The sequence below is a fragment of the Cellulomonas soli genome, from assembly GCF_052036975.1.
Lineage (GTDB): Bacteria > Actinomycetota > Actinomycetes > Actinomycetales > Cellulomonadaceae > Cellulomonas > Cellulomonas soli_A.
Map to the genome: position 1 here is coordinate 1 of NZ_JBQIAR010000007.1, position 55,672 is coordinate 55,672.

Here is a 55,672-nt window from a genome sequence, read left to right on the forward strand (position 1 = left end):
CTGGGCGGGGTCGTCGTGGAGTCGGGCCGGTTCGACTGGGGCAACGGCAAGTTCCCGCAGCTGACCGAGCCGGTGCCCTCGTACGGCGGGGTCAGCTGGTGGGGCAACTTCGGGGAGTACGGGTTCCTCACCAAGCTGCGCTCCGAGCAGCTGCGCGACATCGGGCCTGCCCTGTCGCCGCAGTCCGCGTTCCAGCTGCTGCAGGGCGTCGAGACCCTCCCCCAGCGCCTGGACGCCCATCTGGCCAATGCCCGCACCGTGGCGCAGTGGCTCGACGCCGACCCGCGCGTGGCGTACGTCAGCTGGGCGGGGCTGCCCGGGCACGTGCACCACGAGCGCGCCCGCCACTACCTGCCGCTGGGCCCCGGGTCCGTCTTCGCGTTCGGCGTGGCGGCCACCGGCGGGCGCGACGCGCGTGAGGTCGGACGCACCTTCATCGAACAGCTGCAGCTGGCCAGCCACCTGGCGAACGTCGGCGACGCCCGCACGCTCGTGATCCACCCCGCGTCCACCACGCACCAGCAGCTGTCCGCCGAGCAGCTGGTCGCCGCCGGGGTGCCCGGCGACCTGGTGCGCATCAGCGTCGGGCTCGAGGACCCCGAGGACATCCTGTGGGACCTCGACCAGGCGTTGACGCAGGCCACCGGGCTTACCCGCGACGGAGGGCCCACCACGGCACGGACGGAGGCCACCCGATGAGCGCGCGCACCTGGCTCGGCCCGAGCGCCCCGGAACGTCTGGCGATCCTGCGCGGCACCCGGTCGATCGCGATCGTGGGCGCCTCCGACAACCCCTCGCGCGCCAGCTACTTCGTGGCCACCTACCTGCTGTCCAGCTCGCCGTACGAGGTCTACTTCGTCAACCCGCGGGTCACCGAGATCCTCGGGCGGCCCGTGTACCCCAGCCTGGCCGACCTGCCCGTCGTCCCCGACCTGGTCGAGGTGTTCCGCCGGAACGAGGACCTGCCCACCGTGCTCGAGGAGACCATCGCCGTCGGCGCGAAGACCCTGTGGCTGCAGCTGGGCGCCTGGCACGAGGACGTCGCCCGCCGCGGCGAGGCCGCCGGGCTGCAGGTCGTGATGGACCGCTGCGTCAAGATCGAGCACGCCCGGTTCCACGGCGGCCTGCACCTGGCCGGGTTCGACACGGGCGTGATCAGCTCGCGCCGCGCCGCGCGCTGAGCCCACCCGGGCCGCGACCGGCAAGGATGGCACCGTGGACGACGACTACCTCGAGGCGGTGCTGGACCTCGTCGCGCAGATCCCCGCCGGACGGGCCATGACGTACGGGACCATCGCCGAGGTGCTCGCAGAGCGCTCGAGCGCGCAGGGGCGCACCCCTCGGGGTGGTCCTCGCCAGGTGGGTCAGGTGATGAGCCGTGCGGGTGGCGGCGTGCCCTGGTGGCGGGTGGTGAACGCCGCCGGCCGACCACCGGCGCACCACCGCACGCGCGCACTCGCCGAGCTGCGCGGCGAGGGCACCCCGCTGTCGGCCGACGGCGAACGGGTGGCGCTGCGTCACGCCATCTGGTTCCCCGACGAGCCGGTCGGGGCCGGCTGACACCCGGTCAGTCGCGGCGCAGCAGCACCAGCGCACGATCGTCGCTGTCGTCCGAGCGCAGGCCCTCCAGCACGGCCGGTGCTCCGCCACGACGTGTGGCCAGCACCTCCTCGGCGACGCCGAGCAGCCGGTCGGTCGCCTGCTCCAACGACAGTCCAGGGGCGTCGACCAGACCGTCGGTGTAGAGCATCAGGGTGTCGCCGGGCTCGATGCGCCCCGTCACCCCGCGGCACCCGAGCTCGTCCACCACGCCCAGGGCGGGGCTGCCGACCGTGCCCAGCACCTCGATGGTGCCCGAGCCGGCGTGCAGGTGCACGGGCGGCGGGTGCCCCGCCGACGCCACCCAGAACTCGCCCGAGCACAGGTCGACCGCCACGTGCACCGCCGAGGCGAACCCCTCGTCCCACGCCTGGTCGAGCAGGTAGTCGTTGGCCGCCGGCAGGAACTGCTCGCGCGGCATGGCGCCCAGCAACCCACCAAACGCCCCCGAGAGCTGCAACGAGCGCACCCCGGCGTCCTGCCCCTTGCCCGAGACGTCCACGACCACGACCTCCAGCTGCCCACCCGACCGGTGGGTGGTGGCCACGACGAAGTCCCCGGAGAACGCGTCGGCGTGCGCGGAGCGCACCACGGACTCCACCCGCCAGCCGTCGGGCAGCGCCGGGATCCGACCGTGCGCGGCGAGACGGTCGCGCAGGTCCACGATCATCAGATCACCCGTCGAGCCGCGCAGCGCAGGCCACTGCCGACCCCGCGCGCGGCGAGCCATCTGCCGCCACCAGGCGCGGGCGCGCCGGGCCACCCCCGTGGCGGAGGCGGTCGACGGACCCGCGCGCGTCGTCATCCGTGCAGCCTAGGGCGACGCCCCCGCGGTGGCCTCCGGGCGCAATTGCCTGGCGGCGCCCGTCGCGGCGGACCAGGATCAGGGCCATGACCAGCACGTCCTTCCCCCGCGCCCTGCCCGACGACCTGCACCACGTGCGCCTGAGCGCCGACGACCTGCCTGCCGTGCTCGAACTGGACACCTGGACGTTCCCCGGCACCGTCCCGGTCGAGGAGCTGGCCGGTTGGCCGTTCCCGCTGACCTGGGAGCGCACCTGGGGTGTGCAGGGCACGGGTGGCGGACCGCTGCTCGCGATGCACGGCTCGTACCCGTTCGGCGCGTTCCCGGTGCCCGGTGGGACGCTCGCCGTCTCGGGCCTCACCTGGGTCGGCGTGCACCCGCAGGCCCGGCGCCGCGGGATCCTCAGCGCGATGATCGACCGCCACCTGACCGACTGCGTCGAGCGGGGAGAGAGCGTCTCGGCGCTGTTCGCCGCCGAGGCCGCGATCTACGGCCGTTTCGGCTACGGCAGCGCGGCCGACGACGTCAAGGTCACGGTCCCGCGCAAGGCGGACCTGCACGACGTGCCCGGCTCCGCCGAGCACACCGTGCGCATCGAGCTGGCCGACCAGGCACGGCACGGCACGATCGTCGAGCAGCTGCACCGTGAGGCAGGCGCCCAGGCCGGCGGCGGCCTCGGACGGCCGGGCTGGCCGACGCGTGAGACCCCGGAGCTGCAGGCCGCGTTCTGGTCCGACCCGCCCGCGTGGCGCAACGGCGGGGAGTCGCTGCGGATCCTGCTCGTCGAGCGGGACGGCCGTCCCCGCGGGTACGCGCTGTTCCGTCGCAAGTCGAACTGGGAGGACGCCGGGCCGCGCGGCAGCGTGCACGTGCGTGAGGTCGCCGCGCTCGATGCGGCGGCGGCGCACGCGCTGTGGAGCCGGCTGCTCGACCTGGACCACATGGCCACCGTGCACGCCGGTCTGCTCGCCCCCGACGACGCGCTGCTCGGCCTGCTCGTCGACTCGCGCGCCGCCCAACGACGACTGACCGACAACGTCTGGGTGCGCCTCGTCGACGTGGCGGGGGCCTTGGGCGGGCGCCGGTACGCCGGTGACGTCGACGTGACGATCGCCGTGCACGACGGCCGGCTGGAGGCGAACACCGGCACGTGGCGGGTGCGTGCCCGGGCCTTCGAGGGTGACGTGCAGGTGGAGCGCACGCAGGAGCCTGCGGCCCTCGCGATGGACGTGCGCGAGCTCGGTGCCGCCTACCTGGGCGGGCGCACCCTCACGGCTCTGGCTGCCACCGGGCTCGTCGAGGTGCGCGACCCCGCAGCGCTGGCTGCGGCGTCGACGGCGTTCTCGTGGCCCGTCGCACCCGTGAGCTCCTGGGTGTTCTGACACGAGCGCCCCGGGGTGGCGTCCGCCGTCACCCCGGGGTGTGCCGGATCAGCGGCGCGCGTCCTCGTACTGCGCGAGCAGGTCGATGCGGCGCTGGTGGCGCGGGTCGCCGCTGAACGGCTCGGCGACGAACGCGTCGACGAAGGACAGCGCCTCGGCGACCGTGTGCTGGCGCGCGCCGATCGCGATGACGTTCGCGTCGTTGTGCTGGCGGCCCAGGCGCGCGGTGTCCAGGTTCCAGGCCAGGGCGGCGCGCACGCCGTCGACCTTGTTGGCGGCGATCTGCTCTCCGTTGCCGGAGCCACCGATCACCACACCCAGCGACCCCGGGTCGGCCACGACGGCCTCCCCGGCGGCCAGGCACATGGGCGGGTAGTCGTCCTGGGCGTCGTACTCGTAGGCCCCGTGGTCGACGACCTCGTGACCGGCACCCTGCAGGTGCTCGACGAGGGCGACCTTGAGCTCGTACCCGGCATGGTCGGCGGCGACATGGATGCGCATGGCGACATTCTTCCGCACCCGGGACCCGACCTGCGACGCCGTCCGGGGTTCGACCGTGCCGCCGAACTCGGTGGACGCCTCGACGCACGTCCTTAGGGTGTACCCATGACGCGCAGCGGAATCGACCTGACCGCCCTCGACCCCGACGTCCGCCCGCAGGACGACCTCTACCAGCACGTGAACGGCCGGTGGATCGCCTCGCACGAGATCCCCGCCGACCGGGCCATGGACGGGGCGTTCCGTGCCCTGCACGACCAGGCCGAGGAGCAGGTCCGGGACATCATCACCGACGCGGCCGCGCACGCCGACGGCACCGGGGTGGAGGCCAAGATCGGGGCCGTCTACGCCAGCTTCATGGACGCCGACGCCGTCGAGGCAGCCGGCACCGCGCCGCTGCGCGCCGACCTGGACCTGGTGGACGCCGCGACCGACAAGGCGGCACTGACCCACGCGCTCGGTGCCCTGCAGCGCACCGGTGCGGCCAGCGCGGTCGGCTTCTGGGTCGACAACGACGCCAAGGACCCCCAGACGTACGTGGTGCACCTGACGCAGTCGGGTCTGGGCCTGCCCGACGAGTCGTACTACCGCGACGAGCAGTACGCCGCCGTGCTGGCCGCCTACGGCCCGCACGTGGCTCGGATGCTGCTCCTGGCCGGCGTCGCGACCGACCAGGCCGACGCCGACGCCCGCGCCGCCCGCGTGGTCGCGCTGGAGACCGCGCTGGCCGCCGGTCACTGGGACGTCGTCAAGGACCGCGACGCGGACCTGACGTACAACAAGCTCACGCTCGCCGACCTGGCCGAGCAGGCCACCGGGTTCGACTGGGCCGCCTGGGTCGACGCGCTGGGTGCACCCGCGGGCGCGCTCGACCAGCTGGTCGTCCGCGAGCCGTCCTTCGCGCAGGCGTTCGCCACGCTGTGGGAGTCCGAGCCGCTGCAGTCGTGGCAGGACTGGCTGGCGTACCACGTGGTCAGCGCACGTGCCCCGTACCTGAACGACGCGCTCGTGCAGGCGAACTTCGACTTCTACGGCCGCACGCTCACCGGTGCGCAGGAGCTGCGCGACCGGTGGAAGCGGGGCGTCTCGCTCGTCCAGGGCGTGCTCGGCGAGGCCGTCGGCGAGGTCTACGTCGCCCGGCACTTCCCGCCCGCGCACAAGGAGCGCATGGAGACCCTCGTGGCGCACCTGGTCGAGGCCTACCGCGAGTCGATCACCTCGCTGGACTGGATGGGCGAGGACACCCGCGCCAAGGCCCTGGCCAAGCTCGACGCGTTCACGCCGAAGATCGGCTACCCGGTGCGCTGGCGCGACTACTCCGCTCTCGAGGTCGACGCCGCCGACCTGCTGGGCAACGTGCGCCGCGCCTCCGCGTTCGAGCAGGACCGCGAGCTGCACAAGATCGGCCGGCCGATCGACCGCGACGAGTGGTTCATGACGCCGCAGACCGTCAACGCCTACTACAACCCGGGCATGAACGAGATCGTGTTCCCGGCCGCGATCCTGCAGCCGCCGTTCTTCGACGCCGACGCGGACGACGCCGTGAACTTCGGTGGCATCGGCGCGGTGATCGGCCACGAGATCGGCCACGGGTTCGACGACCAGGGCTCCAAGTACGACGGCGACGGCCTGCTCGAGGACTGGTGGACGGCCGAGGACCGCGCGGAGTTCGAGACCCGGACGAAGGCGCTCATCGACCAGTACTCGGCGTTCTCACCGCGGCAGCTGGACGGCTCGCACCACGTGAACGGCGCCCTGACGATCGGGGAGAACATCGGGGACCTGGGCGGGCTGTCGATCGCGCTGAAGGCGTATCGGATCGCTCTGGGCCGACCGCTCGAGGAGGCGCCGGTGATCGACGGCCTGACCGGCGTGCAGCGGGTGTTCCTGGGCTGGGCGCAGGCGTGGCAGACCAAGGGCCGCGACGAGGAGGTCGTGCGGCGGCTCGCGATCGACCCGCACGCCCCCGACGAGTTCCGCTGCAACGGGGTCGTGCGCAACATCGACGAGTTCTACACGGCCTACGACGTGCAGCCCGGCGACGCCCTCTACCTGGCACCTGAGGAGCGCGTGCGCATCTGGTGACGTGGACGGGGTGGCTGCCGGTCACGGTGGCCACCCCGCCCGTCGGCGGAGCCCGGTCCGGTGGGCCGCGCCCGTCCGCTCAGCTGAAGATCGGGTGGGCGGTGCGGGTCCGCTTGAGCTCGTAGAAGCCAGGCACGCCCGTGATGAGCACGAAGCCGTCCCACAACCGGCCGGCGGCCTCACCGGTGGGCGCCGGGGTCATGACGGGCCCGAAGAACGCGGTGCCGTTCACGGCGACCACCGGGGTGCCCACCTCGTCGCCCACCAGCGCGATCGCCTCGGCGTGCGAGGCCCGCAGCGCGACGTCGAGCTCGTCGGAGTCGGCGTACGCGGCCAACGAGGCTGGGAGCCCGGACTCCTCGAGCGACTCACGGATGATCGCCGCCGTGTCGGTCCGGCCGCCCGGGTGCCGCCGGGTGCCCAACGCGTCGTACAGCGGGCGCAGCACCTCGGGACCGTGCAGCTCCTGCGCGGCGATGAGCACCCGCACCGCCGCCCAGGAGTCGTCCATGAGCCGGCGGTACGTCTCGGGCAGGTCGCGCCCCTCGTTGAGCACCGACAGGCTCATCACGTGCCAGCGCACGTCGATGTCGCGCACCCGCTGCACCTCGATCACCCAGCGTGAGGTCATCCACGCCCAGGGGCACGCGGGGTCGACCCAGATGTCGGCGGTGTCGCGGGCGGGTGCGGTGGCATCACGTGCCGGGTCGGCAGCGGGCGCGGCAGGGGCGGACGGCGTGACGGTCACGGGGCGGGCTCCAGGGGCAGGCGGTCGCGGGCCGGTGGGCGCCGCGGGCGCCATCATGCCTCGCGCAGCCCGCCACGCGGACGGATCGGACCGGACCTGCTGCGCCCGTCAGGGCAGCGGGGACCAGCTGCCGCTCGCCAGCCGGAACCCGGTGCCGTCGGCGCCCGTGCAGCTCACACCGTCGGTCGCACTGGTGCAGGTGTAGTCGCCGACCGCGGCCGACGACCCGTACTCGAGCGTGGTGACCGTCTCGTCGGCGACGGAGGGTGCGGCCCCGTCGACGCACGGCACGGTGACCCCGTCGGCGTTGAGCACGAACACGTGCCCGGTCTGCCCCGTGCACCCGGCGACGACCGGTGGCTCGAACCGGATCGAGGCGATCGTGCAGGTCACACCGTCCACGGACAACGTGCACGCGATGTTGCCGCTGGGCATGCGGAACGAGACGGGTGCGGTGCCCGCGGCGCTCCCGCTCGGACCGGGCGCGGGATGCGCGGTGCTGGCGCCGGTGGCCGCCGCGTCGTCCGGCCCACCGGCGGCACCGCCGCCCGAGCCGGCCACCCACACGCCGATCAGCACGAGCAGGGAGAGCACCAGCAGGGCATCGACGGCGAGGAAGATGCGCATCCCTCGCCCCCACCCGCGGCCCTGCGGACCCACCGTGCTCATGCCCCTCCTCCGCCGACCCGGGCCGCACCGTCGGTCGGACCCGGCGCGGACGCGCCCCAGGATCACACGACCGGGTCGGGGCGCGCACGTCACGACCACCGGACCCAGGCCGGTCGCAGGTCGCGTGGCATGATCGTCGCGGCCACGAGCCGTGACCGCTCGACGCCGAGAACCGCTCGGCACAGCCTGAAGGAGACCCCGCGTGCCCGGTGAGAACCTGACCCGTGCCGAGGCGCGTGAGCGCGCCTCGCTCGTGCGTACCTCGTCCTACGACGTGACGCTCGACCTGACGTCCAGCCCGACGACGTTCAGGTCACGCACGGTCCTCCGGTTCGAGGCCGCCGTCGGCGCGAGCACGTTCGTCGACCTGATCGCACCCGTCGTGCTGTCCGTGACGCTCAACGGCCGCGCGCTCGACCCGGCCGAGGTGTTCGCGGACTCGCGCATCGCGCTGGACGACCTGGCCGCCGAGAACGAGCTGGTCGTCGAGGCCGACTGCGCCTACATGCACACCGGCGAGGGCCTGCACCGGTTCGTGGACCCGGTCGACGACGAGGTGTACCTGTACTCGCAGTTCGAGGTCGCCGACTCCCGCCGCATGTTCGCGGTGTTCGACCAGCCCGACCTCAAGGCGCAGTTCACGTTCACGGTGACGGCCCCCGCGCACTGGCAGGTGGTCTCCAACTCCCCGCAGGTCGGTGTGCCCGTGCCGGTGCCCGGCGGTGTGAACGCCAACGGTGGCGCCGACCACGGCACCGCGACGTGGTCGTTCGAACCGACGCCGCGCATCTCCTCGTACATCACCGCCGTCGTCGCCGGGCCTTACCACGTGGAGCGCGGCGAGCTCACCAGCTCCGACGGCCGCACGGTGCCGCTGGGCGTGTACTGCCGCGAGTCGCTCGCGCAGCACCTGGACACCGACAACATCCTCGACGTGACGCGGGCCGGCTTCGCGTTCTACGAGGAGAAGTTCGGCGTGCCGTACCCGTTCGCCAAGTACGACCAGCTGTTCGTGCCCGAGTTCAACGCCGGTGCCATGGAGAACGCGGGGGCGGTGACGTTCCTCGAGTCGTACGTGTTCCGGTCCAAGGTCCCCGAGGCCACCGTCGAGCGTCGTGCCGTGACGATCCTGCACGAGCTGGCGCACATGTGGTTCGGCGACCTGGTGACGATGCGCTGGTGGGACGACCTGTGGCTCAACGAGTCGTTCGCCGAGTACGCCTCGACGTTGGCGGCCGCCGAGGCGACCCGCTGGACGAGCGCGTGGACGACGTTCTCCTCGTTGGAGAAGTCGTGGGCGTACCGGCAGGACCAGCTGCCCAGCACGCACCCGATCGTCGCGGACATGCGCGACCTGGAGGACGTCGAGGTCAACTTCGACGGCATCACCTACGCCAAGGGCGCCAGCGTCCTCAAGCAGCTCGTCGCGTGGGTCGGCCAGGAGGAGTTCTTCGCCGGGGTGCGCGCCTACTTCGCCAAGCACGCCTGGGGCAACACCGAGCTGAAGGACCTGCTCACCGAGCTGGAGGCCACCAGCGGCCGGGACCTGTCCGCCTGGTCGGCGCTGTGGCTCGAGCAGGCCGGTGTCACGTTGCTGCGCCCGGAGGTCACCACCGACGCCGAGGACATCATCACCGAGTTCGCCGTGCTGCAGGAGGTGCCCGAGACCCACCCGGTGCAGCGCCCGCACCGCCTGGCCGTCGGCGGCTACGACCTGCAGGACGGCCGCCTGGTCCGCACGCTGCACGTCGAGCTCGACGTGGACGGCCCGCGCACGCCCGTGCCGGCGCTCGTGGGGCGCCCCCGCCCCGCGCTGCTGCTGGTCAACGACGAGGACCTGGCCTACGCCAAGTCGCGCCTCGACCCGCAGTCGCTGGCCACGGCGATCACCTCGCTCGGCGCGTTCGACGCCTCCCTGCCGCGCACCCTGGTGTGGGCGTCGGCGTGGGACGCGACCCGCGACGGCGAGACCCCCGCCCGTGACTTCGTCGACCTGGTGCTGGGCAACATCGAGCACGAGACGGACTCCTCGGTGGTGCTCGTGCTGCTGCGGCAGCTGGCCACGACGCTCGACCTGTACGTGGCGCCCGAGCACCGTCAGGCCACGACCGTGGCCGCCACCGACCGCCTGCACGCGCTCGCCGAGGCCGCCCCGGCCGGGTCGGACACGCAGCTGCAGCTGGTCAAGGCGTTCGCCTCGCACGCCTCGACCCCCGGCCAGCTGGACGCCGTCGCGGCGCTGCTCGACGCCCGTCGCACGCTCGAGGGTCTCTCGATCGACACCGACCTGCGGTGGGAGCTGCTGACCTCGTTGGTGGCCGGCGGCCGTGCCGGGGAGACCGACATCGCGGTGCAGCTGTCCTCCGACGCGACGGCCACGGGTCAGCGGGCGGCCGCGGCCGCGCGGGCGGCCGTGCCGACCCCCGAGGCGAAGCGGGCGGTGTGGGCCTCCGTGGTCGACGCCGACGAGCTGCCCAACGCGGTGCAGTCGGCCACGATCAGCGGGTTCGGCCGGGTGCACGACCGGAGCCTGCTGGTGCCTTTCGTCGAGCCGTACTTCGCCTCGCTGGAGACGGTCTGGGCCGAGCGCACCAACGAGATGGCGCAGAACATCGTCGTGGGGCTGTACCCGACCGACCTGGCCGACGACGAGCGCGTCGACGTGCTGGCCGCGACGGACGCCTGGCTGGCCGAGCACGCCGATGCTGCGCCGGCGCTGCGACGGCTCGTCGTGGAGTCGCGGGACGGCGTCCGGCGGACGTTGGCCGCGCAGGCGGCCGACCGGCTTCGCGACTGAGCCCGGCCGGCTCGCCGACCCGCCCGCTCAGTGCGGGTCGGCGAGCCACCGGCGGGCCGCACGCGGTGACGTCAGCCGCAGCACCGGGACCGTTCCCTGGGCCATCAGGTCCAGGTAGCGGTCCCGGTACGCGTCGTGCTCGGTCCACGCCCAGCGCACGATGTTCTCCTCCGGCTCCCGGCGCAGCAGCGAGCGCCACCGTTCGCGGTTCCCGTGCCACAGCTCGCGCCGCAGCACCACCCGGCCCAGGGTGCGACGGATCACCCGCGGCATGACCACGCGGCGCGGGTAGTCGAGCCAGACGACCAGCTCCACGGGCAGGGCGTCGCCGATCCGCCGGTTCCAGTTGCCGTCGACGACCCACCCGTCGGCGGCGTCGGGGGCGCTCACGAAGCGGCGCACCGTGGCCTGCCCGTCGGCCTCGTCCACCAGCTGCCAGCCCGGCCCCCAGAACGCCGCGTCGAGCTCGAGGTGCGGGACGCCCAGCCGCGCCGCGAGGGCGCGGGCGAAGGTCGTCTTGCCGGCCCCGGTGTTGCCGACGACCTTGATCCTGCGTGCCCCGGTTCCGTTCACCGCGGCAGTCTGCCACGGTGCGACCGCCCTTCCGCCCAGCGAGGGCACCGGCGCTCAGCGGGCGGATGCGCAGGTCAGTGGCGTGAGCGCAGCACGGAGACGAGCGAACGCAGCCGGGGCGTGTCGAACAGGTCCTCGATGAGCACGACCTGCCCGGACCCGTCGGCCAGCGGGACCTTCCAGTTCGGGTACTCCTGGTCGGTGCCGGGCTGGTTCTGCGCCCGGCGCTCCCCCACCGCATCGGCCAGCGAGACCCCGAGCAGCACCGACGGCGTCGCCATGACCCACCGGTGCAGCGCCTCGACGACCTCCCGCTCGGAGGGGTCGGCGCCCAGGAACCCGCGCTCGCGCAGCAGCCCCATCATCCGGTCCCGTTCGACGCGCGCCGCGGCGCGCACCGTCTCGACCGGCTCGGTCAGCAGACCCAGCCGCTCCCGCAGGGCGACGTGCTCCCCGGCCAGGTACCCGGCGCTGGGCGGCAGGTCGTGCGTGGTGACGGTCGCCAGGACGAGCGGGCGGTAGTGCTCGGGTGCCAACGGTCCGCCCGTCATGTCGTGCTCGAACCACAGCACCGACGTGCCCAGCACGCCGCGTTCGGCCAGGTAGTCACGCACCCACGGCTCGACGACGCCGAGGTCCTCGCCGATGACGACCGCGCCGGCGCGGTGCGCCTCGAGAGCCAGGATCCCCACGAGAGCCTCGTGGTCGTAGCGCACGTAGGCGCCCTCGGCCGGGGAGTGGCCCTCCGGCACCCACCACAGGCGGAACAGCCCGATGACGTGGTCGATGCGGATCGCGCCCGCGTGCCGCAGCACGGTGCGCAGCATGTCGCGGTACGGCCGGTAGGCGGCCCTCGCCAGCGCGTCGGGGTGCCAGGGCGGCTGTGACCAGTCCTGCCCCTGCTGGTTGTACATGTCCGGCGGGGCACCGACCGTGGCACCGCGCGCGAGCACGTCCGCGAGCGCCCATGCGTCGGCCCCCTCGGGGTGGGCCCCCACGGCCAGGTCGTGCATGATGCCCAGCGCCATGCCGCCGTCGAGCGCGGCCTGCTGGGCCTCGGCGAGCTGGCAGTCGGCCACCCACTGCAACCAGCGGTGGAACTCGACCCGGTCAGCCAGCTCGGTGCGGGCCGCGGTGACCAGCGTGGAGGTCGGGTCGTGCGCCTCGGCAGGCCACGGCGTCCCCTCGTACCGCTCGGCGAGCGCGCACCACAGGGCGAACCCGTCCAGACCCGCGCCCTGCTCCTCCTTGAACTGGGCGAACGCGGCCTCGCGTGCGGCCGAGCGTGGTGCGGCGAACACGACCTCGAGGGCGGAGCGCTTGGCGGTCCACACGGCGTCACGGTCGATCGGCCCGGGGTCGGTGTCGAGCGCGAGCACGCTCTCGGCGGCCCACTCGACCAGCGATCGGTCCGCGGCGCTCAGGTACGCGGTCTCGCGCACGTCCTCGACGCGGATGTACAGCGGGCTGACGAACCGTCGCGTGGTGGGCAGGTACGGCGAGGGGGTGACCGGGACGGTCGGTTCGGAGGCGTGCAGCGGGTTGATGAGCAGGAAGTCCGCCCCGCAGCGGCGCCCCGCCAACCAGCCCAGGTCGGCCAGGTCGGCCAGGTCGCCGATGCCCCAGGAGGCGTGCGAGCGCACCGAGTACAGCTGGGCCATGAAGCCCCACGCGTGCCTCTCGCGCAGCGAGTCGGGCAGCTCGAGCCGTGCGGGCGTCACCACGACAGGGCTGCGGGTGTGCGCGCTGGGGCCCTCGGCGTGCACCTCGTGCCAGCCGAGCGGCAGGTCGGCCGGCAGCGTGAACGTGGCACGACCGACGAGCCGACCGTCGACGGTGCGCGGTTCGACGTACACGTCGGCCTGGGCGACCTCACGCCGACCGCCACCGGCCTCGGGGTCGAGCTCGAGCCAGACCTCGACCGGGTCGCCGTGCGTGACGTGCACGGGCACGTGGCCCTGCCGTCCTTGCCGGACGACGACGATCGGCGGCAGCACGCGCCGCCACGGCATGTCCTCGACGTGGGCGGTGGCCAGGGCGATCCGTGCCGGGGAGGAGGCGTCGACTCCCAGCGCCCGCAGGACGCCGCGCAGGGTGTCGGCGGAGACGTCGCGCCGGGTGCCGTCGAACCCCCAGTAGTCGGGTGTCACGCCGTAGGCGGCAGCCAGGCGCAACAGCTCGTCGGAGGGGCGCTGCGGGTCATCGGCCACGGCCCGATCCTGCCAGACGGTCCCACCCGAACGCAGGAGCAGCGCGGCAGCGGCACGTCGTAGCCTTGCGGACCATGACGGCCCAGACCCAGCGCACCTTCCCCCTGCACGACGGGCACGGGTACCCCACCGCCCGCCGGACGGACCTGGTGGAGGACCTGCACGGTCACCTGGTCGCCGACCCGTACCGCTGGTTGGAGTCGGTCGACGACCCCGAGACGCAGCAGTGGTCGGCGGCGCAGGACGAGCTCTACGCGCGCTACCGCACCCGCTGGGACGGCACGCAGGAGGGCCCCTTCGCCCCGGCGACGCTCACCGCGCGTCTCAAGGCGCTGCTGGGTGCGGGGTTCGTCGGCGCGCCCGCGTGGCGGGGTGAGCGGCAGTTCTTCGCCCGTCGCACCGGTGAGCAGGAGCATGCGGTCGTCGTGGTGCTCGAGCCGGGGCCGGACGGTGAGCCCGTGGAGCGCGTGCTCGTGGACCCCGTCGCGCTGGACCCTGCGGGGACCACGACGCTGGACGCCTGGCAGCCGTCCAAGGAGGGTGACCTGCTCGCCTACCAGGTCTCCCACGGGGGTACCGAGGAGTCGGTGCTGCACGTGCTGGACGTCGCGACCGGTGAGCTGGTCGACGGGCCCGTCGACCGTGCGCGCTACTCCCCCGTCGCCTGGGTGCCCGGCGGCCGCTCCCTGTACTACGTGCGGCGCCTGGCACCCGAGCTGGTGCCTGCGGACGAGCAGCAGTACCACCGCCGGGTGTGGTTGCACCGGGTGGGCACCGACCCCGCGCAGGACGTCGAGGTGTTCGGCGCCGGACTGGACCTGACCAACTACTACGGCGTGTCGGTCTCCCGCGACGGCCGGTGGCTGATCGTGTCGGCCTCCGCCGGCACGGCACCGCGCACCGACGTGTGGATCGCCGACCTGAGCGCCCCGGGCGCGCACGAGTCGCCGACGTTCGTCGAGGTGGCCGTGGGGCTGGACGCCGAGACGGGTGCGTGGGTGGGCCGTGACGGCCGGCTGTACCTGCACACCAACCTGGAGGCGCCCCGTGGTCGGCTCGCCGTGGCCGACCCTGAGCGACCGGGTGTCGCGCACTGGAGCACACTGCTGGAGCAGGACCCCGAGGCGGTGCTGGAGGACGTCGCCGTGACCGACGGTGGCGGCGAGGACACGACGCCTCGACGGCTGCTGGCCTCGTGGCGTCGACATGCTGTCAGCGAGGTCAGCGTGCACGACCTGACGGGCACCCGGCTGCCCGGCGCGGACGGCACCGTGACACTGCCGGGCCTCGGTTCGATCTCCGGGCTGGTCACCCGCCCCGACGGGGGCAGCGACGTCTGGTTCTCGTACACCGACCACACGACCGTGCCGTCCGTGCACCGGCTCGACTCGACCACGGGCACCACGTCGCTGTGGGCGGCTCCTCCGGGGCTGCTGGCCGACCTGCCGGACGTGACCGTCCAGCAGATCGTCGTGACCAGCACCGACGGCACTCCTGTGCGGGCGTTCGTGGTGGCCCGCCGCGACGCGCTCGACTCCCACGGGCAGCCGACCGCACCCGCACCGACCGTGCTGTACGGCTACGGCGGGTTCCAGATCTCGCTGGACCCCGCGTACTCGGCCAGCACCCTGGCCTGGGTCGAGGCGGGCGGCGTGTACGTCGTGGCGAACCTGCGCGGCGGTGGCGAGGAGGGTGAGGCATGGCACCGCGACGGCATGCGGGCGCACAAGCAGCACGTCTTCGACGACTTCCACGCGGTGGCCGAGCACCTGGTGGCCTCCGGGTGGACGACTCCGGACCGGCTGGCCTGCTGGGGCGGGTCGAACGGCGGCCTGCTGGTCGGCGCGGCGCTCACCCAGCGTCCCGACCTGTTCGCGGCGGTGGTCTGCTCCGCGCCGTTGCTGGACATGGTCCGCTACCAGCGGTTCGGGCTGGGCGTCACCTGGACCGAGGAGTACGGCGACGCCGACGACGCCGAGCAGCTCGGCTGGCTGCTCGGGTACTCGCCCTACCACCGCGTGGTCGACGGCACCGCGTACCCGGCCACGTTGTTCACCGTGTTCGAGGGCGACACCCGCGTCGACCCGTTGCACGCCCGCAAGCTCGCGGCTGCGCTGCAGGCCGCCACCGCGGCCCCGGTCGACGAGCGACCCGTGCTCGTGCGCCGCGAGAGGGGCGTCGGGCACGGCGGCCGGGCGTTGTCGCGCACCATCGCGCTGACCGCCGAGCAGCTGCAGTTCGTCGCCGACCACACCGGGCTGGCCGAGGCCACCGCCGCGCGGACCGCAGGTGCCCGATGACGGGCGCGACCGCGGCCGGGGCCGCGCACCTGCTGCCGGCCCTCGTCCCGACGGCCGCCCCGTCGCCATCCCCGACCTCCGACACGGTCGAGGAGATCCAGCAGGTCGCCGCGGACAGCTGGGACTGGCTGCTCGGCGTCCCCCTGCGGATCCTGCTCATCGTGGTGATCGGCGCGGTCAGCCTGGCCGTGCTGCGTCGGGTGATCCGCAAGGTGACCGAGCACATCGCCGACGGCTCCTCGATGCTGGACCGCGGCCCGCTGCGCCCGCTCGGGGCGTCCGAGGTCGGCTCGGCGCTGCTGAAGGCCGCCAACCCGTTGGCGAACGCCCGCCGCGCGCAGCGCGCCCGCACCATCGGCTCCGTGCTGCGCTCGGGGGCAACGCTGCTCGTGGGCGGCACGGTGGCCATCCTCGTGCTCGACACGCTCGGCGTGAACGTGGCGCCGTTCCTGGCCTCCGCCGGTGTGCTCGGCGTGGCACTCGGCTTCGGCGCGCAGAGCCTGGTCAAGGACTTCCTGTCGGGCCTGTTCATGCTGCTGGAGGACCAGTACGGCGTCGGCGACGTGATCGACGTCGGGCCCGCCTCGGGCACCGTCGAGGCGGTCGCGCTGCGTGTCACCAAGATCCGCGACGGCGACGGCACGCTCTGGTACGTGCCCAACGGGACCATGCTGCGCGTGGGCAACAAGACGCAGGGCTGGGCGAAGGCGGTCGTCGAGATCGACGTGGACTACTTCGCCGACCTCGACGAGGTCCGCGCAGTGCTGGAGGAGGCGGCCGCGCGCGTCGCGCAGGACCCGGTCATCGGCACCTACCTGGACGGGGAGCCGACCATCACCAGCATCGAACGGCTCAGCGCCGAGGCCGTCACGCTCAAGCTCGCGGTGCGCACCGCGCCGTCGATGCAGTGGGAGGTGGCGCGGGCCCTGCGGGTGCAGGCCCGGGCCGGGCTGGAACGCGCGGGTGTGCCGCTGGCGGGGCAGCTCGAGCGGCTGACGGCTCACCGTGCGAACCTCGGCACGGCGGCCGTCGCCGAGGCACCCGTGCCCGGGACACAGGGGGCTGCGCCGGACGACCGCTGAACGGTCCGTGGACCCGTCGCCTGATCGGTGGCGCGGCGGTCGTGGGGTCAGTCGCGCCAGTCGATCAGCGCGTCCCCGGCGGCGACGACAGCGCCCGGCTCGACCAGCGGGTGCACCAGAGCCCGATCGGCCTGCAGTGCCACCACCGGGCACAGGGTCGACAGGCCCGCCAGGGCGACGTCGACCGGGGACCACGTGAGGATGCGGTCACCTGCGCGCACCGCCTGACCTGCCTCCACATGCAGGGTGAAGCCCGACCCGCGCAGCCCGACCGTGTCGACACCCAGGTGCACCAGCACGGTGCGCCCGTCACCGAGCTCGAGGGCGAAGGCGTGCGGGTGCAGCGCACCGACCACACCGTCGGCCGGCGCGAGGACGTCCTGCGTCTGGATGCGGTTCGGCTCGACCGCGAGCCCCGGACCGACGATCTCCTGGGCGAACACCGGGTCGGGCACGTCCGCGACCGCCCGGACGACCCCGGGGACAGGGCTCAGCAGGAGCACGGTGCGACGCGGTGTCTCAGCGCAGCGAGTCGAGCTCGGCGGCGAGGTTGTCGGCCTCCGGGCCGACGATGACCTGCACGATGCGACCGGAGCGGACCACACCGAACGCACCGCTGGCCTTGAGCGCAGCCTCGTCGACCAGCTGGGCGTCACCCACCTCGACCCGCAGCCGCGTGATGCACGGCTCGAGGTCGACGACGTTGGCGTCCCCGCCCAGTGCAGCGAGGATCTGCTCTGCCTTGCTCAATGGAACTCCCCAGTTCTCCAGGCGTCACCAGGCGACGCGCGACGTCCAGCCTAACCCCCTGCGTCCTGGCTGGCGCCGTGGTGCCCGCAGGGACGAGACTGCGTGCGACGACGAGGAGGTCATCGGACGTGAGCACGCACACCTCGCACGCGCAGATCCCGGCCGGCGCGCTGATCAGCGGCATCGGGGTCAGCCCCGGACGTGTCGTCGGACCAGCGGTGCGCATGCCGGACCCGGTCGCCGAACCCCCTTCCGGCCGGCGCCTGCCCCCGGGCGCCGACCAGCAGGCGGCCGCCGAGGCGATCGCCGCCGCGTCTGTCCGTGTCCGCGAGGCGCTGGACGCCGCCGCCGAGCGCGCCACCGAGCCCGACAGCCGCGACCTGCTGCACGCCACCGCGGCGATCGCCGCCGACCCGACGCTCGTCGCCGATGCCGTCGCCCGCGTGCACGAGCAGCACCTGGTGCCCGAACGTGCCGTGTGGGAAGCCGCCGAGGAGGTCGCCCGCCAGTTCGAGGCGCTCGGTGGCTACTTCGCCGAACGTGTCCGGGACATCTCCGACGTGCGTGACCGCCTGGTCGCCGACCTGACCGGGCGGCCGGCCCCTGGACTGCCGGTGTGCGACGTGCCGTACGTGCTCGTCGCCGAGGACCTGGCACCCGCGCTCACCGCGACGCTCGACCCGACGCTCGTGCTCGCGATCGTCACCAGCGGCGGCGGCCCCACGTCGCACACCGCGATCCTGGCCCGCTCCCGCGGCATCCCGGCCGTGGTCGCCGCGCACGGCGTGGAGCAGCTGGTCACGGAGGGCAGCGTGCTCCTGGTGGACGGCGCCGCGGGCACGGTCCTGCTCGACCCTGACGCCGACCAGGTCAGCGCCGCGCTGGCACGCACCGCGCAGGCACGGACGTTCGACGGCACCGGCCGCACCGCCGACGGGGTCCCGGTGGACCTGCTGGCCAACGTCGGCGACCCCTCGGAGGCGGGTCCGGCCGCCGCGGCCGGCGCGCAGGGCGTCGGGCTGTTCCGGACCGAGTTCGGGTTCCTGGGTCGCACCGAGGCGCCCGGGGTCGAGGAGCAGGTCGCCCTGTACCGGCAGGTGCTGTCGGCGTTCGCCGGCCGCAAGGTCGTCGTGCGGACCCTGGACGCCGGGGCCGACAAGCCGCTGCCGTTCGTCACCGGCCACGACGAGGCCAACCCGGCGCTCGGTGTGCGCGGTCTGCGCACCGCGGTGTCCCACCCCGAGGTGCTCGAGGACCAGCTCACCGCGATCGCCCGCGCGGCCGCCGCCGAGAGCGCCGACGTGTGGGTCATGGCCCCGATGGTCTCGACCGTCGACGAGGCCGAGCAGTTCGTGGCGGCGTGCGCCCGGCACGGCCTGGACCGGGCCGGGGTCATGGTCGAGGTGCCCAGTGCGGCGCTGCTGTCCGGACCGATCCTCGCGCACGCCACGTTCGCCAGCATCGGCACCAACGACCTCACGCAGTACACGATGGCCGCCGACCGGCTGCTCGGTTCCGTGGCCGAGCTGTCCGACCCGTGGCAGCCCGCGGTGCTGCAGCTCATCGCCGCCACGTGCGCGGGTGCGGCGCAGCAGGCCCGGCCCGTCGGGGTGTGCGGCGAGGCCGCGGCGGACCCTGCGCTGGCGTGCGTGCTGGTGGGGCTGGGGGTCGGGTCGCTGTCGATGACGCCCCGGGCGCTGCCCGACGTGGCGGCCGTGCTGGCGGCCACGACCTCGGAGACGTGCCGTCAGGTCGCACGGATCGCGCTCGGTTCCGCCCGGGCCGCGGACGCCCGTGCCGCCGTCCGCCGGGCGCTGCCGGTGCTGACCGAGCTCGACCTCTGACGCGTGCCGGGTCACCGGTCCTGCCCGCCCCGGCCGGTGCGTGGCTGCATGTGAGGATGGGCCGGTGAGATCGGACTCCTTCTACGACACGATCGGCGGTCACGACACGTTCGTGCGGCTCGTCGACGGGTTCTACCGCGGCGTGGCCGACGACCCCGTGCTGCGGCCGATGTACCCCGAGGAGGACCTCGCGCCGGCCGCCGCACGCCTCACCGCGTTCCTCGAGCAGTACTGGGGCGGTCCGACCACCTACTCCGAGCAGCGCGGGCACCCCCGGCTGCGGATGCGCCACGCGCCCTACAAGGTCAACCCCGAGGCCCGGGACCGCTGGCTCACGCACATGCGCACGGCGCTCGACGAGCTCGACCTGGCCCCGCTGCACCGCGCACAGCTGTGGGACTACCTGGAGCGGGCCGCCCACTCGATGCTCAACACGTTCGACGACTGAGGGGACGCGATGACCACGGCCGACCGGCATGACCCGACCGACCCCATCACCACGACCTTGTCGGCGATGGCGCTCGTCGCCGACCCCACCGACCCGAACATGTTCACCGGGCCCAGCCTGCCCCGGCCCAACGGGCGGGTGTTCGGCGGGCAGGTCATCGCCCAGTCGCTGCTCGCGGCCGGACGCACCGTGCCCGAGGGCCGGCTGCCGCACTCCATGCACGGGTACTTCCTGCGCGCCGGCGACGACCGTGAACCCATCACGTTCGCCGTCGAACGCCTGCGCGACGGTCGCTCGTTCACCGCGCGGCGCACGCACGCGATCCAGGGCGGGCAGCCGATCCTGTCCATGATCGCCTCGTTCCAGGAGGAGCAGCCCGGCATCGACTACGACGAGCCCATGCCGCGCGGCGTCCCCGACCCCGAGACGCTCACCTCCGCGTTCGACCTGTTCGCCCAGGTCGACCACCCGGTGGCGAAGTTCTGGGTCGACGAGGTCGCCTTCGACCTGCGGCACGTCGGTCAGCCCATCTACCTGCGCCCCGACCCCCACCACGAGGGTGAGCTCAGCGGCCGGCAGATGATCTGGATGCGCTCGCGCGGCCCGCTGCCCGACGACCCGCTGCTGCACCGCGCGATGCTCGCGTTCGCGTGCGACCAGGTGATGCTCGAACCCGTGCTGCGGCGCGCCGGCCGTGCGTGGTCCACACCGGGCCTGTCGATCGCAAGCCTCGACCACGCCATGTGGTGGCACCGTGACGTCCGCGTCGACGAGTGGCTGCTGTACGTGCAGTCGACGCCCAACGCGCACGGCGGGCGCGGGCTGGGCGCGGCACGCGTGTTCCGGCAGGACGGCAGCCTGGTCGCCTCGATCGCCCAGGAGGGCATGGTCCGGGTACCGCTCGACTGAGCGCCCCACGTGCGGCCTCGGCTACCCGCCCGCAGACTGCGGGGATGACCCCCGCGCCCCGTCCCGACCCCGCTGCGCAGGGTTCCGCGCCCGGCCCGGCGCTCGACCCTGCCCCCGTGGCGGGCACGCTCGCGGGTCTCGTGCCGGGGGTCGGGCCGGACGGCCGCCCGCGCCCCGATGCACCGCTGGTCGCCGTCACCGGGGTCACCGGCTACGTCGGTGGACGGCTCGTGCCCGAGCTGCTCGCCGCCGGCTACCGGGTCCGGGCCGTGGCACGACGCCCGGAGCGGCTGCGCGCACGGCCGTGGCACGACGAGGTGGAGACGGCCCGCGCAGACGCCGCCGACCTCGAGGCGATCCGCACCGCGTTGACCGGCGTCGACGTGGCGTACTACCTCATCCACTCCCTGGGCACCGGGAGCACCTTCGAGTCGCGCGACCGGCACACCGCCCGTGTGTTCGCCCAGGCCGCCCGCGAGGCGGGCGTGCGACGCATCGTCTACCTCGGTGGCCTGGCACCGGCCGGCGAGGAGCTGTCCCCGCACCTGTCCTCACGCGCCGAGGTGGGCGAGATCCTGCTCGCCTCCGGGGTGCCGACCACCGTGCTGCGCGCCGCGGTGATCCTCGGCTCCGGGTCGGCCTCGTTCGAGATGATGCGCTACCTCACCGAACGCCTGCCCGCCATGACGGTGCCCCGCTGGGTCGAGAACCGCATCCAGCCGATCGCCGTGCGCGACGTGCTGCGGTACCTGGTCGGGTCGGCCGCCATGCCGGCCGACGTGAACCGTGGCTTCGACATCGGCGGACCCGAGGTGCTCACCTACCGGCAGATGATGCAGCGCTACGCCGCGGTCGCCGGACTGCGCCGACGGCTCATCGTGGGCGTCGGGGTGCTCACGCCGCGGCTGTCGAGCCTGTGGGTCTCCCTCGTCACCCCCGTCCCGGCGGGGCTGGCCCGCCCGCTCGTCGAGTCGCTGGTGCACGAGGTCGTGTGCGACGAGCACGACATCGCGGACCTGGTGCCCGACCCGCCCGGTGGACTCATCGGGTTCGACCTGGCGGTGCGGCTCGCCCTGCAACGCGTGCACGAGGCCGCCGTGACGACCCGCTGGTCGTCCGCCGCCGTGCCCGGGGCCCCCAGCGACCCGCTGCCCACCGACCCCGACTGGGCGGGCGGCTCGTTGTACGTCGACACGCGGCGTGTGCAGGTCGAGGCCTCACCGGCCGCGTTGTGGCGGGTCATCGAGGCCGTCGGTGGTGAGCACGGCTGGTACTCGTGGCCGTTCGTGTGGCACGTGCGGGGGCTGGCCGACCGGTTGGTGGGAGGCCCGGGCCTGCGCCGCGGGCGGCGAGACCCGCACCGCCTGCTCGTGGACGACGCCGTGGACTTCTGGCGTGTCGAGGAGGTCGACCGCGGACGGCTGCTGCGACTGCGTGCGGAGATGCGCCTGCCCGGGCTGGCCTGGCTCGAGCTGTCGGTCGAGCCCGCGAGCGCCACCGCGGAGGACCAGCACGAGGACGACCCGGGTGGCCCGACCTTGGCCGGCGACGCCTGGACCACACCCCCGGCGGTGTTCGCGCAGCGGGCGCTGTTCCACCCGCGCGGACTGGCCGGTCACGCCTACTGGTGGGCCGTCTCACCGTTCCACGGTCTGGTGTTCGGTGGCATGCAGCGCAACGTCGCCCGTGCGGCACGCACCGCCGAGCGCGCCCGCACCGACCGCCGCTCGGACACCGGGCCGTCAGGCCTCGGTGCGTGAACCCCGTCGCCGCATCGAGACCGGCTCCTCCACGTACGGGGCCCAGGCCGCCCGCACGTCCTCGGCGATGCGCTGCGGCGCCCCGGTGACGGCGTCGACGATGACCAGGGTCGTCACGGCCCGCGCGTACAGCACGCTGTCCGGGTCCGACGGCGGCAGGTCACGCACCTCGTAGCAGACATCCAGGCTCGCCCCACCCAGATGACCGAGCCACATCTCGATGACGACGGGCCGACGGCGGTAGGCCAGCGGCCGCAGGTACTCGATCTCCTGCCGGGCCACCAACGTCGACAAGGGTGCCCCCGGTGCCGCGTCGATGACAGCCGTGGGCCAGTGCCGGACCGACCCGTCGGGTGTGGGCGGGTGCGCCCAGAACACCTCGATGCGCGCCTCCTCGAGCAGGCGCAGCATCTCGACGTTGTTGACGTGCGCGTAGGCATCCATGTCGGACCAGCGCAGCTGCACCGGCACCTCGAGCCTGGTCATCGGGCCCCTTCCGGGTCGTGGGTTCGGCGGGCAGCACCGGCTGCCCGGTCGGCGGAGGTCCGGCACAGCACCCACCGGTCCACCTCGGCGGTGACCGGCACGACGATACGGGCGCGCACCACGTCGGCCACGGCCGCGCGCAGCCGCCGGCGCGCGATCGCCGCGCGACGCCGCGCACCCCAGCCGGACAGCACGGCACCGAGCACGGCGAGCAGGACACCGGCCAGCACACCGCCCAGGGCGAGGGCGGTCGGTGCGGGGACACCACCCCACTGCGGCGTGGTGGGTTCGGGCAGGCGCAGGTAGGCCAGCACGGCGAGCGCAGCCAACCACAGCACACCGGCGCCCGCCGCCGCGAGCAGCACCCCCTGCGCGACGCCGACTGCGCGCCACCACAGCGGGGACCGCTCGGGCAGCAGCGTGGTGCCGACCACCGCCTGGTCGAGGGCGTCAGGGAGGTCCTCGGTCGAGGCAGCCGCACGTGCCGCCTCGACCCACGCCGGTGGGGCGCCGTCCAACTCGGCGGCCAGGTAGGTGCGCAAGGCGTCCGACACACGGGCGCGTGCCACGGCGCCGCCACTCACGCCGGTCACCCCCTCGCGCGCTCCATCGCTCATGGTGCCCGCGCCAGTGCGCGTCGTGGTCGCGTCGAGCGGGGTACCGACGCGCAGGTGCAGGCGTCGCAGCGGGTCGGCGCGCCACCGGTGCACCCAGCGCAGCGGTGGCCACCCCGTGGCTGCCCGCCCGTGCCGGGCCGCCGCCGCCTGCACGGCGCGCACCACGACAGGCACACCGGCGGCCTGCTCGCACGCGGTGACGAGCGCGTCGACCTGACCCGACGGTGCGCTCCCCCGGCCGGCCCGCGCCGCACGGGGTGCAGCGGGGACCTCCGCCTGCACGCGCCGAGCGCTCGCGACGACATCGGCCTCGAGGCGGTCGACCGCGGCACGACGCCGCGCAGCCGCCTCGCCCAGCAGGTCCCGCAGCTGCGGGACGCCCCACCCGGTGCGGGCACTGACGGCGAGCACCGGCACGGCACCCAGACCGTCCTGCGCGGCGAGCCGACGCAGGTCGGCCACGCACGCCTCGAGGTCGCCCGCCTCCAGGCGGTCGGCGTGGTTGAGCACCAGCACCATGACGCCCGCATGACCGGCCAGCGGACGCAGGTAGCGCACGTGCAGGGCCGCGTCGGCGTACTTCTGCGGGTCGAGCACCCACACCAGCAGGTCGGCCCGCGTGTAGAGCCGTTCGGCGACCGCGCGGTGGGTCACCTCCACCGAGTCGTGGTCCGGCAGGTCGAGCAGCACCAGCCCGGGCAGCCCGCCCGTGTCGACCTCGACGCGCCGGTGCACGGCCAACCAGTCGAGCAGCCCGTGCGCGTCGCCGTGGGCACCGTCGTCGGCGGGCCACACGGCCGCGACCGGTTCGGCGGTCGTCGGGCGACGGACGCCCACCTGGGCCACGTCCGTGCCGGTCAACGCGTTGGCCACCGACGACTTGCCCGACCCGGTGGCCCCGGCCAGGGCGACGACGGTGCGCCCGGGTGCCAGCGCGAGCCGCTCGCGGACCCGGGCCACCGTGGCGTTCACGCCCTGGAGCACGTCGACTGGCAGCCGACCCTCACCCGCCTGGGCGGCCTGCGCCAACGCCTCGACCCGGGTCGCCAGGTCAGCACCGCCGCGGGTCATCGATCACCCCGCGGCGCACGGCGGGTCCACCACCGTCGCAGCCGACCGACCTGGGCGTCTTGGGCCCGACCCGGCAGTCCCGTACCGGCGCCGGCGTCATCGGGCACGAACCCGGCGCCCCGCAGGCCTCCGGCCGGTACGCCCACCGGGCCTTCCGCGTCCCGGACGGGGACCCCCGGCCGAGGCGAGGCCGCCACGCGCACCGCGGCCCGGCGCACCCCTCGGGCGTCGTCGGCATCCAGTCCCAGGGCATCGAGGGTCACGGTGAAGCGCGCCGCCTCCCGCTCGGCCACCGCACCCAGACGGTCGGTGAGCCGCTGGTGCGCGGTCCGGGTCAGCCGCCGCACGGCGTCGTCGCCGAACACGGCCTCGAGCACCCGCTGGGCCAGCACCGCGGCGCCGCCGGCGATCCCCACCTCGGCGCCCGTGAGCCCGCCCGTCGAGGCGAAGACCAGGAGCATCAGCGTGGCACCCAGACCGTTCACACCGAACGACAGCGCCCGGGCCGTGGTGCGACGCCCGGCCCCTTCGTCGGTCACCAGGGCCATCACGTCGTCCTGCCAGCCGCGCACCTGCGCCGCGACGTCGGCGCGCAGCCGGCCCGGGTCGCCCGCCGCGACGTCGGCCAGCAGTCCCACGGCCGCAGGGTCGCTGCGCCACGCGGACGTCACACGCTCGGCGGCGGTGGCCACGGCGTCGACCGTCAGCACGTCCAGGTCGTGCCCGATGGCCTCCTGCAGCGCGGGCACCTGCGCGGGCCGACCCCGCCACGCCGCCGCCAGGCGGTCCCGCAGGCGCGACACCTGCCGTTCCAGCGAGCGGACGAGCTCCCCGGTGCCCACCAGCTCCTGCCAGCGCGCCAGCACCTCACCGCGCAGCAGCGTCCCGTCGGAGGTCGCGCGGGCGATGTCGGCCAGCGCCGCGGCGAACGCGTCGTCGACCTGCGCCCGCAGCCGGTCGCGGACGGCGCGCTGCGCGTCGGAGGCGTCCGCCACGTCGGCCGCCCGACGCACCACGTCGTCGACGAGGCCGTCGCGGGTCCGGGCGATCGCGTCCGCCCGCGCGGCGGCGTCCTCACCGAGCGCCGTCAACCACGAGGCCACGGGGGCGATCGCGTGCTCCGGCAGCAGGCCGCCGACGGGTGTCACCTCGGGCACGAGCAGCACCGGCACGTCCGCCAGTGCGTGCGCGTCGAGCATCTGGCGCAGGTCGGCGCTGACCGCGCCCTCCGCCCCGGGGTCGACCCGGTCGAGCACGACGGCCAGCGACACCGACCTCCGGGAGGCCTCGGCGAGCAGGTCCCACGGCACGGCGTCGGCGTACCGCGCGGCCGTCGTCACGAAGAGCCACAGGTCCGCCGCGCCGAGCAGCTGCCCGGCGAGCACCCGGTTCTCCTCGACCACCGAGTCGATGTCGGGTGCGTCCAGCAGGGCCAGGCCGGGCCACAGCGCCTCGCTGGCCACCAGCCGCAGCCCCCCGGCGCCGCCCTCGGCCGGCTCGGGCGCAGCCGACGCCTCGGCCGTCCTGGGCCTGCCGACGCCTGTGCCGCCGGCTCGCACGCGGGCCAGCGCGGGCAGGATCCGGTCGGTGGAGAACCAGCCGACGTCGGCCGGGTGGTGCACGAGCACCGGCCAGCGCGTGGTGGGTCGCAGCACACCCGAGGTCGTGACCTGCTGCCCGAGCAGGGAGTTCACCAGCGTCGACTTGCCGGCGCCCGTGGACCCGCCGAGCACGGCGAGCAACGGGGCGCCCGCCGCGCGCAGCCGCGGCAGCAGCTGGTCGTCCAGCTGGTGCAGCAGCTCGGCCCGGACCCGCCGCGCCTCGTCGGCACCGGCGACCTCCAGCGGCAGGGCGACCTGCGCCAGGTGCGCGCGCAGGTCGAGCAACGCCTCGGCGAGGGCGGACGTGTCCGCTCCCGCCGAGGCGTGGGTGCTCATGGCCTGGCCGTCAGTCCCGGCGCAGCTTGCGGTACGTGACGCGGTGCGGGCGGGCGGCGTCCGCACCCAGACGGGCGACCTTGTTCTCCTCGTAGGAGGCGAAGTTGCCCTCGAACCAGTACCAGGCGGCCGGGTCCTCCTCGGTGCCCTCGTACGCCAGGATGTGCGTGGCCACCCTGTCCAGGAACCACCGGTCGTGCGAGACGACCACGGCGCAGCCGGGGAACTCCAGCAGGGCGTTCTCCAGCGAGCCGAGCGTCTCGACGTCCAGGTCGTTGGTGGGCTCGTCGAGCAGCAGCAGGTTGCCGCCCTGCTTGAGCGTGAGGGCCAGGTTCAGCCGGTTGCGCTCGCCACCGGAGAGCACACCGGCGGGCTTCTGCTGGTCGGGGCCCTTGAACCCGAACGCGGCGACGTACGCCCGCGAAGGCATCTCGACGTTGCCGACCTTGATGAAGTCGAGCCCGTCGGAGACGACCTCCCACAGGGTCTTCTTCGGGTCGATGCCCCCGCGCCCCTGGTCGACGTACGAGATCGAGACCGTCTCGCCGACCTTGAGGTTGCCGCCGTCGAGCGGCTCGAGGCCGACGATGGTCTTGAACAGGGTCGTCTTGCCGACACCGTTGGGGCCGATGACCCCGACGATGCCGTTGCGCGGCAGCGTGAAGCTCAGGCCGTCGATGAGCTTGCGGTCGTCGAAGCCCTTCTCCAGCTTCGTGGCCTCCAGGACGACCGAGCCCAGGCGCGGGCCCGGCGGGATCTGGATCTCCTCGAAGTCCAGCTTCCTGGTGCGGTCCGCCTCGGCGGCCATCTCCTCGTAGCGGGCCAGACGCGACTTGGACTTCGTCTGGCGACCCTTGGCGTTCGAGCGCACCCAGGCGAGCTCCTCGGCCAGGCGCTTGGCGAGCTTGGCGTCCTTCTTGCCCTGGACCTCCAGGCGGGCGCCCTTCTTCTCCAGGTAGGTGGAGTAGTTGCCCTCGTACGGGTACAGACGGCCGCGGTCGACCTCGCAGATCCACTCCGCGACGTGGTCCAGGAAGTACCGGTCGTGGGTGACGGCCAGGATCGCACCGGGGTACTGCTGCAGGTGCTGCTCGAGCCAGAGCACCGACTCGGCGTCCAGGTGGTTGGTGGGCTCGTCCAGCAGCAGCAGGTCGGGCTTCTCCAGCAGCAGCTTGCACAGGGCCACGCGGCGGCGCTCACCACCGGACAGCACGGAGACGTCGGCGTCCGGCGGCGGGCAGCGCAGCGCGTCCATGGCCTGCTCGAGCTGGGCGTCCAGGTCCCAGGCGTCGGCCGCGTCGATGGCTTCCTGCAGCTGGCCCATCTCGGCGAGCAGCGCGTCGAAGTCCGCGTCGGGCTCGGCCATGAGGGCCGAGATCTCGTTGTAGCGGTCGAGCTTGCCGTGGATCTCGGCGACGCCCTCCTGGACGTTGCCGAGCACGGTCTTGTTCTCGTTCAGCGGCGGCTCCTGCTGCAGGATGCCCACCGTGTAGCCGGGGCTCAGGCGCGCCTCACCGTTGGAGGGCTGGTCCAGGCCGGCCATGATCTTCAGGATCGTGGACTTGCCGGCGCCGTTGGGGCCGACGACGCCGATCTTGGCGCCGGGAAGGAAGTTGAGGGAGACGTCGTCGAGGATGACCTTGTCTCCGTGCGCCTTGCGCGCCTTGTACATGGAGTAGATGAACTCAGCCACTGGCTCTGTGTCCGCCTGCCTGCTCGGTGTGTGGGGGACGCGGCGGGTCGGCCGGCGTCGGGTGTGCGGCGCGGCCGACCTGCTGCGTCGTCGGGTGTGCCGGTCCCCCAGCCTAGGCGATCACCTGGCGGGCGCCAGGTCGCGTGCCTCCTGCTCGACCGCCACGAGGGTGCCCACGACGTCGGCGTCGTCGAGCGCCATGAGCGCCGAGACGTCGACGGGGTCGAGCCCGGGCTCCTGCGCGTCGCCGGGCTCGATCGGCTCGCCGGCACCCTCACCCTGGCCGCCGGTGTGGACCGTGCGCATGAACTGCGACGCACCGTAGGTCAGGTCGTGGCCGATCGCGGAGGCCTCGATGACCAGCGTGGTGCGCGGCCCGTCGGCGCCGGTCCAGTCCTCGGTGGCGATCCGCCCGTGCACCACCACGGGGTCGCCCTTGCGCAGCGAGGTGGCGGCGTTGAGGGCGGTGCCGCGGAAGCACTTGACGGTGAACCACTCGGTGCGGCCGTCCTTCCACACGCCCTGCTCACGGTCGAACCAGCGGCGCGTGCTGGCCAGCCGGAACGAGGTGAACGGCGTACCGCCGTCGGTGCCGGGGTAGTGCCGGACCGGCGTGGCGATCCAGCCGACGAGGGTCAGGTCGAGGGAGTGCGTGCTCATGGGTGCCTCCGGGGCGCGTGCCCCACGGTGTGCGGGGCGGGTCGCGCCAGACTCCCGAGGTCGGGGCCGGCCTCGTGCGGCGGCACGGCGCAGCGAGGGATGCAGACTGACCTGTCGGGGCTGGGGGCGGCTCGATGGCGCGGCGTTGCGCGCGCCCCGGATCAGCGGATCGCCGAGGCCGCCAGCTCCCGCACCCGGCGGTGCTCGGCCAGCACCGCCTGCGTCGGCTCCGCCAGCCGCACCAGCGCCACCTGCTCGAGCGCCGAGCGCCCGGCCCGCAGCACACCGGCAGCCCGGCGGCGCGCCGCGGCCCGGCGCACCGCGGCCGCCAGGACCAGCAGGGCGACGCCCCCTGCGACCAGCACGACCGCCCCGACGGTCGTCCACCCGTTGGCCGGCTCCCCACCACCGAACCGCGAGCCCACGGCCACCGCGGCGAGCAGCACCCCCAGACCCAGCACGACGATCGCCGCGACCGTGGTCAGCGCCGCCCAGCCCGAACGGCGCGCCGCGACCGCGACCCCGACCAGCGAGTCGGCCACGGCCAGCCGCAGCTCGGCCGCCGTGGCGACCCGCTCGGCGACGTCCTGCGACCAGCGCCGCGGCAGACCCGGCGTCACCGCACCCAGCCAGGCCGTGCGCGCGAGGTCCACGGCGTCGGCCTGCACCGCACCGAAGGCCGGCGCGGACCGTGAGCCACCGCGCACCACCGCGGCGACGGCGTCCGACACGGCCCGCAGACCGGCCGCACCGACCAGCGTCTCGACCACGTCACCCACACCCAACGCTGTCGGCGACGGCTCACGCAGCCCCACCTGGGCGGCCACCAGCGCCGCAGCGTCGTTGACCTCGGCGCCTGCCCGCTTGGCGGCCAGCGACCGGGTGCGGACCACGGCGGCCAGCAGGTCACGCAGCTCGGCGACCCCCTCCCCCGTGACCGCCGACACCGGGCGCACGTCGACCCCGGTGAGCCCGTCCTCCACGAGCAGCCGGGCCACGTCCGCGGCCAGGTCCTCCCGCACGTCGGGCGGCACCGTGTCGACCTGGTTGAGCACGACGACCATGGCGGCCTCATGACCCACCAGACGCTGCAGGTACCCGGTGTGCAGGGCGTCGTCGGCGTACTTCTGCGGGTCGACCACCCACACCAGCAGGTCGGCCTGCGGCAGCAGACGGTCCACGACCTCCCGGTGTGCCGGCTCGATCGAGTCGTGGTCGGGCAGGTCCAGCAGCACCAGGCCACGCAGCGGAGCCTCGGTGTCGCCGTCGAGCAGGCTCTCGCGCACGATGCGGCGGTCCTCGGCGACCGTCAACCAGTCCAGCAGCGGTCCGCCGTCCTCACCCCACACGCACGCCGTGATCTGCGAGGTCGTGGGGCGTTTGACGCCCACGTCGGCGAAGTCCAGCCCGCACACGGCGTTGAACAGGCTCGACTTGCCCGACCCCGTCCCGCCGACCAGCGCGACGACCGTCTGGTCGACCCCCAGCTCGATGCGTTCGCGCACGCCGTCGATGGTGCGCGACACACGGGCCACGACGGCCGGCTCCAGGCGTGCCCCGCCGACCACGAGCGCCTCGTCGAGCGCGACCACGCGCTGAGCCAGCTCCAGGGTCTCGTCACCGTGCAGCGCCCCCCGCGTCACGGCCACCTGCTCCGGCTCGCTCACGTGAGTCCCTTCAGCACGGCCAGTCGCAGCCGCAGACGCGAGGCTGCGTCATCGGCCAGGTCGGGGTGGTCCAGGGCGTCGGCGGCATGGGCACGTTCGAGCGCCACCTGGGCGAGCACCCGGTCCACGAGGTCGGCCCGCAGGTCGTCCACGGCCTGCGTGCCGGCCGCACCGAGCACGTCCGCGAGCAGGTCGCGCGCGGGGACCACACCGGCCGCACCGGCCAGGGCCAGCGCAGCCAGACCCTCGGTCGTCAGGACCTTCTCGGCCTTGGCCCGTCGCCGGGCCTCGCGTGCCACGTCCCTGCTGCGACGCGCCGCACCGTCCGGGTCCGTGGCCGGCGGGGGCACGGCCAGGGCGGCGCGGACCACGCGCGGACCCTGCGCCACCCAGCCACGGGCGGTCTGCTCAGCGGCCGACGAGCGGGTCTGCGCCGCCTCGGACGCCGACCAGGCGGCGTCCACCGACGCACCACCCTCAGGGGCGCCCGGGCCGACGATGCGTGCCCGCAGCACCCGTTCGGTGTGCGCACCGGCCGCACCCATGGCCGCCGTCACTGCGCGCACCAGGTCAGCGAGCAACGGCTCGACAGCCACCGCCCGCGCGCGACCAGCACGGGCGGAACCGCGCAGGCGCCCCGAGGGCCGCGGGATCCCGGCGAACGGCGCACCGGGGGCGGTCAGCTCGTCCCACCGCGCCCGCACCGCGCCGTCGGCCACGGCACCACCACGCACCGAGGCCACGGCCTGCGCGGACGGCTCGGCCAACGCCTCGTCGAGCGCAGCAGCGATCGTCGCGGCGGCGTCGGCCTGGTGCTGCACCGCCTCGGCCAGCTCGTCGACCCACGGGCGCAACGCCGACAACGACCCGCGCAACGTGCGGCCGATCACCGTGCGCGCCCGGTCCGGCCCGGCCAGCATCTGCAACCACCGTTGGATGGGCGCCACGACCGCCGCGGACAGCAACCCCTCGTGCGGCCCCACGTCGGGCACCACGAACAGCGGCGACCCCTGCAGCCCGTGGCCGCGCAGCCGCTCGAGCAGGTCACCGCGCACCGTCGGCAGCGAGGCGGGGGGCACCCGGTTGAGGACCATCGCGATCGAGGTGCCACGGTCGACCGCGGACTGCAGCACCTGCCAGGGCAGCGCATCCCCGTACCGTGCTGCCGTGGTGACGAACAGCCACAGGTCCGCCGCCTCGAGCAGCCGGTGCGCCGAGAGTCGGTTGGACTCCAGCACGGAGTCCAGGTCGGGCGCGTCCAGCAGCGCGATGCCGCGCGGCACGTTCTCGTCCGCGACGACCTCGACCGACTCCAGCACCGGATGATGCGAGAGCAGCTCGACGTCGAGCGGGTTGTGCACCAGCACCGGGCGACGCGTCGTGGGCCGCAGCACGCCCGCGGCGCTGACCTCGCGGCCGACCAGCGAGTTCACCAACGTCGACTTACCCGCCCCGGTCGAGCCGGACACGACGACCACCGCCGGCGCCGACAGCTCCGTCAGACGCGGGATCAGGTGCTCGGCCAGCTGGTCGACCAGCCGTTCCCGTGACGCCGAGGCACCCGGCGTGTCCGCGAGCTCCAACGGGAAGCCCGTAGCAGCCACGTCGCGGTGCAGGTCACGCACCGCGTCGAGCAACGACATGGCGGCCAACGGCCGGGCCAGCACGTCGCGGGCGAGCGCATCATGGCTCGACGACGCCGGGCGTGCCGAAGGCACGGACTGCGGGTCTACCGGCGCACTCACAGAACCATTGTCGTGGCGCGATCTGACCAGGCCAAACGCGCCACGCGGTGAACTGGTCACGGAAGGACCTTCCGGACACCCCAGATGCCTCCCGGCGGGGCTCCGCGGGCCCCCGCAGCGGCCACTACGCTGGTCACCGCACGTCACGGCCCCCGTAGCTCAACGGATAGAGCAACGGCCTTCTAATCCGTCGGTTGCAGGTTCGAGTCCTGCCGGGGGCGCCCACACGAGCCGCTATCGGTGATGGGGACGCCACGCGCCACCGCCATGGCGCGCGCCCCAGGCCCCAGGCCGGGTGCCGGAGCTGTCGGCGGTCAGCGACGCCCGTGAAAGCGCGGCCAGGTGTAGGAGAGCCCGACGCCGACCAGTCCGATGCCGAGGGTCAGAGCCACGGACGGCCACACGGAGTCGAACAGCACCATCGAGACGAGGCCGACCGCAGCGCCGAGCGCCCAGGATCTCACCGGCCGCCACCACGGGCCGCCGGTGCGGATCGACTCGCGAACGGCAGACGGGTCGACGGCCCGCGCATGCGGCGCTGTGGTCATCTCAGCCTCACCAGGTAGACGAGTCGGCGAGCGGAACACCGGCGAACGCAGTCAACCATCTTCCTGCCCGGAGCGTGGGCCGTGGCGAGAGGGTCGACCACCGCGGGGTTCGCCTCGACGCGGCGGACGTCCCGGGTCGTCACCGGGAAAAGACGTGCCCTGGGCACGTCCGCCGTGGTCTGGTGGTCTCACCGCAACCACCTCGACCAGGCCCCCGTCAGGGGGTCCGGTCGCTCACGCCCAGGAGACCACCGTGCACCCGAACATGATCTACGACCTGGTCCGTCAGGAGCAGGAGCGTCGGCTCGCCGACGCCGCCCTTCACCGTGGCACCACGCGCGGTCGGGCACGCAGACACCCGTCCGACGCCACGAGGCGCCCACCCTCGCGATGGTCGGTGCCGACGCTGCTCGCGTCGGCCCCGTCGACCCTCGTGGCCCGATGAGCCCGCCCGGCGGCCGTCCCTGACAAGGGGGACGGCCGCCGTTCTCGTGCAGCACCCACCCGGTCGTCGGCATCGCCGGCCATTCCCCGGATCCGGCCCTGCGCCACTCCCCCGCGTGGAACGATGAACGGGTGCCCACCCGCGTGACGTCACCCACCGGGGCACGCTGGTACGAGCCGCCGCTCCTCGCCGCCGCAGCCGCCGTGATCACCGTGCCCGTGCTGCACTGGGCCGGCGTCCGGTGGCGCACGGCCGCCCTTGTGGGTGCGGTCGCGTTCGTCGTCGTCGCCGTGGCCACCTGGGTCGCCTCGACCGTGCCCGGCCCTCCACCCGTCCCACAGACCCGGCCCACCGAGGCCCGCGCGGCGCGGCGGACCGACCCCCCGCCTGCCGCAGCGAACGCCCCGCGGCGTCCCCGACGCACCCGGCGGCAGTGAGGCGGTCCCGCGCTCCACCCGCCCCGGCGCCGTAGGCTGACCGCGTGACCAGCACGCCTGCCCCAGGAACCACGAACGGACACGAGTCGAACGACCGGATCGTGTGGATCGACTGCGAGATGACCGGCCTCGACCTGGGCGCCGACGCCCTCGTCGAGGTCGCCGCGGTCGTCACCGACTCCGAGCTGCGGGTGCTCGGCGACGGCGTCGACGTGCTCATCGCCCCACCCGCGCAGGCGCTGGAGCAGATGAACGACTTCGTCCGCACCATGCACACCACCTCCGGGCTGCTGGACGACCTGGCCGCCGGCACCACGCTCGCCGAGGCCCAGGCCACCGTGCTGGAGTACGTGCGCCGCTGGGTGCCCGACCCGTCCAAGGCACCCCTGGCCGGCAACTCGGTGGGCACCGACAAGGCGTTCCTCGAGCGCGACATGCCCGAGCTGGTCGCCCACCTGCACTACCGCGTGATCGACGTCTCCTCGATCAAGGAGCTCGCCCGGCGCTGGTACCCGCGCGTGTACTTCGCCTCCCCGGCGAAGAACGGCGGGCACCGGGCGCTCGCGGACATCCTCGAGAGCATCGACGAGCTGCGCTACTACCGTGCGGCGCTGCTGCCCGCGCAGCCGGGGCCGGACTCCGCTGCGGCCAAGGCCATCGCCGCCGAGGTCGTGGCGACGTCGGTCAAGCAGTCGGTCGCGCGCGACTGAGGCGCACAGCGACGCAGGAACGACGAAGGGCGCCGACCGTGAGGTCGACGCCCTTCGTGCTGCACGGGTGGCTAACGGGACTTGAACCCGCGACCCCCTGGACCACAACCAGGTGCTCTACCACCTGAGCTATAGCCACCACGCCTGGCGCGTGCGCCAGGGACGACGAAAAGTGTACCGGGTCCTCGGAGGTGGTCAGCACCGCCCCGGAACGGGCGCACGGCGCGGCCCACCGGAGCGACGCAGAGCGCAGTCGCCGGCGCCCGGTGAGGTCACAGACGTGCGGCCAGCGCGTCGGCGAACCGCTCGGCGGAACCCGGTCCGTGCTCGAAGAACAGCGACGGCTCGGTCAGCTCCAGCTCGAGCAGCACCGGCTTGCCCTCGTCGTCCGGGATGAGGTCCACGCGCGAGTACAGCAACGGACCGTCCAGCTGCGGCAGGACCTGCGGGAGCGCCGCGATGACCGCGTCGGCCACCGCACGTTCGGCCTCGGACGCCTCCCGCGGCTCCATCACCTCGCTGCGGTACAGCACACCCTCGGTCTGCTCGGCACGGAACGGCCCGGCCAGCAGCGGCCCCTTGCGGACCGAGTGGCTGAACTGGCCGTCGACGTACACCAGCGCGGTCTCCCCGACCGTGTCGACCTGGCGCAGGTAGCGCTGCAGCATGACGCGACGCCCGACGCCGAGCAGGTTCTTGGCATGCGTGATGGCCAACGAGCGTGAGGGGGTCTCGTCCGCCGCGTACCGGCCCGTGTCGCGCGAACCCGCACTGACGGTCGGCTTGATGACGAAGTCACCGAAGGCCGGGAACCGGGTGTGGATGGCCCGGGCGTCGAAGTTGCGCTCCGGGTCCAACCAGATGGTGGGGACGATCGGCACCCCGATGCGGTCCAGGTCACGCAGGTACGTCTTGTCGATGTTCCAGGTGACCACGTCGGAGGGGTTCAGCAGCCGGCTGCTGCGCTCGACGCGGCGCGTCCAGTCGGTGAACTGCACCGGGCGGTCCGTGTAGTCCCACGTCGAACGGATCACCACGTGCGAGTAGGCCGCCCAGTCGACGGTGGGGTCGTCCCAGACGACCGGTTCTGCCTCGATGCCACGTTCCCACAGCGCCTCACGCAGCGGGAGGTCGTCGGGGTCGAGCTCCGGCAGGGCAGCGCAGGTGGCCAGCGCCAGGCGTGCGGTCGAGTTCGTCACGGGTTGAGCGTATCGGGGTGCGCACCCGGGGGTCTCAGCACCCCACGACCCGGATATGACCCACCCTGACCTCTCAGCGCACGCCCGTCGCACCCGATGTGCCGGACAACGCAGGGCTGCAGCCCCGACGGCGGGGCAAAGAACGGACGACGGGTCGATGAACGCGGACGAGGAGCACGGCGGGGTGGGCAACCTGCTCGGCCCCGAGGACTGGGGCGCCCTGGTCGACGAGCTGGCCTTCCTGGCCGACTCCGACGCCACCGAGGCTGTCGCCCGTTCGGCGGCGATGCTGCGTCGTGCCCGCGACGAGGACGCCGTCCAGGCCGAGATGCAGCTGAGCTACTACGCGGCCGTGGCGCACCACGCCCTCGGGCAGGACTCCGACGCCCTGGCCGCCGCGTCACGCTCCGAGCAGCTGGCCCGCGAGAACGGCGAGCTGGTCTGGCAGTCGCGGGCACTGGCACGCGAAGGCCTCGTGCACCACGACCTGGGCAACATCGAGGACGCCGTCGACCTGCTCACGCGGGCCGTCGAGCTGCGACGCGAGGCCGACGACGTCGCCGGCACCGCCGACGTGCTGACCACGCTGGGCACCGTGTACACCGCGATGCCGCACTTCGCCCCGCAGGCCGCCGGAGTGCTCACGCAGGCCCACCGGCTGTGGCTGCAGGCCGGCGACCCGGACCGTGCCTCGATCGCGCACGCACACCTGGCACGCACGTTCGTCGAGACCAGCGCCCGCCTGGCGGAGGAGAACCCGCGCGGCGCACGCGCCGCGGCCCGGCGTGCCCTGGCCCTGGCCCTGGAGGCCGTGCAGGACGCCGATGCCGCCGGGCTGAGCCGCACGTCCATCGACGCCCGGTTCACGGTGGCCACCGCGCACGTGCTCGCCGACGACCTGCCCGCCGCCGGCGCCGTGCTGGACACCGCCGCCGACATGCTCGACCGCTTCCCGTCGGCCATGCAGCGCCTGGCCCTGCACCGCATCCGCTCAGGGTGGCTGATGCGCAGCGGCCGTTTCGCGGACGCGACCCTCGAGGCGACCGCCGGTCTTGTGCTGTGCGACGAGCTGCGGCGCCCGGCCGAACGCGCCGGCCTGCTGCAGGTGCTCGTCGACGCCGAGGAGTCGCAGGGCAACCTGGCAGGTGCGCTCGACGCCCTGCACGAGCTGCACGAGCTGACCGTGCGCACCGGGGACGCCATGGCCGAACGCCGCGCCGCCCTGCTGGGCGCCCGCATGGAGCTGGACCGCGCCGAGCGGGTCGCCGAGTCGGAACGTCGCCGCTCGCAGGAGCTCGAGGAGCACAACGCGCGCCTGGCGCACGAGGCCGCGCACGACCCGCTGACGGGGCTGGCGAACCGCAGGGCGCTGGACCGCGAGCTGGCGCGGCGCCTGGAGGACCGCCGGCAGTTCACCGTGGCGCTCGTCGACGTCGACCACTTCAAGCGCGTCAACGACACCTGGTCGCACCAGACCGGCGACGCGGTGCTGCAGCGGATCGCCCACACCATGCGTGCGGGCCTGCGCACGGGCGACCTGGCGGCCCGGTACGGCGGCGAGGAGTTCGCCCTGGTGCTCGACGGCCTGGCTGGACCGAAGGCGCTGGAGATCTGCGAGCGGCTGCGGGCCCGCGTGGAGGCGCTGGTGTGGGAGGGGCCCATGTCGGACTCCCGTGTGACCGTCAGCGTCGGCGTGTCCGCGTGGCGGCCCGGCGAGACGATCGACCGCACGTTGGCCCGGGCCGACGCCGGGCTGTACGAGGCGAAGGCAGGCGGCCGCAACCAGGTGCGCCAGTCGGCGAGCACCGACGCCTGAGACCTCGAGGTCCGGACCGTCTCGGACTCCGCCGGGTCACGGCGCGGCGCGGCATGGTGAGATACCCGGATGGGTCACGCCCCGACGACGAAGAGAGGCCCTGACCGGCGTTTCCGCTGGTCAGGGCCTCTCGCTGTGCGCCATCAGGGACTCGAACCCCGAACCCGCTGATTAAGAGTCAGCTGCTCTGCCAATTGAGCTAATGGCGCGCGATTGAGAACGTTAGCGGGTCGCGGCCGAAGAATCCAACTCGGACCCCCCGCCGTGACGACCGTCACTCCGGGTCGGTCGCGCCGCGGTCCGCGGACCCCTCGGCGGGGCCCCCGCCACCCGACTCCCACCAGGCGTCCTCCGGCAGCCCCTCCTCCGCGAGGATCTGTGAGGACGACCCACCAGGAGCGGCCAGAAGGTCCACCAGGAGCGCGAGCGGGACATGCTCGGCGAGCAGGTCCTTGATGGCCTGCGCCTCGTCCCGGGCGGCGTCGTCCACGCGCGTCCTCCTCGTCGGCCCGCACGGCGGCGGTTCCGCGCCGGGTTCTTCATCGGAGCATCACGGCAGAGCCTGTGCAACACCTGAAGGCCCGCGAAGTGGCCGATGTCACCCGGATGATGCGCAGACCACCCGGATGGCCCTCACAGGTACAGGCCGGTGCCCTGACCCTCACCGCGCGGCTCGGCCACGGCGTGGACGTCCTTCTCCCGCAGGAGCAGGTACATGGAGCCCTCCAGCTCGACCTCGGCCCGCTCCTCGGCGTCGAAGAGCACCTTGTCGCCGACCTCCACCTGGCGCACGTGCTGCCCGACGGCCCGCACCGATCCCCACGTCAGCCGCTTGCCGACGACGGCCGTCGCGGGGATCACGATGCCGGCGCTCGACCGGCGCTCCGCGGAGTCCCCGTCGAGCGCGACCAGCAGGCGGTCGTTGAGCATGCGGATCGGCAGGTCGGTCCGCGGGGTGCCGGCGGCGGGGCTGTTCACGGCCCCGACGGTACCCGCTCGCCCTACGCTGGACGCCCACGGCCCAGCCCGGGCCGCCCGCCAGCCCATGAGGAGCACCCGTGCCCCGTCTCGCCGTCGGCGACACCGCACCCGACTTCACGCTGCCCACCGCTGACGGAGGCACCGTCCGGCTGCACGACCTGCGCGGGCGCCGCGTCATCGTGTACTTCTACCCGGCCGCATCGACCCCCGGGTGCACCAAGGAGGCGTGCGACTTCCGCGACTCGCTGGCCTCGCTGCAGTCCGCCGGCTACGCCGTGGTCGGCATCTCCCCCGACCCGGTCCCCGCCCTGGCGGCGTTCGCGGAGGCAGAGGCGTTGACCTTCCCCCTCGCCTCGGACCTCGAGCGGTCGACCCTCGAGGCGTGGGGCGCCTGGGGCGAGAAGACGCTCTACGGCAAGACCGTCACCGGCGTCATCCGTTCGACGGTCGTCGTGGACGAGGCCGGCGTCGTCACCCACGCCCAGTACAACGTGCGCGCCACCGGCCACGTGGCCCGGCTGCGACGCGAGCTCGGCCTGGGCTGACGCACACCTCGTACCCGGGGCGCGCGTGGCAGACTCGCTGCGCCCCGGGGCTGCGTCGGCGACGACGCGCGGGGCGCGCCGGCAACGGTGCAGCGGGAGTGGTGAAACGGCAGCCACGCCAGGTTTAGGTCCTGGTGCCCGAGAGGGCGTGCGGGTTCAAGTCCCGTCTCCCGCACACGACGACGGCCGGCCCGTCAGGACCGGCCGTCGTGGCTCGCGCCGGCAGTCGATCAGGACTGCGCGGCCTGCTCGGCGATCTTCGCGCGGACCTCGTCCATGTCCAGGCCCTTGACGGCCTCGACGACCTGCGCCAGCGCGGGGGCCGGCAGCGCACCCGGCTGACGGAACACGAGGATGCCCTCGCGGAACGCCATCAGGGTGGGGATCGAGGTGATCTGCAGCTCGGCGGCGAGCTCCTGCTCGGCCTCGGTGTCGATCTTGGCGTGCACCACACCGGGGTTCGCCTCGGACGACTGCTCGAAGATCGGCCCGAACCGCTTGCACGGCCCGCACCACTCCGCCCAGAAGTCGACGAGGACGATGTCGTTGTCGGTGATGGTCGAGCCGAGGGTCTCGGCGGTCAGCTCCGTGGTGGCCATGCTGCTCTCCTTGCTCGTACGGGTCCGGTGCGTAGAGCGCAGGGCGACCCCGCGGTATTCCCCGGTCGCAGCGTGCCTGGTAGGCCTGCGCGCCGGCTCGGGGTAGAACTGCACGGTGACCGAGACCGTCGACTTCCCGCCCGACCCCGAACGGCCCGCCGGGTGGCTCAGCCCCGGGCAGATCGCGGCCGCCCGGACCCAGCTGCCGATCCTGTACGTGGACGCGATCCCCGTGCGCGTGGACGACTCCGGCGACGTGGTCGCCGTCGGGCTGCTGCTGCGTGTCACCCCGGAGGGCGTCATGTCACGCGCCCTGGTGTCGGGGCGCGTGATGTACCACGAGCGGGTCCGCGACGCGCTGCTGCGTCACATCGAGAAGGACCTCGGGCCGGTCGCCCTGCCGCAGATCCCGTCCTCACCGCAGCCGTTCACCGTCGCCGAGTACTTCCCGACCCCCGGTGTGACGCCGTACCACGACCCCCGCCAGCACGCGGTGTCGCTGGCCTACGTGGTGCCCGTCTCCGGGGACTGCCGCCCGCAGCACGACGCGATCGACCTGGCATGGCTGACACCCGAGGAGGCGTGCGCCGAGCCGGTGCAGGTCGAGATGAACGGCGGCCAGGGGCTGCTGCTGCGCCAGGCGATGGGCTGGGTCGGCCGGCTGCCCTGAGCCGACCCGGCCGAGGCTGAGTCCGCTAGAGGCTGAGTCCGTCAGAGGCTGAGCCCGTCAGAGGCTGAGCTCGGGCCAGTCCGCCAGGTCGGCGCGCATCGCCCGGTCGTGCGTGGCGACGACCACAGCCGCCGAGGTCGCCCGCAGCGCCTGCGTGAGCTCGTCGACCAGGCCGACCGACAGGTGGTTGGTGGGTTCGTCGAGCAGCAGCACGTGCGGCGCCGCGAGCAGCGCGCACGCCAGGTCGAACCGGCGCCGCTGACCCACCGACAGCTCACGCAGGGGCCGGTCGAGATCGTTCTCGGTGAGCAGGCCGAGTGCGGCCACGGGCACCAGCTGTGCGGGGTCCAGCAGGCCGCCGTGCAGCAGCCGCAACGCATGCCGGGCGTACGCGTCGAACGACGTCGTCGCATCGTCCGCCGACCCGGCGTGCTCGCTCGCGCCCTCCTGCCCCAGGACACCCAGACGCACCCCCGGTGCCACGCTCCGCGTGCCGCGGTCGAGGCCGAGCGTGCCGGCCAGCGCGGCGAGCAACGTCGACTTGCCCGACCCGTTGGGCCCGGTGATCAGCAGCCGCCCGCACGGCGGCACCTCGATGCGGCGCCCGGGCAGGTCCAGCCGGACCCGGCCCGCACCGGTGACCAGCGGTGCGCGCAGCTCCAGCAGCGGACCGGGCTGCGGCTCGCGCGGCAGCGAGGGCAGGTCCGGGAACCGCAGGGACAGGGGCGGCACCGGCACCTCGACAGCCTGCGCCTCGAGCCGTTGCACGAGCCGGTCGGCCGCCTTGACATGGATGCGTGCGCGCGTGGCGCGGCGGTTCTTGTCGGATCCCTTCGGTGGACGCCACTCGTCGGACAGGCCCTCGTAGGACACGTCGAGACGTTCGGCGAGCTGCTCGGCACGCTTGCGCTCCTGCCGGTACCGCACGCGCCACCGACGCAGCATCTGGTCCCGGGCGAACCGGTAGGTGACGTAGCGGGACGCGCCGTACAGGGTCGGGCGCCCGTCCATCGAGGGGTCCAGGTCGAGGATCGCCGTCATCACGTCGTCGAGCAGGCGGCGGTCGTGCGTGACGATCACCACGGCACCAGCCCAGCCGCGCAGCTGCGCCGTCAGATAGTCGATGCCGGCGACGTCCAGGTGGTTGGTCGGCTCGTCCAGCAGCAGCACGTCGGCGCGCTCGGCCACCCGGCAGGCCAGACGCACGCGGTACCGCTCACCGACGGAGAGGGTCGCCAGGGCCCGCGCGGGGTCACGCGGGGCACCGAAGCGCGTCAACGCCTCGTCGGCCCGCCGGTCGACGTCCCACGCGGCCAGCTGTTCGTAGCGTGCGAGCACCGCCGCCAGGTGCGCCAGGTCACCGCCCTCGTGGTCGAACGCGGCGATCGTCGACTCCAGCTCGGCCGCCACCGCCCGCACACCCGCCAGGGTGGCGTCGACGAGGGCACCCACGGTGTCCCCGGGTTCCACGTCGAGCTCCTGCTCGACCACCGCCAGCGACCCCGTGCGTCGCACCTCGCCCGACAGCGGCGCGAGGTCACCCGCCAGGACCCGCAGCAGGGTCGTCTTGCCGGCGCCGTTCTCCCCCACCAGCCCGATGCGCTCACCGGCGGACACCGTCAGGTCCAACCGGTCCAGCACCGGACGCCCGGGGTACCCGAACGTCACGGCCTCGGCCACCAGCTGGACCGTGCCGTCGGCGACCGGCGCGCCGGGTGCGCCCACCGGTGACCTCACCCGTGCAGCACGCGCACGACCACCGGCGCCAGCGCACGGAACGCCTGCCCGCGGTGGCTGATCGCATGCTTCTCGTCGGGCGTCAGCTCGGCGCACGTGCGGTGCTCCCCCAGCGGCACCAGCACCGGGTCGTAGCCGAACCCGTGGGTGCCGCGGGGTGCGGTGGCCAGCGTGCCCACGAGCTCACCGGTCTCCACGTGCTCGAACCCGTCCGGGGTGACCAGCGCGGCGGCGCACACGAACCGGGCACCGCGGTGCGGGTCACGGATGTCCGCCAGCTGCGCCAGCAGCAGGGCGAGGTTCGCCGCATCGTCCCCGTGCCGGCCCGACCAACGGGCCGAGAAGATGCCGGGCGCACCACCGAGCACGTCCACGCTGAGCCCGGAGTCGTCGGCCACGGCCGGCAGTCCCGTGGCCTGGGCGAGGGCCCGGGCCTTGAGCAGCGCGTTCTCGGCGAACGTCAGACCGTCCTCGACCGGCTCGGGGGCGCCCACGTCGCGCGCACCGACCACCTGCTCGGGCAGCAGCCCGGGCAGCGCGGGGACCAGGATCGCGCGCAGCTCGCTGATCTTGTGCGCGTTGTGCGTGGCCAGCACGAGCCGAGGGGCTGCGCTCACGCGGAGGCTCCCACGACCTGCGCCCGCGTGGCGGTGCCGTCGGCCGCCGGAGCAGCCAGGGCCGCGGCCTGCAGCTGCGCCAGCTCGGCGGTGCCCGCCAGGGCCAGGTCCAGCAGCGCGTCCAGCTCGTCACGGTCGAACGGTGCGTGCTCCGCGGTGCCCTGCACCTCGACGAACGTGCCCGACCCGGTCACCACGACGTTCATGTCGGTGTCGGCCTTGACGTCCTCCACGTACGGCAGGTCCAGCACCGGCACACCGCCGACCACGCCGACGCTGATCGCCGAGACGGAGTCCTTCAGCACGGTGCGCGCCGGGCGGATGATGCCCTTGGCCTTCGCCCACGCCACGGCGTCCGCGAGCGCCACGTACGCGCCGGTGATCGAGGCGGTGCGGGTGCCCCCGTCGGCTTGCAGCACGTCGCAGTCGAGCACGATGGTGTTCTCCCCCAGCGCGGCGACGTCCACGACGGCGCGCAGCGAGCGGCCGATGAGGCGGGAGATCTCGTGGGTGCGGCCGCCGATCTTGCCGCGCACCGACTCGCGGTCCGAGCGGGTCGAGGTGGCACGCGGCAGCATCGAGTACTCGGCGGTGACCCAGCCCTCGCCCGATCCCTTGCGCCAGCGCGGCACACCCTCGGTGAACGAGGCGACGCACAGCACCTTGGTCCCGCCGAACTCGACCAGCACGCTGCCCTCGCCGGCCTCGAGGAACCCGCGGGTGATCGTCACCGGCCGCAGCTGGTCGGGGCGGCGCCCGTCGGGGCGCGCGGAGGTGGTCGAGGGGTTCGCAGTCATGGCGACGAGCCTACGACGAGCCCCACCACGGTCGGGGACACCCCCGCCGCACGCCCGCGGGAGGCGAGGTCCTCGTCCGCACCGCGGAAGCAGCAGGGACGGCGCACCCCTTGACCTTGACACCGTGTCAAGGTCCTTGATGGGGTCAGGAGGTGGTCACGATGACCCACGCACGGACGAACGAGTCGACGTCGCTACTGCGGCGTGCCCTGTCGGCGCCGGCGCCGTCGACCCGGCTGCAGGCTGCCCTCACCGCCGGGAGCGCCCCGACGGTCGAGGACGTCGAGGCGCTCATCGAGCGGTGCGCGATCGAGCCGGACTTCTCCGTGCGGGACATGCTCACGTGGGCACTGGTCAGGAACGACACCCCGACCGTGGTCGAGCGGCTCCTGGTCGAGCTCGGGTCCGAGGTCGCGCAGGCACGGGCGCAGGCTCTGCACACCCTGTCCAAGATCGGGCACCCGGACACCTGGCCCGCCATCACGTCCTCGCTCCTGCTCGACGACGACCACGAGGTCGCACGCACGGCGTGGCGCACCGCTGCGGGCCTGGTCCCGCCCGGTGAGGAGACCGCGCTCGCCGAGACGTTGTCGACGCAGCTCAACCGTGGGGGGCGAGAGGTGCAGCTGAGCCTCAGTCGCGCGCTCGTGGCGCTGGGCGAGGCCGCGGCGGCCGCCGTCGAGCGGGCGACGTCCGACCCCGACCCGGGCGTGCGCGCGCACGCGATCGCGACCGCGCGGCTGATGAAGGACCCCGACGAGGCGTTCGAGGCGGCGATCGGCGAGGCACGTCGGGTCGTCGCCCTGCGCGCCGCACCCGCCGTGAGGGACTGAGCGATGCTGATCGGCGAGGTCTCCGAGCAGTCCGGGATCAGCGCCCGGATGCTGCGCCACTACGACAAGATCGGCCTCGTCTCGCCCACGGGCCGCACGCACGGCGGGTATCGCCAGTACTCGGCGGACGACCTGCGCCGGCTCTTCCACGTGGAGGGGCTCCGCTCGCTGGGTCTGAGCCTGCAGGAGATCGCCGCGGTGCTCGAGGACCTCGCGTTCGACCCGGCGCCCCTGGTGGAGCAGATCATCGCCCGCACGCGCCAGCGACTCGCCCAGGAGGAGGAGCTGCTGCGCAGGCTGACCCAGGTCCACACCAGCAACCCGGCCGCGTGGTCCGACGTGCTGCGCACGATCGGGCTGCTGCGGGGGCTGGAGGTCGGCGACCCGTCGTCGCGGCAGCGCCTCGTCCTGGAGCTCACCGACCGGCACGACGCGGTGGCACCGTTGACCGAGGCGGCGCTGAACGAGTCCGAGCCCAACGTGTCGGGGGCCCTCTACTGGGCGCTGGCGCGCAGTGGCGACGCCGCCGTCCCGGAGCTCGCGGAGGCCCTCGGCGCGCCGGACGCAGAGCGCCGACGGCGCGCCGTGGCGGCGCTCGAGAAGATCGGCACCCCGCAGGCCCTGGCGGTCCTCGCCGACGCGTTCCAGCATCCCGACCCGTTCGTCGGCACACGAGGCGCGCTCGCCCGCGGCGGCCGCGGTGACGCGGACGCCGTCCCCGCCCTGGTCGGCCTCGTGGCCGCCGGACGAGACGACATCGACGCCGCCGACAGGCTCGGCATGCTCGCGGAACGGCACGGCTGCGCGAGCGACATCGTGCGCGCGATCTGCGACACGCTGGCTGGCGCATCCGTCGCCGCGCGCCAGCGGTTGACGGCAGCCCTCGCGGAGATCCCCGGGCCTGCGGCCGATGCCGCGCTCGCTGCCCTCGTCGCCGACCCCGACCGCGGCGTCGCCCTCACGGCGACGTCCCTCGCACGCGCCCGCGCCGCGAGCGGTCACGCCCGCGTGGTCAGAGGACGTGCACGGCGCCCGGCTCGGCGAGCATGACCGGCCCGTCGTAGACCGCGCGGGCCTCGGCCAGCGCGACCTGCGGGTCGTTCCACACCGGCAGGTGGGTGAGCACCAGGCGTCGGGACCCACCGCGTGCGGCGGCCTCGCCCGCCCGCCGGCCCGTCAGGTGGACTCCCCGCAGGTGGTCGTCGCGGCCCTCGACGTAGGCCGCCTCGGCCAGCAGCAGGTCGGCGTCGGCGGCGAGCGTGTCCAGGCCGGCGCACGCGTCGGTGTCACCGGAGTAGGCGAGCGTCACCGTGCGGCCCGGGGCCTCGTCGGAAGGGCCGCTGACCCGGAACCCGAACGCCGGGATGGGGTGCTCGACGCGGACGGGCTCGATCGCGAGCGGACCCACGACCACCGGGACGCCCTCCTGCCAGGTGTGCACGCGCAGCTGCTCGGAGGGGTCGGTGGCCGGGTCCTTGCCGGCGTACGCGGCCAGGCGCTCGCAGGTGCCCTCGGGCCCCCACAGGTCCACGGGCGGGCAGGGACCCTGCGGCCGGTAGCGACGCAGCACGCTGAGCACGACCAGGTCGGCCATGTGGTCGGCGTGCAGGTGGGAGACGGCGACGGCGTCCAGCGCGGTCGGGTCGGTGAGCCGCTGCAGGGGCCCGAGCGCACCGTTGCCGAGGTCCATCAGCACCGTCCAGGTGCGGCCCGCGGCGTCCTCGGCCTGCACCAGGTAGGCGGACGCGGCGGAGTCCGGGCGCGGGAACGAACCGGCGCAGCCCACCACGACGAGCCTCATCGCAGCGCCTCCCGCGACTCCACGACACCGACCTCGGGGCCCAGGAACCGGCGGGCCAGGGTCTGGAACGAGCGCGGGTCGCCCGTGGCCAGGAACCGGTGCCCGGGCGGCCCGGCCGACGGGTCCCGCTCGAGGTCGTGCTTGACCAGGGTGCGGTAGACGTCCTTGGCGGTCTCCTCGGCGCTCGAGACGAGCGTGACCTCCTCGCCCATGACGTAGGAGATGACCCCGGTGAGCAGCGGGTAGTGCGTGCAACCCAGCACGAGGGTGTCGACCTGCGCCTCGCGGACCGGGTCCAGGTACTCGTGGGCGACGGCCATGACCTCGGGCCCCGAGGTGATGCCGGCCTCGACGAGCTCGACGAACCGCGGGCACGCCTGCGTCACCAGCTCCACACCGGGCGCCACCGCGAACGCGTCGTCGTACGCCCGCGACTCCACGGTGGCCTTCGTGGCGATGACGCCGATGCGGCCCGAGCGGGTGGCCGCCACGGCCCGGCGGGCCGCCGGCAGGATCACCTCGACGACGGGGATGCCGTGCCGCAGCGTGTACCGCTCGCGGGCGTCGCGCAGCATGGCGGCCGACGCCGTGTTGCACGCGATGACCAGCATCTTCACGCCGGCGTCGACCAGGTCGTCCATGACCTCGAGCGCGTGGGCACGCACGGCGGCGATCGGCTTGGTGCCGTACGGGGTGTTGAGCGTGTCACCGATGTAGAGCGTCGACTCCTGCGGGAGCTGGTCGAGTACCGCCCTGGCGACCGTGAGCCCCCCGACGCCGGAGTCGAAGATCCCGATGGGGGCGTCGTTCACGTCGACGAGCCTAGCCCGTGGCGGTGCCACCCCGGCCGGGGCGCTGGTGTGACCCGCGCCGCAGGTCCTCGAGCATCAGCTCGACGAGCGACTCCTGCAGCAGGCCCAGCGCGCCGTACACCGACACCAGGTACCGGCGGACGGCCAGCTCCTCGTCCAGCTCGTCGTCGAGGCCGTCGCGGTCGTCGGTGCCTTCGGGGAGGTCGGGCAGGTCGAGCACGTCGTAGAGGGCGTCGGCCTCCTCGTCGGTGCGCACGTCGAGGCGTTCGGCGAGCACGAGCCGCACGTCCGTCAGCGTGGCGGCGACGTCCTGCGCGCACTCGGCGGGGACCAGCAGCTGGTCGGTGTCCGGCCCCGGACTGGTGACCAGCTCCCACAGGGTGGCCAGGCGGGCGACCTTGCCGGCCCGCAGGTCGTCCTCGGTGAGCCGGCGGAACTCGGCCGAGACCTCCGGGTCGTCGCGTGAGGCGTCGGGCAGCAGGCGACGGACCGCCCCGTCGCGCGGGGGCTCGACGGGCCCGGTGCGCACCCGCAGGTGCGGACCCTCGTGCTCGCGCGAGGCGGGCCAGGCGGGCAGCCCGTCGTCTCCCCGATCGACCCCGAGCAGCTCGGCGACGTCGGCGGTCAGCACCGACAGCAGCGCACGCTCGGTCGCGTCGACCTGCGCGACGTAGCCCGGCCGCGACCCGTCCGGTGCCGTGCGTCCGTCCAGCCGCTCGAACGCGCGCATCAGTCCCCCGAACGCTGCATCGTGGCCCACAGCCCGAACCCGTGCATGGCCTGCACGTCGACCTCCATCGACTCCCGGTTGCCGGTCGAGACGACTGCCCGGCCCTCCTCGTGCACCTGGCGCATGAGTCGCTGCGCGCGCGCCTGCGGGTACCCGAAGTAACTCTCGAACACGTAGGTGACGTACGTCATGAGGTTCACCGGGTCGTTCCACACGATCGTCACCCACGGGTCGGCCGTCGCCGTCGAGGCGGACTCCTCGACGGTCTCCTGCGGAGCGATGGCGGGCATCCGACCACTCTAGGCGCGGCCCCCGTGGGGCACCGCGCGAGGTCAGGTCACTACGGTGTCGAGCATGGGTGCCTCCTCCTCGACGTCCGCGACCACGTCCCCCGCGCTGCTCACCGACCGGTACGAGCTGACGATGCTGCAGGCGGCCCTCGCCGACGGCACCGCCGACCGGCACTGCGTGTTCGAGGTCTTCACCCGGCGGCTGCCCGCGGGCCGCAGGTACGGGGTCCTGGCCGGCACGGGCCGGTTCCTGGAGGCGCTGGAGCGCTTCCGGTTCGGCACGGACGAGCTGGACTGGTTGGCCGACGAGGGTGTCGTCGACGCCAGGACGCTCGACTACCTCGCCGGGTTCCGGTTCTCCGGTTCGATCCGCGGCTACGCCGAGGGTGAGGCGTTCTTCCCGCTGTCACCCGTGATGGTCGTCGAGGGGACCTTCGCCGAGTCCGTGCTGCTGGAGACCCTGCTGCTGTCGACCCTCAACTACGACTCGGCGGTCGCCTCGGCGGCCTCCCGGATGACCAGCGCGGCGATCGGCCGACCCTGCCTGGAGATGGGCGCACGCCGCGCGCACGAGGACGCCGCCGTGGCCGCGGCCCGGGCGGCCGTCATCGCCGGGTTCGCCGGCACGTCCAACCTGGAGGCGGGGCGCCGGTACGGGCTGACGACGATCGGCACCGCCGCCCACGCGTTCACGCTGCTGCACGACGACGAGCTGTCGGCGTTCCGCGCCCAGGTCGCCGCGCAGGGCCCGGGCACCACGCTGCTGGTCGACACCTACGACGTGCACCAGGGTGTGCGCAACGCGCTGGCGGTGGCGGGCACGCAGCTGGGCGCCGTGCGCCTGGACTCGGGCGACCTGACCGTGCTGGCCTCCGAGGTCCGCGCACAGCTGGACGCCGCGGGCGCCCACGCGACCCGGATCACGGTCACCTCCGACCTGGACGAGCACGCGATCGCCGGCCTGGCCGCCGCCCCCGTGGACGCGTACGGCATCGGCACGTCGTTGGTGACCGGCTCGGGGGCACCGACCTGCGGCATGGTCTACAAGATGGTGGCCCGCCAGGGTGCCGGTGGCGTGCTGGAGCCGGTGGCGAAGGTGTCGCGCGCCAAGGCGAGCGTCGGCGGCCGCAAGGCGGCGGCTCGGCGCCTCGGGCCCGACGGTCGCGCCGTCGAGGAGGTGCTGGTGACCGGCCCCGACGAGGCCGTGCGCGGGTGGCGGTGCGCCGAGCCGGACCTGCGGCCCCTGCACGTGGACCTGGTGGTGGACGGGCGGGTCGACGCCCGCTGGACGGGCGTCGACGGTGTGCGCGCCGCCACGGAGCGCCACCGCGCCGCACGGGACGAGCTGCCCCGCGGTGCGCGGCGGCTCTCCGCGGACGAGGCCGCCCTGCCGACGGTGACGATGCGGCTCGGCTGAGCGCAGGTCACGCCGGCAGGGCGGCCTCAGGTGCGGGTCGGCACGGTCCGGGTGGGCCGTGCCGACGCCGGTGGGCTACACGCGCGAGCGGCCCCGACCGAGCACGCCGAGGATCAGGCTCACGACGAGAACGGCGACACCGATCCAGATGAGGAACTGGCCGATGCTGGTCGCGACGCCGAGGACGACGAGCACGACACCGACGAGGATGAGGATGAGCCAGCTGGGCATGGTGAGCCCCTTTCGTTCGCTTGCGGTCCGCCCCCGGGGTCTCCGGTGACGTCCCCCCTGCCAACGATCCTGCGGTGCTCTCGCGACGTCCGTCCAGCCGGGCTCCCCGGGTTGCGAGATGCCTCAGCCCTGCTACACCCAGACTCCCGGCAGAGCCCTGACCTGCGACGACGCACCATCCGAGCGGCTCGCCGAGCTTCCCGGTGCCATCCATATGGTGAGACGATCAGTTCCGCCCGACGAACCAGGACCGCAGCAGGGCGACCCGGGCGGTGAGCTGGTCGGGGTCCGCGAGGGCTACCTCGGGACCGCCGCAGCGACGACGCAGCTCGGCGTGCACGGTGGCGTGGGGCTGACCGCTGCGCCGCGACCACGCACCGACGAGCTGGGAGAGCTCCTTGCGCAGCTCGGCCTGCCGACGGTGATCCATCGGCGGCGCCGGCGGGGCAGCAGCGGTCGTCCCGTGCGCCCGGCGGCGGGCGCTGAGCTGGTCGGCCTGGCGCTGCTTGAGCAACGTGGAGACCTGGTCGGCGTCGAGCAGACCGGGCAGCCCCAGGAAGTCGAGCTCCTCGTCGGAGCCGACCTGCGCGCCCGTGCCGAACTCGCCACCGTCGAACAGCACCCGGTCGAACTCGGCCTGCGCCTCGAGCGCCTCGAACGAGCCCTGCACGCCGTCGGGCCCCACCGCGTCGGGGCCGTTGCGCTCGGAGTTCGCCGCGGCCAGCAGCGCGTCCTCCGGGTTGTACCCCTCCCCCTGCTCCTCGCCGGTCTTGGGCCGGTCCAGGGCGTGGTCGCGCTCGAGCTCCATGGTGTTGGCCAGCCCCAGCAGCTGCGGCACGCTCGGCAGGAACACCGAGGCCGTCTCGCCGCGGCGCCGCGCCCGCACGAACCGGCCCACGGCCTGCGCGAAGAACAACGGGGTGGCCGTGCTGGTGGCGTACACACCGATGGCCAGGCGGGGCACGTCGACACCCTCGGACACCATGCGTACCGCCACGAGCCAGCGGGAGTCGCCGGCCGCGAACGCGTCGATGCGGTCGCTCGCGCCGTCGTCGTCGGAGAGCACCACGGTCGGCGACTGGCCGGTGATCCGAGCCAGGTGCCCGGCATAGGCGCGGGCGTCGGTCTGGTCCGTGGCGATGACCATGGCGCCGGCGTCGGGCACCTGCCGACGGACCTCGGTGAGCCGGCGATCGGCCGCACTGAGCACGCTGGGGATCCACTCACCGTTCGGGTCGAGCGCGGTGCGCCAGGCCTGCGAGGTCATGTCCTTGGTCAGCGGTTCACCCAGCCGGGCCGAGATCTCGTCGCCGGCCTTGGTGCGCCAGCGCATCGAGCCCGAGTACGACAGGAAGATCACCGGACGGACCACGTGGTCGCGCAGCGCGTCGCCGTAGCCGTAGGTGTAGTCGGCCACCGAACGGCGGATGCCCTCACGGTCGCGGGCGTACTCCACGAACGGGATCGCCGCGGTGTCGGAGCGGAAGGGGGTGCCGGTCAGCGACAGCCGACGCGTGGCACCCTCGAACGCCTCACGGACGGCATCACCCCACGACAACGCGTCACCGCCGTGGTGCACCTCGTCGAGGATGACCAGCGTCGGGGCAGCCTCCGTGCGGGCCGCGTGCAGCGCCGGCTTGCTGGCCACCTGCGCGTAGGTGACCGCCACGCCGTCGAACCCGTGCCCGTGCCGCCCCTGGGCGTTGGAGAAGTTCGGGTCGAGCGTGATGCCGACACGCGCGGCGGCGTCCGCCCACTGGCGCTTGAGGTGCTCGGTGGGGGCGACCACGGTCACCCGACGCACGACCCTGGCCTCGAGCAGCTCGGTGGCGATACGCAGCGCGAACGTCGTCTTGCCGGCACCGGGCGTGGCCACCGCCAGGAAGTCACGCGGGGAACGCGCCCGGTACAGCTCGAGCGCCTCGGCCTGCCAGGCGCGCAGACGCCCGGCCGTCCCCCACGGCGCACGCGACGGGAACGCCGGCGGCAGGTTGGAGGCTGCCGCCGTCGAGGCGTGGGTCGTGGTGGAGGTGGACGGGCGCGGGGCCGGGCTCACTTGCCGCCGGAGTTGCCGCGGCCGAAGCCGAACCCGCTCCAGCCGCGGCGGCCGGAGCCACCGCCGGCGGAGTCGTCACCGTCCTGCGGCTCGCGCAGGCCCTCGTAGATCTCCTTGCAGACCGGGCACACCGGGAACTTGTTCGGGTCGCGGCCCGGCACCCAGACCTTGCCGCACAGGGCGATCACCGGCTTGCCGGACAGCGCCGACTCGGTGATCTTCTCCTTGCGCACGTAGTGGGCGAACCGCTCGTGGTCCCCCGGCTCGAGCTCCTCGTGCGTCTCGGCACGCTCCAGGACACTGGTCGAGGTGCCCTGGTCCGGCCGGGACGGGTCGTCGGGTCCGGTGCTCGGCGGGTAGGGCTCACTCATGCGGGCGAGTCTACGTCGGGCCTCCGACGGACCGTCAGATCGTCTGCCACACGGGCTTCGCGTCGTACGTCTCGCGGTAGTAGCCGGCCAGCTGCAGGCGGCTCGCCGCGGCCTCGTCGACCAGCACGGTCACGTGCGGGTGGTGCTGCAGGATCGTCGCCGGCCACATCGCGCTGACGGGCCCCTCGACCAGCTGGTGCACGGCCTCCGCCTTGCCCCGGCCGGAGGCCAGCAGCACCAGGTGCCGCGCGGACATGATCGTGCCCAGACCCTGCGTGAGGCAGTGCTGCGGCACGGCGTCCACGTCGCCGCCGAAGAACCGGGCGTTGTCCAGGCGGGTCTGCCGGGTCAGGGTCTTGATCCGGGTACGGGAGGCGAACGACGAGCCGGGCTCGTTGAACGCCACGTGCCCGTCCGTGCCGATGCCCAGCAGCTGCAGGTCGACCCCGCCCGCGTCCGCGATGGCCCGCTCGTACGCCTCGCACGCCGCCGGCAGGTCGTCCGCGAGCCCGTCCGGGCCCTGCACGGCGTCGGGCGCCAGGTCGACCCGGCCGGCGATCTCCGTCTCGATGACGTTGCGGTACCGCTCGGGGTGGTCCGCCGGCAGCCCGACGTACTCGTCGAGCATGAACGCACGCGCCCGGGCGAACGAGAGCCCTTCCTCGGCATGGCGCCGCGCCAGCTCGTCGTACACGGCCAGCGGGCTGGACCCCGTGGCCAGGCCCAGCACGGCCTGCGGTCGGGCGCGCAGGAGCCGCTCGATCGCGTCCGCAGCCAGCCGCGTCAGCTCGGGAACTCCCGCGATGACGACCTCCATCAGGCACCCACCTCATCAGGACGCCCCACGGTGGGGGCACGGAACACCAGGGCAGCCCCGACCGCCCCGACGGGCAGCCCGGGCGGGACGAGCCGGATCCGGTCCGGCATGGCGGTCGTGGCCAGGAACGGCGACGAGGCGGACTGACGGTCCAGCTCGGCGACGACCTGCTCGAGCAGCGGCCCGCCGAGCTCGCTGACACCACCGCCGATCACGATCCGCTCGGGGTCGCAGGACAGCACCAGGACCCGGATGGCGGCCACGACGGCGCGCACGAACGTGTCACGGACCTGCACCGCCCGCTCGTCCCCGGCCGCTGCCGCCTCGAACAGCGCCGCAGGCGCCGGGCGGTCGTCGGCCGTCGGCCACGCCGTGTCGAGGGCCGACCCCGACGCGTACTGCTCGAGGCAACCCCGCTGCCCGCACGGGCACGGCAGACCCCCGGGCAGGTAGATGAGATGGCCGATCTCCCCCGCGGCACGCCGAGCGCCGCGGCGCAGGTCGCCGTGCAGCAGCAGCCCCGCAGCCAGACCCGTGCCGAGGGCGAGGAACGCCAGGTCGTCGACCGGCTGCCCCTCGACCACGTCGAGCACGTGCGCGGCGCCCAGCACCGCGGCGTTGAGGTCGTTCTCCAGCTGCACGGGCACGCCGCCGAGCCGCCCCGACAGGACCTCGGCGAACGGCTCGCGGCCGGTGATGCCCAGGTTGACGGCGTTCTCCACGGTGCCGTGGCGCGGGTCGACGACCCCGGGCAGTCCGACGCCGACACCGCGCACGTGCGCGGCGGGCACACCGCCGGCCCGCAGCACGCCCTCGACCGCCTCGGCGGCGGACGCCGTCACACCGGACAGGCCGCGTCGGGTGGGTACGCGCCAGCGCTCGTGCACGCCGCCGTCGGCGTCGAGGAGCACCGCCTGGACCTTCGTGCCACCGACGTCCAGGCCGACCGACCACGCGCCGGGCTCGGCCGCGCCACCCGGCGGCGGCGCCGTCGTCATCGCGCCCATGTCAGCCCTTCACCGCCCCGGAGACCAGACCCGAGGTCATCCGCCCCTGCACGAGCAGGAAGAACACGATCACGGGCACGGCGATCAACGTCGAGGCGGCCATGACCTGCCCCCAGTCGACGCCGCGGTTCGCCGAGGCCGCCAGGAAGCTGCGCAACCACAGCGGCAGCGTCTGCGCGGACTCAGCCGGCAGTGCGACCAGGGCCACCGTGAACTCGTTCCACGCCTGCAGGAACGCGTACACGCCCGACGCCACCAGACCGGGCGCCAGCAGCGGGAACGTGATCCGCAGGAACGCCTTGGGTCGGGACAGGCCGTCGACCATGGCGGCCTCCTCGAGGTCGACCGGGACCCCGGCGACGAAGCCGCGCAGCATCCACACGGTGAACGGCACGACGGCCGCGGTGTACAGCACCGAGATGCCGATGACCGTGTTGAGCAGCTGGGCACCGGCCAGCATCTTGTACTGCGCGATGAACAGGCCCTCGGCGGGCAGCATCTGCACGAACAGCACGGTGAGCACGAACGCGGCGCGTCCCCGGAACCGCCACCGGCTGATGGCCAGGGCCGCCAGGAACGCGAACGCGAGCACCGCCACCACCGTGACGAGCGTGATCGACAGGCTCATCCGCAGCGCTCCGTCGAACCCGCTGCCGTCGAGCACCGCGGAGAAGTTCGCCCAGGTGGAGCTGCTGGTCGGCCAGAAGGTCGGCGTCGTGGCACGCAACCGCGCCGACGGGGTGACGGCGGACAGCGCCATCCAGTACACCGGGAACGCCCACACCGCGGCGATGGCGATGGCGAGCAGACCCAGGGCAGCGCGGCTGAACGTCCGGCGGCTCATGCGTCCTCCTTCATGAGGCTTCGCACGTACGGCCAGCTCAGCACGACGGTGAGCAGCAGCACGAAGATCGACACGGCAGCGGCACCGGCGAAGTCCTGCCGCCCGATGCCCAGCTCGAAGATGAAGTTGCCCAGCAGGTTGGTCTCGGACACCGGCGCACCGGCGTCCTGCAGCAGGCGGATCTGGGCGAACACGCGCAGGTCCCAGATGATCTGCAGCAGCAGCACGATCGACAGGACCGGCCGGATCATCGGCAGCAGGATGTGCCGCAGCACCTGGTGCGGGCGGGCTCCGTCGAGGTTCGCCGCCTCGAGCACCTCGTCGGGCACCTGGGTCAGGCCTGCGTAGATCGACAGCGCCACGAACGGCACCGACATCCACACGATGATGACGGTCGCGACGAAGAAGAACGACAACGGCTGCGACAGCCACGCGTGCCCCTGGTACTGCGTGAGCCCGATCTGCACCAGCAGCCAGTTGACGACACCGGTGCGGTAGTCGAACAGCCACTTCCAGACCGTCACGGCCGCGACCATCGGCATGGCCCAGGCCAGCAGCAGGGCGACCTGCAGGATCACGCGGATCACGGGGTGCACGGCGCGCATGAGCAGCGCGAACGCCAGCCCGAGCCCGACCGTGACGAAGGCGTTGACCAGGCAGAACGCGATGGACCGCAGGACGACCGCCCACAGCGCGTCGTCGGTGAAGATCCGGGCGTAGTTGTCCAGCCCGACCCAGGTGGGCGGCTGGCCGAACTGCTGGGCCAGCCCGTACTCCTGGAACGAGGTGATGACCTGCCAGTACAGCGGGTACCCGAGACCGAGCAGCAGCACGGCCAGGGTGGGGATCAGGAGCAGGTAGGGAGTGGCGGGAACCCGCCGGTGCCGGATGGCGGGTGGCGTCGTCGCCTGCTCCGTCCGGGGCGGCCCGTCGAGGGCCACGTCGTGCGTCATGAGGTCTCCTTGGCCGGACGCGGCCGGCATCCGGGGTCGGCCCGGCCGACCGTCCGCGGGAGCGGGGTGCCCCC

General features: G+C 73.8%; 54 protein-coding genes and 4 tRNA genes. 22 read left to right on the plus strand and 36 right to left on the minus strand.

Annotation, left to right across the window (positions count from 1 at the left end; translation table 11 throughout):
* The 3 genes from ACTHAM_RS08895 to ACTHAM_RS08905 form a co-directional block, all read left to right on the plus strand.
* On the plus strand, positions 1–699 hold a 699-nt coding region (locus tag ACTHAM_RS08895), incomplete at its 5' end, for a PLP-dependent transferase (protein WP_440686508.1).
* Positions 696–1,181, plus strand: coding sequence for a CoA-binding protein (locus ACTHAM_RS08900; protein WP_440686510.1), 486 nt, complete (start codon positions 696–698; stop codon positions 1,179–1,181). The genes ACTHAM_RS08895 and ACTHAM_RS08900, both read left to right, overlap by 4 nt.
* 34 nt (positions 1,182–1,215) lie before the next feature.
* Entirely contained in the window at positions 1,216–1,560 is a 345-nt protein-coding gene (locus ACTHAM_RS08905; protein ID WP_440686512.1) for an MGMT family protein, read from the plus strand.
* Between the two features lie 7 nt (positions 1,561–1,567).
* Here the strand turns inward: ACTHAM_RS08905 and ACTHAM_RS08910 are convergent, their stop codons facing one another.
* Complete coding sequence (locus tag ACTHAM_RS08910) at positions 1,568–2,404, minus strand: PP2C family protein-serine/threonine phosphatase (RefSeq protein WP_440686514.1); 837 nt, start codon at positions 2,402–2,404, stop codon at positions 1,568–1,570.
* An 86-nt stretch (positions 2,405–2,490) separates the two neighbouring features.
* On the opposite strand from ACTHAM_RS08910, the gene ACTHAM_RS08915 reads away from it, so the two are divergent.
* A complete protein-coding gene (locus tag ACTHAM_RS08915; protein ID WP_440686516.1) occupies positions 2,491–3,786 on the plus strand; it encodes a GNAT family N-acetyltransferase in 1,296 nt (431 codons plus the stop codon).
* Between the two features lie 48 nt (positions 3,787–3,834).
* Here ACTHAM_RS08915 and ACTHAM_RS08920 read toward each other — a convergent pair whose 3' ends face one another.
* Entirely contained in the window at positions 3,835–4,287 is a 453-nt protein-coding gene (locus ACTHAM_RS08920; protein ID WP_440686518.1) for a ribose-5-phosphate isomerase, read from the minus strand.
* A gap of 105 nt (positions 4,288–4,392) precedes the next feature.
* Here ACTHAM_RS08920 and ACTHAM_RS08925 point away from each other — a divergent pair, with 105 nt between their 5' ends.
* Entirely contained in the window at positions 4,393–6,369 is a 1,977-nt protein-coding gene (locus ACTHAM_RS08925) for a M13 family metallopeptidase (RefSeq protein WP_440686520.1), read from the plus strand.
* 79 nt (positions 6,370–6,448) lie between these two features.
* On the opposite strand, the gene ACTHAM_RS08930 is transcribed toward ACTHAM_RS08925, so the two are convergent.
* A complete protein-coding gene (locus ACTHAM_RS08930) occupies positions 6,449–7,033 on the minus strand; it encodes a mycothiol-dependent nitroreductase Rv2466c family protein (protein ID WP_440686869.1) in 585 nt (194 codons plus the stop codon).
* A 192-nt stretch (positions 7,034–7,225) separates the two neighbouring features.
* On the minus strand, positions 7,226–7,786 hold the full coding sequence (locus ACTHAM_RS08935) for a hypothetical protein (protein WP_440686522.1): 561 nt from the start codon (positions 7,784–7,786) through the stop codon (positions 7,226–7,228).
* Between the two features lie 202 nt (positions 7,787–7,988).
* Between ACTHAM_RS08935 and pepN the strand changes: the two genes are divergently transcribed.
* On the plus strand, positions 7,989–10,583 hold the full coding sequence (gene pepN / locus ACTHAM_RS08940; RefSeq protein WP_440686524.1) for an aminopeptidase N: 2,595 nt from the start codon (positions 7,989–7,991) through the stop codon (positions 10,581–10,583).
* 27 nt (positions 10,584–10,610) lie between these two features.
* Here the strand turns inward: pepN and ACTHAM_RS08945 are convergent, their stop codons facing one another.
* A complete protein-coding gene (locus ACTHAM_RS08945; protein WP_440686526.1) occupies positions 10,611–11,156 on the minus strand; it encodes a toxin in 546 nt (181 codons plus the stop codon).
* A gap of 74 nt (positions 11,157–11,230) precedes the next feature.
* Positions 11,231–13,366: a 4-alpha-glucanotransferase gene (gene malQ / locus ACTHAM_RS08950; RefSeq protein ID WP_440686528.1), complete on the minus strand. Its 2,136-nt coding sequence runs from the start codon at positions 13,364–13,366 to the stop codon at positions 11,231–11,233.
* A gap of 74 nt (positions 13,367–13,440) precedes the next feature.
* Between malQ and ACTHAM_RS08955 the strand changes: the two genes are divergently transcribed.
* Positions 13,441–15,666 carry a prolyl oligopeptidase family serine peptidase gene (locus tag ACTHAM_RS08955; protein WP_440686530.1) on the plus strand — a complete coding sequence of 742 codons (2,226 nt, stop codon included), beginning with the start codon at positions 13,441–13,443 and terminating at the stop codon, positions 15,664–15,666.
* On the plus strand, positions 15,663–16,748 hold the full coding sequence (locus ACTHAM_RS08960) for a mechanosensitive ion channel family protein (protein WP_440686532.1): 1,086 nt from the start codon (positions 15,663–15,665) through the stop codon (positions 16,746–16,748). Before ACTHAM_RS08955 ends, ACTHAM_RS08960 begins: the two co-directional genes overlap by 4 nt.
* Before the next feature lie 47 nt (positions 16,749–16,795).
* Here the strand turns inward: ACTHAM_RS08960 and ACTHAM_RS08965 are convergent, their stop codons facing one another.
* A complete protein-coding gene (locus tag ACTHAM_RS08965) occupies positions 16,796–17,251 on the minus strand; it encodes a PTS sugar transporter subunit IIA (protein WP_440686534.1) in 456 nt (151 codons plus the stop codon).
* A gap of 16 nt (positions 17,252–17,267) precedes the next feature.
* On the minus strand, positions 17,268–17,498 hold the full coding sequence (locus ACTHAM_RS08970; protein ID WP_146952155.1) for a glucose PTS transporter subunit EIIB: 231 nt from the start codon (positions 17,496–17,498) through the stop codon (positions 17,268–17,270).
* A gap of 128 nt (positions 17,499–17,626) precedes the next feature.
* Between ACTHAM_RS08970 and ptsP the strand changes: the two genes are divergently transcribed.
* From ptsP to ACTHAM_RS08990, 4 genes are all read left to right on the plus strand, one after another.
* On the plus strand, positions 17,627–19,342 hold the full coding sequence (ptsP, locus tag ACTHAM_RS08975; RefSeq protein WP_440686537.1) for a phosphoenolpyruvate--protein phosphotransferase: 1,716 nt from the start codon (positions 17,627–17,629) through the stop codon (positions 19,340–19,342).
* A 64-nt stretch (positions 19,343–19,406) separates the two neighbouring features.
* Positions 19,407–19,790, plus strand: a complete 384-nt coding sequence (locus ACTHAM_RS08980) for a globin (RefSeq protein ID WP_440686538.1) — start codon at positions 19,407–19,409, stop codon at positions 19,788–19,790.
* 9 nt (positions 19,791–19,799) lie between these two features.
* Positions 19,800–20,699 (plus strand): acyl-CoA thioesterase, encoded by a 900-nt coding sequence (locus ACTHAM_RS08985; RefSeq protein ID WP_440686540.1) that lies wholly within the window; start codon positions 19,800–19,802, stop codon positions 20,697–20,699.
* A 44-nt stretch (positions 20,700–20,743) separates the two neighbouring features.
* Positions 20,744–22,459: an SDR family oxidoreductase gene (locus tag ACTHAM_RS08990; RefSeq protein ID WP_440686542.1), complete on the plus strand. Its 1,716-nt coding sequence runs from the start codon at positions 20,744–20,746 to the stop codon at positions 22,457–22,459.
* On the opposite strand, the gene ACTHAM_RS08995 is transcribed toward ACTHAM_RS08990, so the two are convergent.
* The 7 genes from ACTHAM_RS08995 to ACTHAM_RS09025 form a co-directional block, all read right to left on the minus strand.
* Positions 22,442–22,945, minus strand: a complete 504-nt coding sequence (locus ACTHAM_RS08995; protein WP_440686544.1) for an acyl-CoA thioesterase — start codon at positions 22,943–22,945, stop codon at positions 22,442–22,444. The genes ACTHAM_RS08990 and ACTHAM_RS08995 overlap by 18 nt on opposite strands.
* A complete protein-coding gene (locus tag ACTHAM_RS09000; protein ID WP_440686546.1) occupies positions 22,942–24,633 on the minus strand; it encodes a GTPase family protein in 1,692 nt (563 codons plus the stop codon). The genes ACTHAM_RS08995 and ACTHAM_RS09000 overlap by 4 nt, the downstream gene beginning before the upstream one ends.
* Positions 24,630–26,570, minus strand: a complete 1,941-nt coding sequence (locus tag ACTHAM_RS09005) for a dynamin family protein (RefSeq protein WP_440686548.1) — start codon at positions 26,568–26,570, stop codon at positions 24,630–24,632. Before ACTHAM_RS09005 ends, ACTHAM_RS09000 begins: the two co-directional genes overlap by 4 nt.
* A gap of 10 nt (positions 26,571–26,580) precedes the next feature.
* Entirely contained in the window at positions 26,581–28,263 is a 1,683-nt protein-coding gene (gene ettA, locus ACTHAM_RS09010; protein ID WP_440686550.1) for an energy-dependent translational throttle protein EttA, read from the minus strand.
* Positions 28,264–28,383: 120 nt separating this feature from the next.
* Positions 28,384–28,923 (minus strand): single-stranded DNA-binding protein, encoded by a 540-nt coding sequence (locus tag ACTHAM_RS09015; RefSeq protein ID WP_440686552.1) that lies wholly within the window; start codon positions 28,921–28,923, stop codon positions 28,384–28,386.
* A 161-nt stretch (positions 28,924–29,084) separates the two neighbouring features.
* Positions 29,085–30,590, minus strand: coding sequence for a GTPase (locus ACTHAM_RS09020; protein ID WP_440686554.1), 1,506 nt, complete (start codon positions 30,588–30,590; stop codon positions 29,085–29,087).
* Positions 30,587–32,335 carry a dynamin family protein gene (locus tag ACTHAM_RS09025; protein ID WP_440686556.1) on the minus strand — a complete coding sequence of 583 codons (1,749 nt, stop codon included), beginning with the start codon at positions 32,333–32,335 and terminating at the stop codon, positions 30,587–30,589. Before ACTHAM_RS09025 ends, ACTHAM_RS09020 begins: the two co-directional genes overlap by 4 nt.
* A gap of 148 nt (positions 32,336–32,483) precedes the next feature.
* On the opposite strand from ACTHAM_RS09025, the gene ACTHAM_RS09030 reads away from it, so the two are divergent.
* Positions 32,484–32,556 (plus strand) — tRNA-Arg (locus ACTHAM_RS09030).
* A 93-nt stretch (positions 32,557–32,649) separates the two neighbouring features.
* Here the strand turns inward: ACTHAM_RS09030 and ACTHAM_RS09035 are convergent.
* The gene (locus ACTHAM_RS09035; protein ID WP_440686558.1) at positions 32,650–32,799 is read right to left on the minus strand and encodes a hypothetical protein; all 150 of its coding nucleotides are present in this window, start codon (positions 32,797–32,799) and stop codon (positions 32,650–32,652) included.
* A 660-nt stretch (positions 32,800–33,459) separates the two neighbouring features.
* Between ACTHAM_RS09035 and ACTHAM_RS09040 the strand changes: the two genes are divergently transcribed.
* Both ACTHAM_RS09040 and orn read left to right on the plus strand, forming a co-directional pair.
* Positions 33,460–33,765 carry a hypothetical protein gene (locus tag ACTHAM_RS09040; RefSeq protein WP_440686560.1) on the plus strand — a complete coding sequence of 102 codons (306 nt, stop codon included), beginning with the start codon at positions 33,460–33,462 and terminating at the stop codon, positions 33,763–33,765.
* A 44-nt stretch (positions 33,766–33,809) separates the two neighbouring features.
* Complete coding sequence (orn, locus tag ACTHAM_RS09045; RefSeq protein ID WP_440686562.1) at positions 33,810–34,475, plus strand: oligoribonuclease; 666 nt, start codon at positions 33,810–33,812, stop codon at positions 34,473–34,475.
* A gap of 66 nt (positions 34,476–34,541) precedes the next feature.
* Here orn and ACTHAM_RS09050 read toward each other — a convergent pair.
* Positions 34,542–34,614, minus strand: a tRNA-His gene (locus ACTHAM_RS09050).
* A 133-nt stretch (positions 34,615–34,747) separates the two neighbouring features.
* Positions 34,748–35,674 (minus strand): ATP-grasp domain-containing protein, encoded by a 927-nt coding sequence (locus ACTHAM_RS09055; RefSeq protein ID WP_440686564.1) that lies wholly within the window; start codon positions 35,672–35,674, stop codon positions 34,748–34,750.
* Positions 35,675–35,831: 157 nt separating this feature from the next.
* Between ACTHAM_RS09055 and ACTHAM_RS09060 the strand changes: the two genes are divergently transcribed.
* Positions 35,832–37,490, plus strand: coding sequence for a diguanylate cyclase (locus ACTHAM_RS09060; protein WP_440686566.1), 1,659 nt, complete (start codon positions 35,832–35,834; stop codon positions 37,488–37,490).
* Positions 37,491–37,626: 136 nt separating this feature from the next.
* On the opposite strand, the gene ACTHAM_RS09065 is transcribed toward ACTHAM_RS09060, so the two are convergent.
* From ACTHAM_RS09065 to ACTHAM_RS09075, 3 genes are all read right to left on the minus strand, one after another.
* A tRNA-Lys gene (locus tag ACTHAM_RS09065) sits at positions 37,627–37,699 on the minus strand.
* Positions 37,700–37,764: 65 nt separating this feature from the next.
* Entirely contained in the window at positions 37,765–37,980 is a 216-nt protein-coding gene (locus ACTHAM_RS09070) for a hypothetical protein (RefSeq protein ID WP_440686568.1), read from the minus strand.
* 143 nt (positions 37,981–38,123) lie between these two features.
* Positions 38,124–38,420 (minus strand): GroES family chaperonin, encoded by a 297-nt coding sequence (locus ACTHAM_RS09075; protein WP_440686871.1) that lies wholly within the window; start codon positions 38,418–38,420, stop codon positions 38,124–38,126.
* Between the two features lie 128 nt (positions 38,421–38,548).
* Between ACTHAM_RS09075 and bcp the strand changes: the two genes are divergently transcribed.
* Together bcp and ACTHAM_RS09085 are read left to right on the plus strand one after the other, a co-directional pair.
* Positions 38,549–39,016: a thioredoxin-dependent thiol peroxidase gene (bcp, locus tag ACTHAM_RS09080; protein WP_440686570.1), complete on the plus strand. Its 468-nt coding sequence runs from the start codon at positions 38,549–38,551 to the stop codon at positions 39,014–39,016.
* 92 nt (positions 39,017–39,108) lie between these two features.
* Positions 39,109–39,191: transfer RNA gene (locus ACTHAM_RS09085), tRNA-Leu, on the plus strand.
* 55 nt (positions 39,192–39,246) lie between these two features.
* Here ACTHAM_RS09085 and trxA read toward each other — a convergent pair.
* Positions 39,247–39,615, minus strand: a complete 369-nt coding sequence (trxA, locus tag ACTHAM_RS09090; protein ID WP_440686572.1) for a thioredoxin — start codon at positions 39,613–39,615, stop codon at positions 39,247–39,249.
* A 115-nt stretch (positions 39,616–39,730) separates the two neighbouring features.
* Here trxA and ACTHAM_RS09095 point away from each other — a divergent pair, with 115 nt between their 5' ends.
* Positions 39,731–40,285, plus strand: a complete 555-nt coding sequence (locus ACTHAM_RS09095) for an NUDIX hydrolase family protein (RefSeq protein WP_440686574.1) — start codon at positions 39,731–39,733, stop codon at positions 40,283–40,285.
* Between the two features lie 57 nt (positions 40,286–40,342).
* Here ACTHAM_RS09095 and ACTHAM_RS09100 read toward each other — a convergent pair whose 3' ends face one another.
* The 3 genes from ACTHAM_RS09100 to rph are packed head-to-tail and all read right to left on the minus strand — an operon-like array spanning position 40,343 to position 43,436.
* Positions 40,343–42,010 (minus strand): ABC-F family ATP-binding cassette domain-containing protein, encoded by a 1,668-nt coding sequence (locus ACTHAM_RS09100; RefSeq protein ID WP_440686576.1) that lies wholly within the window; start codon positions 42,008–42,010, stop codon positions 40,343–40,345.
* A gap of 8 nt (positions 42,011–42,018) precedes the next feature.
* Positions 42,019–42,639 carry an RdgB/HAM1 family non-canonical purine NTP pyrophosphatase gene (gene rdgB / locus ACTHAM_RS09105; RefSeq protein ID WP_440686578.1) on the minus strand — a complete coding sequence of 207 codons (621 nt, stop codon included), beginning with the start codon at positions 42,637–42,639 and terminating at the stop codon, positions 42,019–42,021.
* Entirely contained in the window at positions 42,636–43,436 is an 801-nt protein-coding gene (rph, locus tag ACTHAM_RS09110) for a ribonuclease PH (RefSeq protein ID WP_440686580.1), read from the minus strand. Before rph ends, rdgB begins: the two co-directional genes overlap by 4 nt.
* Before the next feature lie 161 nt (positions 43,437–43,597).
* Between rph and ACTHAM_RS09115 the strand changes: the two genes are divergently transcribed.
* Complete coding sequence (locus ACTHAM_RS09115; protein WP_440686582.1) at positions 43,598–44,269, plus strand: HEAT repeat domain-containing protein; 672 nt, start codon at positions 43,598–43,600, stop codon at positions 44,267–44,269.
* Positions 44,270–44,272: 3 nt separating this feature from the next.
* Positions 44,273–45,319 carry a MerR family transcriptional regulator gene (locus ACTHAM_RS09120; protein WP_440686583.1) on the plus strand — a complete coding sequence of 349 codons (1,047 nt, stop codon included), beginning with the start codon at positions 44,273–44,275 and terminating at the stop codon, positions 45,317–45,319.
* Here the strand turns inward: ACTHAM_RS09120 and ACTHAM_RS09125 are convergent.
* Genes ACTHAM_RS09125 through clpS form a run of 4 tightly spaced genes read right to left on the minus strand, consistent with a single transcriptional unit; the run spans position 45,282 to position 47,902 of the window.
* The gene (locus tag ACTHAM_RS09125; RefSeq protein WP_440686585.1) at positions 45,282–46,070 is read right to left on the minus strand and encodes an MBL fold metallo-hydrolase; all 789 of its coding nucleotides are present in this window, start codon (positions 46,068–46,070) and stop codon (positions 45,282–45,284) included. The two genes, ACTHAM_RS09120 and ACTHAM_RS09125, sit on opposite strands and share 38 nt — an antisense overlap.
* Positions 46,067–46,882 carry a glutamate racemase gene (gene murI, locus ACTHAM_RS09130; RefSeq protein WP_440686587.1) on the minus strand — a complete coding sequence of 272 codons (816 nt, stop codon included), beginning with the start codon at positions 46,880–46,882 and terminating at the stop codon, positions 46,067–46,069. Before murI ends, ACTHAM_RS09125 begins: the two co-directional genes overlap by 4 nt.
* A 10-nt stretch (positions 46,883–46,892) precedes the next feature.
* A complete protein-coding gene (locus tag ACTHAM_RS09135; RefSeq protein ID WP_440686589.1) occupies positions 46,893–47,612 on the minus strand; it encodes a DUF2017 domain-containing protein in 720 nt (239 codons plus the stop codon).
* Positions 47,612–47,902, minus strand: coding sequence for an ATP-dependent Clp protease adapter ClpS (clpS, locus tag ACTHAM_RS09140; RefSeq protein ID WP_440686591.1), 291 nt, complete (start codon positions 47,900–47,902; stop codon positions 47,612–47,614). Before clpS ends, ACTHAM_RS09135 begins: the two co-directional genes overlap by 1 nt.
* A gap of 64 nt (positions 47,903–47,966) precedes the next feature.
* On the opposite strand from clpS, the gene ACTHAM_RS09145 reads away from it, so the two are divergent.
* Complete coding sequence (locus tag ACTHAM_RS09145) at positions 47,967–49,319, plus strand: nicotinate phosphoribosyltransferase (protein WP_440686593.1); 1,353 nt, start codon at positions 47,967–47,969, stop codon at positions 49,317–49,319.
* 75 nt (positions 49,320–49,394) lie between these two features.
* Here the strand turns inward: ACTHAM_RS09145 and ACTHAM_RS09150 are convergent, their stop codons facing one another.
* The 7 genes from ACTHAM_RS09150 to ACTHAM_RS09180 all read right to left on the minus strand — a co-directional run bounded on the left by ACTHAM_RS09150 (position 49,395) and on the right by ACTHAM_RS09180 (position 55,598).
* Positions 49,395–49,550 carry a hypothetical protein gene (locus ACTHAM_RS09150; RefSeq protein ID WP_440686595.1) on the minus strand — a complete coding sequence of 52 codons (156 nt, stop codon included), beginning with the start codon at positions 49,548–49,550 and terminating at the stop codon, positions 49,395–49,397.
* Between the two features lie 226 nt (positions 49,551–49,776).
* Positions 49,777–51,606, minus strand: coding sequence for a DEAD/DEAH box helicase (locus ACTHAM_RS09155; protein WP_440686597.1), 1,830 nt, complete (start codon positions 51,604–51,606; stop codon positions 49,777–49,779).
* Entirely contained in the window at positions 51,603–51,977 is a 375-nt protein-coding gene (locus tag ACTHAM_RS09160; protein ID WP_440686599.1) for a DUF3039 domain-containing protein, read from the minus strand. The genes ACTHAM_RS09155 and ACTHAM_RS09160 overlap by 4 nt, the downstream gene beginning before the upstream one ends.
* A gap of 34 nt (positions 51,978–52,011) precedes the next feature.
* Positions 52,012–52,794, minus strand: coding sequence for a glucosamine-6-phosphate deaminase (gene nagB, locus ACTHAM_RS09165; RefSeq protein ID WP_440686601.1), 783 nt, complete (start codon positions 52,792–52,794; stop codon positions 52,012–52,014).
* On the minus strand, positions 52,794–53,801 hold the full coding sequence (locus ACTHAM_RS09170) for an ROK family protein (RefSeq protein WP_440686603.1): 1,008 nt from the start codon (positions 53,799–53,801) through the stop codon (positions 52,794–52,796). Before ACTHAM_RS09170 ends, nagB begins: the two co-directional genes overlap by 1 nt.
* Position 53,802: 1 nt before the next feature.
* A complete protein-coding gene (locus ACTHAM_RS09175; RefSeq protein WP_440686605.1) occupies positions 53,803–54,645 on the minus strand; it encodes a carbohydrate ABC transporter permease in 843 nt (280 codons plus the stop codon).
* A complete protein-coding gene (locus ACTHAM_RS09180) occupies positions 54,642–55,598 on the minus strand; it encodes a carbohydrate ABC transporter permease (RefSeq protein WP_440686607.1) in 957 nt (318 codons plus the stop codon). The genes ACTHAM_RS09175 and ACTHAM_RS09180 overlap by 4 nt, the downstream gene beginning before the upstream one ends.
* Positions 55,599–55,672 lie beyond the last annotated feature (74 nt).

Coding starts and splice junctions, on each gene's coding strand:
- ACTHAM_RS08900 (WP_440686510.1), top strand. CDS start 696: ATGAGCGCGCGCACCTGGCTCGGCCCGAGCGCCCCGGAACGTCTGGCG.
- ACTHAM_RS08910 (WP_440686514.1), bottom strand. CDS start 2,404: ATGACGACGCGCGCGGGTCCGTCGACCGCCTCCGCCACGGGGGTGGCC.
- ACTHAM_RS08915 (WP_440686516.1), top strand. CDS start 2,491: ATGACCAGCACGTCCTTCCCCCGCGCCCTGCCCGACGACCTGCACCAC.
- ACTHAM_RS08920 (WP_440686518.1), bottom strand. CDS start 4,287: ATGCGCATCCATGTCGCCGCCGACCATGCCGGGTACGAGCTCAAGGTC.
- ACTHAM_RS08925 (WP_440686520.1), top strand. CDS start 4,393: ATGACGCGCAGCGGAATCGACCTGACCGCCCTCGACCCCGACGTCCGC.
- ACTHAM_RS08935 (WP_440686522.1), bottom strand. CDS start 7,786: ATGAGCACGGTGGGTCCGCAGGGCCGCGGGTGGGGGCGAGGGATGCGC.
- ACTHAM_RS08955 (WP_440686530.1), top strand. CDS start 13,441: ATGACGGCCCAGACCCAGCGCACCTTCCCCCTGCACGACGGGCACGGG.
- ACTHAM_RS08960 (WP_440686532.1), top strand. CDS start 15,663: ATGACGGGCGCGACCGCGGCCGGGGCCGCGCACCTGCTGCCGGCCCTC.
- ACTHAM_RS08985 (WP_440686540.1), top strand. CDS start 19,800: ATGACCACGGCCGACCGGCATGACCCGACCGACCCCATCACCACGACC.
- ACTHAM_RS08990 (WP_440686542.1), top strand. CDS start 20,744: ATGACCCCCGCGCCCCGTCCCGACCCCGCTGCGCAGGGTTCCGCGCCC.
- ACTHAM_RS08995 (WP_440686544.1), bottom strand. CDS start 22,945: ATGACCAGGCTCGAGGTGCCGGTGCAGCTGCGCTGGTCCGACATGGAT.
- ACTHAM_RS09000 (WP_440686546.1), bottom strand. CDS start 24,633: ATGACCCGCGGCGGTGCTGACCTGGCGACCCGGGTCGAGGCGTTGGCG.
- ACTHAM_RS09005 (WP_440686548.1), bottom strand. CDS start 26,570: ATGAGCACCCACGCCTCGGCGGGAGCGGACACGTCCGCCCTCGCCGAG.
- ACTHAM_RS09015 (WP_440686552.1), bottom strand. CDS start 28,923: ATGAGCACGCACTCCCTCGACCTGACCCTCGTCGGCTGGATCGCCACG.
- ACTHAM_RS09060 (WP_440686566.1), top strand. CDS start 35,832: ATGAACGCGGACGAGGAGCACGGCGGGGTGGGCAACCTGCTCGGCCCC.
- ACTHAM_RS09075 (WP_440686871.1), bottom strand. CDS start 38,420: ATGCTCAACGACCGCCTGCTGGTCGCGCTCGACGGGGACTCCGCGGAG.
- trxA (WP_440686572.1), bottom strand. CDS start 39,615: ATGGCCACCACGGAGCTGACCGCCGAGACCCTCGGCTCGACCATCACC.
- rph (WP_440686580.1), bottom strand. CDS start 43,436: ATGACTGCGAACCCCTCGACCACCTCCGCGCGCCCCGACGGGCGCCGC.
- ACTHAM_RS09115 (WP_440686582.1), top strand. CDS start 43,598: ATGACCCACGCACGGACGAACGAGTCGACGTCGCTACTGCGGCGTGCC.
- ACTHAM_RS09120 (WP_440686583.1), top strand. CDS start 44,273: ATGCTGATCGGCGAGGTCTCCGAGCAGTCCGGGATCAGCGCCCGGATG.
- ACTHAM_RS09125 (WP_440686585.1), bottom strand. CDS start 46,070: ATGAGGCTCGTCGTGGTGGGCTGCGCCGGTTCGTTCCCGCGCCCGGAC.
- ACTHAM_RS09135 (WP_440686589.1), bottom strand. CDS start 47,612: ATGCGCGCGTTCGAGCGGCTGGACGGACGCACGGCACCGGACGGGTCG.
- clpS (WP_440686591.1), bottom strand. CDS start 47,902: ATGCCCGCCATCGCTCCGCAGGAGACCGTCGAGGAGTCCGCCTCGACG.
- ACTHAM_RS09145 (WP_440686593.1), top strand. CDS start 47,967: ATGGGTGCCTCCTCCTCGACGTCCGCGACCACGTCCCCCGCGCTGCTC.
- ACTHAM_RS09150 (WP_440686595.1), bottom strand. CDS start 49,550: ATGCCCAGCTGGCTCATCCTCATCCTCGTCGGTGTCGTGCTCGTCGTC.
- ACTHAM_RS09160 (WP_440686599.1), bottom strand. CDS start 51,977: ATGAGTGAGCCCTACCCGCCGAGCACCGGACCCGACGACCCGTCCCGG.
- nagB (WP_440686601.1), bottom strand. CDS start 52,794: ATGGAGGTCGTCATCGCGGGAGTTCCCGAGCTGACGCGGCTGGCTGCG.
- ACTHAM_RS09170 (WP_440686603.1), bottom strand. CDS start 53,801: ATGGGCGCGATGACGACGGCGCCGCCGCCGGGTGGCGCGGCCGAGCCC.
- ACTHAM_RS09175 (WP_440686605.1), bottom strand. CDS start 54,645: ATGAGCCGCCGGACGTTCAGCCGCGCTGCCCTGGGTCTGCTCGCCATC.
- ACTHAM_RS09180 (WP_440686607.1), bottom strand. CDS start 55,598: ATGACGCACGACGTGGCCCTCGACGGGCCGCCCCGGACGGAGCAGGCG.